The 57,517-nt window shown below is 45.6% G+C and carries 47 protein-coding genes and 4 tRNA genes; 34 read left to right on the top strand and 17 right to left on the bottom strand.

What is annotated here, in order from left to right; all coding sequences use genetic code 11:
* Positions 1-27 precede the first annotated feature (27 nt).
* The 11 genes from AC58U0_RS33735 to AC58U0_RS33785 all read left to right on the top strand — a co-directional run bounded on the left by AC58U0_RS33735 (position 28) and on the right by AC58U0_RS33785 (position 11,405).
* Positions 28-107, top strand: a tRNA-Leu gene (locus AC58U0_RS33735).
* Between the two features lie 43 nt (positions 108-150).
* Positions 151-225 (top strand) — tRNA-Gly (locus tag AC58U0_RS33740).
* Positions 226-233: 8 nt separating this feature from the next.
* Positions 234-310: transfer RNA gene (locus tag AC58U0_RS33745), tRNA-Arg, on the top strand.
* Between the two features lie 26 nt (positions 311-336).
* Positions 337-410: transfer RNA gene (locus tag AC58U0_RS33750), tRNA-Pro, on the top strand.
* A gap of 250 nt (positions 411-660) precedes the next feature.
* Positions 661-2,484 (top strand): carboxypeptidase-like regulatory domain-containing protein, encoded by a 1,824-nt coding sequence (locus tag AC58U0_RS33755; protein WP_497383092.1) that lies wholly within the window; start codon positions 661-663, stop codon positions 2,482-2,484.
* A gap of 271 nt (positions 2,485-2,755) precedes the next feature.
* Positions 2,756-3,793: an HD-GYP domain-containing protein gene (locus tag AC58U0_RS33760; RefSeq protein ID WP_497383093.1), complete on the top strand. Its 1,038-nt coding sequence runs from the start codon at positions 2,756-2,758 to the stop codon at positions 3,791-3,793.
* 49 nt (positions 3,794-3,842) lie between these two features.
* Positions 3,843-4,733 carry a GGDEF domain-containing response regulator gene (locus AC58U0_RS33765; RefSeq protein WP_497383094.1) on the top strand — a complete coding sequence of 297 codons (891 nt, stop codon included), beginning with the start codon at positions 3,843-3,845 and terminating at the stop codon, positions 4,731-4,733.
* A 27-nt stretch (positions 4,734-4,760) separates the two neighbouring features.
* A complete protein-coding gene (locus tag AC58U0_RS33770; RefSeq protein ID WP_497383095.1) occupies positions 4,761-6,554 on the top strand; it encodes a GAF domain-containing sensor histidine kinase in 1,794 nt (597 codons plus the stop codon).
* 5 nt (positions 6,555-6,559) lie between these two features.
* On the top strand, positions 6,560-8,218 hold the full coding sequence (locus tag AC58U0_RS33775; RefSeq protein WP_497383096.1) for a thiamine pyrophosphate-binding protein: 1,659 nt from the start codon (positions 6,560-6,562) through the stop codon (positions 8,216-8,218).
* A gap of 151 nt (positions 8,219-8,369) precedes the next feature.
* Positions 8,370-9,248: an aldo/keto reductase gene (locus AC58U0_RS33780; RefSeq protein ID WP_497383097.1), complete on the top strand. Its 879-nt coding sequence runs from the start codon at positions 8,370-8,372 to the stop codon at positions 9,246-9,248.
* Positions 9,249-9,401: 153 nt separating this feature from the next.
* Positions 9,402-11,405 carry a transglycosylase domain-containing protein gene (locus AC58U0_RS33785; RefSeq protein WP_497383098.1) on the top strand — a complete coding sequence of 668 codons (2,004 nt, stop codon included), beginning with the start codon at positions 9,402-9,404 and terminating at the stop codon, positions 11,403-11,405.
* Between the two features lie 77 nt (positions 11,406-11,482).
* On the opposite strand, the gene AC58U0_RS33790 is transcribed toward AC58U0_RS33785, so the two are convergent.
* Positions 11,483-12,460, bottom strand: coding sequence for a hypothetical protein (locus AC58U0_RS33790; protein WP_497383099.1), 978 nt, complete (start codon positions 12,458-12,460; stop codon positions 11,483-11,485).
* Positions 12,461-12,681: 221 nt separating this feature from the next.
* Here AC58U0_RS33790 and AC58U0_RS33795 point away from each other — a divergent pair, with 221 nt between their 5' ends.
* A complete protein-coding gene (locus tag AC58U0_RS33795; RefSeq protein ID WP_497383100.1) occupies positions 12,682-13,161 on the top strand; it encodes a hypothetical protein in 480 nt (159 codons plus the stop codon).
* A 34-nt stretch (positions 13,162-13,195) separates the two neighbouring features.
* On the opposite strand, the gene hprK is transcribed toward AC58U0_RS33795, so the two are convergent.
* Positions 13,196-14,110, bottom strand: a complete 915-nt coding sequence (hprK, locus tag AC58U0_RS33800) for an HPr(Ser) kinase/phosphatase (RefSeq protein WP_497383102.1) — start codon at positions 14,108-14,110, stop codon at positions 13,196-13,198.
* Positions 14,111-14,300: 190 nt separating this feature from the next.
* On the opposite strand from hprK, the gene AC58U0_RS33805 reads away from it, so the two are divergent.
* Positions 14,301-14,567, top strand: a complete 267-nt coding sequence (locus tag AC58U0_RS33805; protein WP_497383104.1) for a zinc ribbon domain-containing protein — start codon at positions 14,301-14,303, stop codon at positions 14,565-14,567.
* Positions 14,568-14,667: 100 nt separating this feature from the next.
* Here AC58U0_RS33805 and AC58U0_RS33810 read toward each other — a convergent pair whose 3' ends face one another.
* The 4 genes from AC58U0_RS33810 to AC58U0_RS33825 all read right to left on the bottom strand — a co-directional run bounded on the left by AC58U0_RS33810 (position 14,668) and on the right by AC58U0_RS33825 (position 18,518).
* On the bottom strand, positions 14,668-14,838 hold the full coding sequence (locus tag AC58U0_RS33810; protein ID WP_156389969.1) for a hypothetical protein: 171 nt from the start codon (positions 14,836-14,838) through the stop codon (positions 14,668-14,670).
* Positions 14,839-15,070: 232 nt separating this feature from the next.
* A complete protein-coding gene (locus tag AC58U0_RS33815) occupies positions 15,071-16,444 on the bottom strand; it encodes a DUF4129 domain-containing protein (RefSeq protein ID WP_497383105.1) in 1,374 nt (457 codons plus the stop codon).
* Complete coding sequence (locus AC58U0_RS33820; protein ID WP_497383106.1) at positions 16,407-17,558, bottom strand: DUF58 domain-containing protein; 1,152 nt, start codon at positions 17,556-17,558, stop codon at positions 16,407-16,409. The genes AC58U0_RS33815 and AC58U0_RS33820 overlap by 38 nt, the downstream gene beginning before the upstream one ends.
* Before the next feature lie 3 nt (positions 17,559-17,561).
* Complete coding sequence (locus tag AC58U0_RS33825; protein WP_497383107.1) at positions 17,562-18,518, bottom strand: AAA family ATPase; 957 nt, start codon at positions 18,516-18,518, stop codon at positions 17,562-17,564.
* Between the two features lie 684 nt (positions 18,519-19,202).
* Between AC58U0_RS33825 and AC58U0_RS33830 the strand changes: the two genes are divergently transcribed.
* The 7 genes from AC58U0_RS33830 to AC58U0_RS33860 all read left to right on the top strand — a co-directional run bounded on the left by AC58U0_RS33830 (position 19,203) and on the right by AC58U0_RS33860 (position 29,423).
* Complete coding sequence (locus AC58U0_RS33830) at positions 19,203-20,861, top strand: response regulator (protein ID WP_497383108.1); 1,659 nt, start codon at positions 19,203-19,205, stop codon at positions 20,859-20,861.
* Positions 20,862-20,942: 81 nt separating this feature from the next.
* Complete coding sequence (locus AC58U0_RS33835) at positions 20,943-22,670, top strand: cache domain-containing sensor histidine kinase (RefSeq protein ID WP_497383137.1); 1,728 nt, start codon at positions 20,943-20,945, stop codon at positions 22,668-22,670.
* A gap of 12 nt (positions 22,671-22,682) precedes the next feature.
* On the top strand, positions 22,683-23,666 hold the full coding sequence (locus tag AC58U0_RS33840; RefSeq protein ID WP_497383109.1) for a substrate-binding domain-containing protein: 984 nt from the start codon (positions 22,683-22,685) through the stop codon (positions 23,664-23,666).
* A 110-nt stretch (positions 23,667-23,776) separates the two neighbouring features.
* Positions 23,777-24,850 (top strand): galactose ABC transporter substrate-binding protein, encoded by a 1,074-nt coding sequence (locus tag AC58U0_RS33845; RefSeq protein ID WP_497383110.1) that lies wholly within the window; start codon positions 23,777-23,779, stop codon positions 24,848-24,850.
* Positions 24,851-24,994: 144 nt separating this feature from the next.
* A complete protein-coding gene (locus AC58U0_RS33850) occupies positions 24,995-26,512 on the top strand; it encodes a sugar ABC transporter ATP-binding protein (protein WP_497383111.1) in 1,518 nt (505 codons plus the stop codon).
* Positions 26,513-26,530: 18 nt separating this feature from the next.
* Complete coding sequence (gene mglC / locus AC58U0_RS33855; RefSeq protein ID WP_497383112.1) at positions 26,531-27,562, top strand: galactose/methyl galactoside ABC transporter permease MglC; 1,032 nt, start codon at positions 26,531-26,533, stop codon at positions 27,560-27,562.
* Positions 27,563-27,692: 130 nt separating this feature from the next.
* On the top strand, positions 27,693-29,423 hold the full coding sequence (locus tag AC58U0_RS33860) for a methyl-accepting chemotaxis protein (RefSeq protein ID WP_497383113.1): 1,731 nt from the start codon (positions 27,693-27,695) through the stop codon (positions 29,421-29,423).
* Positions 29,424-29,803: 380 nt separating this feature from the next.
* On the opposite strand, the gene AC58U0_RS33865 is transcribed toward AC58U0_RS33860, so the two are convergent.
* The 3 genes from AC58U0_RS33865 to AC58U0_RS33875 form a co-directional block, all read right to left on the bottom strand.
* Positions 29,804-30,268 (bottom strand): RidA family protein, encoded by a 465-nt coding sequence (locus AC58U0_RS33865; protein WP_497383114.1) that lies wholly within the window; start codon positions 30,266-30,268, stop codon positions 29,804-29,806.
* Between the two features lie 514 nt (positions 30,269-30,782).
* The gene (locus tag AC58U0_RS33870) at positions 30,783-31,925 is read right to left on the bottom strand and encodes an alanine racemase (protein WP_497383115.1); all 1,143 of its coding nucleotides are present in this window, start codon (positions 31,923-31,925) and stop codon (positions 30,783-30,785) included.
* A complete protein-coding gene (locus AC58U0_RS33875; protein ID WP_497383116.1) occupies positions 31,922-32,581 on the bottom strand; it encodes a helix-turn-helix transcriptional regulator in 660 nt (219 codons plus the stop codon). The genes AC58U0_RS33870 and AC58U0_RS33875 overlap by 4 nt, the downstream gene beginning before the upstream one ends.
* Before the next feature lie 162 nt (positions 32,582-32,743).
* Between AC58U0_RS33875 and AC58U0_RS33880 the strand changes: the two genes are divergently transcribed.
* The 6 genes from AC58U0_RS33880 (at position 32,744) to AC58U0_RS33905 (ending at position 40,643) form a co-directional block, all read left to right on the top strand.
* On the top strand, positions 32,744-34,540 hold the full coding sequence (locus AC58U0_RS33880) for a cache domain-containing sensor histidine kinase (protein ID WP_497383117.1): 1,797 nt from the start codon (positions 32,744-32,746) through the stop codon (positions 34,538-34,540).
* Positions 34,537-36,096 (top strand): response regulator, encoded by a 1,560-nt coding sequence (locus AC58U0_RS33885; protein ID WP_497383118.1) that lies wholly within the window; start codon positions 34,537-34,539, stop codon positions 36,094-36,096. Before AC58U0_RS33880 ends, AC58U0_RS33885 begins: the two co-directional genes overlap by 4 nt.
* Positions 36,097-36,218: 122 nt before the next feature.
* A complete protein-coding gene (locus AC58U0_RS33890) occupies positions 36,219-37,565 on the top strand; it encodes an extracellular solute-binding protein (RefSeq protein ID WP_497383119.1) in 1,347 nt (448 codons plus the stop codon).
* Between the two features lie 72 nt (positions 37,566-37,637).
* Positions 37,638-38,513 carry a carbohydrate ABC transporter permease gene (locus tag AC58U0_RS33895; protein ID WP_497383120.1) on the top strand — a complete coding sequence of 292 codons (876 nt, stop codon included), beginning with the start codon at positions 37,638-37,640 and terminating at the stop codon, positions 38,511-38,513.
* Positions 38,514-38,541: 28 nt separating this feature from the next.
* Positions 38,542-39,414, top strand: a complete 873-nt coding sequence (locus AC58U0_RS33900) for a carbohydrate ABC transporter permease (RefSeq protein ID WP_497383121.1) — start codon at positions 38,542-38,544, stop codon at positions 39,412-39,414.
* A 134-nt stretch (positions 39,415-39,548) separates the two neighbouring features.
* Entirely contained in the window at positions 39,549-40,643 is a 1,095-nt protein-coding gene (locus tag AC58U0_RS33905; protein WP_497383122.1) for a GGDEF domain-containing protein, read from the top strand.
* Positions 40,644-40,871: 228 nt separating this feature from the next.
* Here AC58U0_RS33905 and AC58U0_RS33910 read toward each other — a convergent pair whose 3' ends face one another.
* From AC58U0_RS33910 to AC58U0_RS33925, 4 genes are all read right to left on the bottom strand, one after another.
* Positions 40,872-41,723, bottom strand: coding sequence for an SDR family oxidoreductase (locus AC58U0_RS33910; RefSeq protein ID WP_497383138.1), 852 nt, complete (start codon positions 41,721-41,723; stop codon positions 40,872-40,874).
* Between the two features lie 60 nt (positions 41,724-41,783).
* A complete protein-coding gene (locus AC58U0_RS33915) occupies positions 41,784-42,242 on the bottom strand; it encodes an acyl-CoA thioesterase (protein WP_497383123.1) in 459 nt (152 codons plus the stop codon).
* A 6-nt stretch (positions 42,243-42,248) separates the two neighbouring features.
* Positions 42,249-43,868 carry a long-chain fatty acid--CoA ligase gene (locus AC58U0_RS33920; protein WP_497383124.1) on the bottom strand — a complete coding sequence of 540 codons (1,620 nt, stop codon included), beginning with the start codon at positions 43,866-43,868 and terminating at the stop codon, positions 42,249-42,251.
* Between the two features lie 149 nt (positions 43,869-44,017).
* A complete protein-coding gene (locus AC58U0_RS33925; protein WP_497383125.1) occupies positions 44,018-44,815 on the bottom strand; it encodes a Cof-type HAD-IIB family hydrolase in 798 nt (265 codons plus the stop codon).
* Positions 44,816-44,938: 123 nt separating this feature from the next.
* Between AC58U0_RS33925 and AC58U0_RS33930 the strand changes: the two genes are divergently transcribed.
* The 5 genes from AC58U0_RS33930 to AC58U0_RS33950 all read left to right on the top strand — a co-directional run bounded on the left by AC58U0_RS33930 (position 44,939) and on the right by AC58U0_RS33950 (position 48,870).
* Positions 44,939-45,622: a DNA alkylation repair protein gene (locus AC58U0_RS33930; protein ID WP_497383126.1), complete on the top strand. Its 684-nt coding sequence runs from the start codon at positions 44,939-44,941 to the stop codon at positions 45,620-45,622.
* A gap of 209 nt (positions 45,623-45,831) precedes the next feature.
* Positions 45,832-46,878 carry an adenosine deaminase gene (gene add / locus AC58U0_RS33935; RefSeq protein WP_497383127.1) on the top strand — a complete coding sequence of 349 codons (1,047 nt, stop codon included), beginning with the start codon at positions 45,832-45,834 and terminating at the stop codon, positions 46,876-46,878.
* A 193-nt stretch (positions 46,879-47,071) separates the two neighbouring features.
* Positions 47,072-47,275 (top strand): copper ion binding protein, encoded by a 204-nt coding sequence (locus tag AC58U0_RS33940; protein ID WP_497383128.1) that lies wholly within the window; start codon positions 47,072-47,074, stop codon positions 47,273-47,275.
* On the top strand, positions 47,275-48,108 hold the full coding sequence (locus AC58U0_RS33945; RefSeq protein WP_497383129.1) for a DUF8832 domain-containing protein: 834 nt from the start codon (positions 47,275-47,277) through the stop codon (positions 48,106-48,108). The genes AC58U0_RS33940 and AC58U0_RS33945 overlap by 1 nt, the downstream gene beginning before the upstream one ends.
* Positions 48,109-48,870, top strand: a complete 762-nt coding sequence (locus AC58U0_RS33950) for a (S)-benzoin forming benzil reductase (protein ID WP_497383130.1) — start codon at positions 48,109-48,111, stop codon at positions 48,868-48,870.
* A 25-nt stretch (positions 48,871-48,895) separates the two neighbouring features.
* Here the strand turns inward: AC58U0_RS33950 and mscL are convergent, their stop codons facing one another.
* Together mscL and hisC are read right to left on the bottom strand one after the other, a co-directional pair.
* On the bottom strand, positions 48,896-49,363 hold the full coding sequence (mscL, locus tag AC58U0_RS33955; protein WP_057303350.1) for a large conductance mechanosensitive channel protein MscL: 468 nt from the start codon (positions 49,361-49,363) through the stop codon (positions 48,896-48,898).
* Between the two features lie 121 nt (positions 49,364-49,484).
* Entirely contained in the window at positions 49,485-50,600 is a 1,116-nt protein-coding gene (gene hisC / locus AC58U0_RS33960) for a histidinol-phosphate transaminase (RefSeq protein ID WP_497383131.1), read from the bottom strand.
* Positions 50,601-50,768: 168 nt separating this feature from the next.
* On the opposite strand from hisC, the gene AC58U0_RS33965 reads away from it, so the two are divergent.
* The gene (locus tag AC58U0_RS33965; RefSeq protein WP_497383132.1) at positions 50,769-53,462 is read left to right on the top strand and encodes a response regulator; all 2,694 of its coding nucleotides are present in this window, start codon (positions 50,769-50,771) and stop codon (positions 53,460-53,462) included.
* Positions 53,463-53,631: 169 nt separating this feature from the next.
* Here the strand turns inward: AC58U0_RS33965 and AC58U0_RS33970 are convergent, their stop codons facing one another.
* Entirely contained in the window at positions 53,632-55,782 is a 2,151-nt protein-coding gene (locus tag AC58U0_RS33970; protein WP_497383133.1) for a 5'-nucleotidase C-terminal domain-containing protein, read from the bottom strand.
* A gap of 141 nt (positions 55,783-55,923) precedes the next feature.
* Positions 55,924-56,202 carry a hypothetical protein gene (locus AC58U0_RS33975; RefSeq protein ID WP_497383134.1) on the bottom strand — a complete coding sequence of 93 codons (279 nt, stop codon included), beginning with the start codon at positions 56,200-56,202 and terminating at the stop codon, positions 55,924-55,926.
* 157 nt (positions 56,203-56,359) lie between these two features.
* Here AC58U0_RS33975 and AC58U0_RS33980 point away from each other — a divergent pair, with 157 nt between their 5' ends.
* The gene (locus AC58U0_RS33980) at positions 56,360-56,581 is read left to right on the top strand and encodes a hypothetical protein (protein ID WP_497383135.1); all 222 of its coding nucleotides are present in this window, start codon (positions 56,360-56,362) and stop codon (positions 56,579-56,581) included.
* A gap of 69 nt (positions 56,582-56,650) precedes the next feature.
* On the top strand, positions 56,651-57,040 hold the full coding sequence (locus AC58U0_RS33985; protein ID WP_497383136.1) for a VOC family protein: 390 nt from the start codon (positions 56,651-56,653) through the stop codon (positions 57,038-57,040).
* Positions 57,041-57,517: the final 477 nt, after the last annotated feature.

Consider the following 57,517-nt stretch of genomic DNA (forward strand, 5'->3'; position numbering starts at 1 on the left):
TGACTCACTTTGCCTTATTTACAGCATGCGCGTATGGCGGAATTGGCAGACGCACTAGACTTAGGATCTAGCGGGTGACCGTGGGGGTTCAAGTCCCTCTACGCGCATCAATCATCCCCAAGTCGTACTATACGGCTTGGGGATCCCTATGCGGAAGTGGCTCAGCGGTAGAGCATCGCCTTGCCAAGGCGAGGGTCGCGGGTTCGATCCCCGTCTTCCGCTCCATTTAATAAGCGCCCTTAGCTCAGCTGGATAGAGTATTTGACTACGAATCAAAAGGTCGGGAGTTCGAATCTCTCAGGGCGCGCCATTTTTTTTAGAAATACATAATACTTTCGGGACGTAGCTCAGCTTGGTAGAGCACCTGCTTTGGGAGCAGGGGGTCGCATGTTCAAATCGTGTCGTCCCGATCATAGTAAAGCATAATCTAGCAGTGAATCCACTGCTAGATTATGCTTTTTTTGTATTCCTATAATTCAACGATAACGTTTAATTTCATTGTTGAAGGTTAATGGCATTAAGGAAGCGAAGCAGTCATTAACCTTTTCCCAGTTGTACGTTAAACTGAGAAAGAGGTTATTTTTACCTATAAAATAGAGGAAAATGTCATATCATGTCGAATGAAATATGAACAGTTTATTGGTCTAAGGGGAGAGTTTGATGAAAGTAAGTCATTCAAAATGGATTGCGGCTTTGATCGTTACAATCATATTATTGGTAACATTACCTCATCTTGATAAAGCTTCTGCTGCGGTTTTGCCTGGTGGCTCAGATGCTTCAGTCGCTTCTATTGATGTCACCGTGAAAAATACTGAGTCACAACCAATTAGCTCAGCTAAGGTTGTTGTTACCTCAGAGAGCTTACCGTTTCCATTACGAATTCAGTTAGACGGAGTCGGTCATGGTAAACTAGAAAATTTACCAGTTGCAAATTATAGCATCTATATCTCAGCTCCTGGATATTTCAATGATACATATATCGGCGGTCAAGTGAGTGGTAACTATTCGCATAATGTGACGTTGGAACATAGAGGCGGTTATACCGCTTTTGAGAGTTTTAACTTTAAAGATAATCTTGAATACTCTTCATTAACGGAAATTCAAGGAAGGGTAACATGGAATACGTATGGAACGGTTCCCGCCAATAGCCAAATAGATATAAAATTTTTAGACAGCTATAATTCGGTAGTTGGTAACGTGTATTCAAATATTACTGCGACGCTTAATCAATTTACTTTGCCAACGGCAATACCCATTCCAGCGGGAGCGACAAGAATAGGCTTGGAGTTGAAGTCAGAATCATCTGTCTTGGCTCAAGTGACAAGTCCAATATGGAAATCGTCCCTGTATTCGCCTGGTCAATTACTCTTCAAAGATACCAATCCAACCGGTGGAGTTATTGATGGAGTGCTGAATTGGACTGGTTCTACGAATGAATCTCAAGTTACAGGGTACCGTGTATACTATCGTACAAAGAATGCATTAAATGTATACCATCATTTGGGTATCGTCGGAAAAAGGGCAGATAAAGCTTATCAGTTTACTCTGCCAACGCTGCCATTAGATGTCGTAGAAATCGGGGTAGTAGTAACTAACAGCAATGGAGAAGAACCTGGAAGTTGGCCCATTGTATTCATGTATGATAATCGTTTATCGGATCCCTTAACATCTGTCTCTATAACATCGAATTTACCTGTGCCGAGTAATTTCGAAGGGCAACTGTATTACCCGCAAGCGGGGAGAATAGCTGGTTGGCTAAGATGGGAAGTTTCCTCAGATCGTAATATTCTCCTTCAACTAGCTGGTCAAACGATTTATTTTACCGATGCAAATGGAACAAAATTACAGTTGATCGGCTCTGCCTTGAAACCTCCTATCATAGATAACCATATGAATTACAACGGTTTAAATATTAACGAGCCTATCATAATCCCGAATGGCGCAACGCAGATTGCGATATACTCTGTGCTAGAAAGTGGCAAAGAGAATGACATACCTGCCTATTATCCGCTTCCCCCAACGATTCAATTCACAGATTGGGACGAGCACTCTCGTAGTATCCGTGGACATATCACATGGAATCAGGACAACTATGAGTCAAACATTAAGGCATACTATGCTTATTTTACAGGGTATAATGTGAGTTCTGTTGAAATAGGTCATGTAACTAAAGGGGCACCATGGAGGCTATCTATTCCGACGTCTATCATGATTCCGCAAGGAGCAAATTTTATATCCATCTATACCATGGACTATAATAATCACTTGTCACTTTATGGCTCACCGGTCTATATTCAAGACAATTATTCTTCTTATAGCGTACAATATGCGCTTAAGCAAAAATACTTCACTGGAATTACAGCAATCGACATCAAGCAGATTCTATTAACTCTCAACAACCCGTCCAACCCTTTCTCCCAAATTAGTAAAGAGGACACACAGGTCTTATTATCACTCATTAAGCCGATTATGTCAGCTAACTAGAACTTTATAACTATTTAAGGTCAGTCTATTTCATTAGAAATAGGCTGGCCTTTTCCTTTTGTTTCGGGATATACGCAAGTAATCTGACAGCAATCGAGATAATAATCCAAGAAATTAACAAAAAGTGAGTAATTATATAAACAAATGAGTAAAAAAATATTAAAATAATGGAAATTTTTATTTATAATAGAGGAGAATCTCCTTATTAAGAAGAAGTAGTACTAATTAAATAGTTGGGGAAGTTTATTTGAGAAGAATAAGAGGTACATCTATGCAGAATTCATTGTTTTTTAAAAATGTGATAAATTCTGATTCCATCTTCGAATCGATCGGACAATTGAGTGATATCGCCAAGAAAACAATTGGCTGCGAACATATCTCTCTTTTTCTTATAGACGAGAAACATCAGAGCACCCCAGCATCTTATTCGGTTAATATTAGTACGGCAGTCATGGACCAGTTACAGCAAATAGTGCTGCAAACACAGTTTTTTTTCCGAAATCCCGATGGTATACGTTTATCTGTACATAAGGCAGAAAGTCATTTGAAAAATTATCTAATTATGAGTAAATACGAGTGCATATACGGTTTTCATATAAAGCATGGTCCTTCTTACGGGGCTTTATTATTCTCATTTCCTACAGATATTCAACTTACGGAGGATCAATTGCATCTATGCAACCTCATTAAGCTGCATATGGAACAATTGATTAAAAAGATTCAATTCCGGAGACAAGTACTGAAACAGAAAGCCTACGAGAATCTTTTTAATACGTTGAGGGTTAAAGATAGCTTCACGGTTGATCATTGTTACAATGTCGCTTTCTACTCTACTTTGCTTGGAGCGAAAGCGGGGGTAAGCGAGGCCGAACTGGAACGATTGAAGTTAGGGGCTCTTTTGCATGACATTGGTAAAATAGCAATTCCTGATCATATTCTGATGAAACCTGGGCGGTTATCAGATGAAGAATTTAACGTTATTCGCCAGCATCCTATAATTGGCTATGAGCTGCTAAAGGATTTGCCGGATGTTGAGCATCTTCTGCCTATTGTAAAATGGCATCATGAACGGATGGATGGGAGAGGATATCCAGACAATCTGCAGGGTGAAGAGATTCCCTTGCTTGTCCGCATTGTAAGTATTGCAGATGCATTTGATGCGATGACTTCTACGAGAGTATACCGAGATTCGCTGCACGTGCATGAAGTCAGGGAGCAACTTCTTATTCACGCAGGCAAGCAGTTTGATGAGAAATTGGTGCGAATTTTCTTAAGTATCATCGATGAGCAGATGCAGATGAATGGATAATAACTTATCAACATGCAATTATTTTAGGAATGAAAGCTGGGATAGATTAATGAAATGTCGCATTCTTATCGTCGATGACGAACCCCATAATTTAAATATACTGCGTATATTTTTAAATTCGTTACACTATGAAATCATCACGGTTGAGGATGGCAAAGAGGCTTTCTCTATGGTCAAAGAGACAGCACCTGATCTTATTTTACTTGATGTGATGATGCCTGAAGTGAGTGGATTTGAAATATGCAAACAATTAATAGCCGAAAGCGATTTTGATATTCCGATTATTTTCTTATCTGCAAATGCGCAGAAGGAAGACATTTTACAAGGACTACGCTTAGGAGCCATTGATTATTTGACCAAGCCTTTCGATCTGGATGTGCTGGAACGAAAGGTTGAAATTGCCCTCCACCAAAAAGCGAAGGTTAAAAACTTGAAGAAAGACAATAAACAATTAGCCAAATTGGTGTATGTAGATGCGCTAACTGGTTTATATAATCGAGCATACTTGGATATTACCATTCGGATGATCAAAGAGGGAACCAAGAAGTTTCAAGCCGCTATGATGGTCGATATGGACTATTTTAAGGACATTAATGATAACTATGGTCATTTGGTTGGAGATCAAGTATTGAGAGAAGTAGCAACCATCATATCGTCGAAAATCTCTTGCGAGCATGATCTAGCCTTTCGGTATGGCGGGGACGAGTACTTGGTCTTACTCCAAAATGAAGCGAACTGTGTAGAGATTGCAGACAGCATTATTAAGGCTGTCGATGGTTTAAAGGTTAGCCTAGCACCGCATAAATCACAGGAATTTTCAGTGAGCATCGGGTTGACGAATAATTTCGACCCTACCTCGTTCGATCAAATCATTATGCAAGCTGATTCTGCACTTCTTGGGGCCAAGAATAATGGAAGACATCAAATAAAGATTCGATAATAAAAGGGGAATGGGTGGGGCATGGTCATGGAATTAAAAAGTTTTCAAAAGTTATTTCAAATGACGAAGGTCATTAATTCTCAGTTTGAAATGTCTGAAATCCTGCAGGTCTTCGTTGACGCGATAGCAGGAGAGATTACGCAAGCAGATCTTGTTGGTTTTTTCCTGAAACAGCCGGATGGTACTTTTCAAGGATATAAAGGCAATAAATTGCCTGTGGATATAACGGAGCTGCTTATTGATCCTAAGGAAGATGAGTTTGTTAGGGATATTTTACGCAACCAAGCTAGCGACTATATCTCGGATACGAGTATCGATCTGAGATTGGATCAATCCAAAAGACAATTGTTAAAAATTAAATCGATCCTCGGGATTCCCGTCATAGTAGAAAATGACGTGTTTGGGCTTGTCTTCGTCCACGATTTCGGAAAACCGATGAATATTACCCAAGAGCAGATGGAAGTTACAGAAGCTTTTGTTAACATGGCCAGTGTAGCGATTCGCAACATTCGCATGTTCGAGCAACGGCAGCTTCTGATGGAGAAGCAGCAGCTTCTTCTTGACGCGACGAAAGCTTTATCGGAGTCATTGTCGGTCAAAGATGTGTTGAACACTTTTTTCCATTACATGCGTAAAGCCAGTGGATCTAAGGATATCGGTATTCATCTATATAATGAAAAAGAGCATACGATTGAACCTTACCAATTGTCATCTGAGAATGTAACGGTTGACGAATGGAAGGTTAAGCACAGAGAAGTCAAGTTAACGATTGAGAATGACCGCCTTTTGTATGAAGTCATTACTCAGAAGAAATCAGCGGCAATTGAGGATGTGTACGCAGATCCGCGGCCTAATCATAAAGCATTCGTCTCTTTTGATATTCGAAGTATTATGGTATTCCCGCTCGTGGCCAAAGGTTCCGTTTACGGTGTCGTGGCGATTCCCTCTATCGGGAAGCCAAGGAAGTATGAAGCGAGCATATTGGAATTCTGCCAATCGATTTCTGATGCTACAGCTACAGCACTTTCGAATGCTCAGCATACGGAGACATTGGATCATTCCGTCAATGAGCGTTCTATAGAGCTGCAGCATGCTAACTTCAAGCTAGAGGGGCTAGTACGTGAACTAGAGCATCTGAATGAGTTGAAAAGCGATTTCATCGCGACACTTTCGCATGAGCTGCGTACGCCGATAACAGCGGTTAAAGGATCTGTAGACATTCTTAGCAAAGGGATTCTCGGGGGTCTCAACGATTCGCAGAAGGATTTACTAGATATAGCGTCCAAGTCGATCGAGCGTTTGCTGGATCAAGTGAATGAATTGCTGGATTTCGCTAAAATGGAAAACGGTAAATTTGAATTGGTATATACCGAAGCTGATTTCAAAGAAATCATTAAGGAATCTGTTACTATTGTACAGTCACTGATCAATAAGAAGAAACTGATTCTTGTTGTTGAATCAGATGCAGAAACGGATACGATTGTAAGCGTAGATAAACAACGCATTCTGCAGATTCTATTGAATTTACTCTCCAATGCGATTAAATTTACGCCTCCTATGGGTGTGATTACCATTAAAACGATATTCGAAGAAACGGTACTTACGGTTGAAGTGCATGATAGCGGTATCGGTATCCCATATGAGAAGCAGAAAAACATTTTCACGAAATTCTATCAAGCCAATAATCAAATTAATGGGACAGGCCTAGGTCTTGCGATTTCAAAACAACTTATCGAGCTGCATGGCGGTCGAATTTGGTTCGAGAGCACCGAAGGTCAAGGTTCGGTATTCAAATTTACTTTACCTAAAGGAAGGGAGTAACCAATATGCGGGCGATTGAAGTAGGATTGAGATTTTTAGTGCAGCAAGGTGTGCGATATGTATTCGGTATTCCAGCAGGCTCAATCAATGCGATCTATGACGCCCTTTTGGACATTTCTGAGCTTAAGCCGATTGTAGCTAAGCATGAGAACAGCTCAGGTTACATGGCAGGTGCTTATACGAGAATTACTGGTCTCCCATCGATTTGCGTGGCATCTAGCGGACCAGGAGCGACGAACCTCGTGACTCCGGCTGCGAATGCTTGGAAGCAGAAGCTTCCTGTTATATTCATCACAGGCTCAGTGCCATCTGGTAAAATGGGCAAGGGGGGTGCGCAAGAGCTGTATGCGGAGCCGATCTTTGCATCGATTACGAAGATGAGCCGAACGGTTCTAGACCCTAATCAACTGCCAGAGATTCTGGCAGAGGCCTATCACACAGCGATTAGCGGCGTGCCAGGTCCTGTGCATTTGGCAATTCCTATTGATATTCAAATGACGGATATTGGCGATAGAGAGCTTCCGGTGTTACCTCCAGTTCAACAACCAACGATGGACTTGGCAGCAGCTCAGGCAGCTGCTAAGCGGATTAAAGCAGCAGGTCTACGTGGAGCGATTCTGCTGGGCAATGGCGCTAAAGCATCCTCTGACAGTATCGTACAGCTGGCTGAAACACTTGAGTGGAGAGTAGCAACAACGCCACGCGGTAAAGGGGCCTTTCCCGAAAATCATCCGCTTTCCTTAGGAATATATGGCTTATCAGCGAATATCAAAGCGAGTGAGTACTTGAACGGTAACGATCATGAGGTACTGCTGATCATCGGTTCAAGCTTAGGCGAGCTAGCCACAAGCAACTGGGAATCGCGATTGGTTGCGGGTAGAGAGCTCATTCACATCGATTACGATCAAAGTGAGTTAGGAAAGTGCTACGAAACCCAGTATCCTGTACATGGTGAAATCAAGCTTGTCATTGCGGAATTATTAGATCAACTTTCGGCCGATGGACAAGATAGATCATATGCAAATGAGGCATTTCAAGGGCTAAGGGAAGCAGCAGCAGCTTCCGAACAAGGCGAAGAGAAATGGAATACGTTGTCGGCGATCCGTCGTCTCAGTGCAACAGCACCGAAGAATGCTCGGTTCTTCCTAGATATCGGTGAATTCATGACCTATTCGATCCAAAACTTATTGATTGAGAGCGGACAAGAATTCGATATTGATATCAATTTCGGAGGCATGGGCTCTGGAATCGGGGGTTCATTAGGAGCACAATTAGCAGAACCGACTCGACCAACAATTTGTATTACAGGCGATGGCTGTTTCTTCATGCATGGTCTCGAAGTGCTAACTGCTAAGGAATACAATCTTCCGATTCTTTTTGTTGTCATTAACAATGCCCGACTTGGGATGGTTTATCATGGTCACATGCTGCAGTACAAAAGATGTCTGGAAGACTTCTCGCAAGAGAGAGTTAGTATAGCAGGTGTTGCCCAATCGCTTGGCTTGCGTCATGCCGAGGTTAGATCTTTGGATCAACTGCAGGGAGAGCATGTGCAAGAGTGGCTTTCTCATGGAGGGCCTGTGGTTGTTGAAGTTATTGTGGATGGCAACGAAATTCCGCCAATGGGTGAAAGGGTTAAGTTCTTGCAAGGGGCAACGTATTAATTGGCATAAATGGACGTAGGAAAAAAAAGCTTTTGGATGTATGTAGCCAAAAGCTTTTTTTTGCATCTAGTTCAGCGAAGAACTGTATTCTTGGCCAAGTAAATGATATGGTGGAGAAGAGTAAGAACAATAAGGAAGGGGCACTTCATTCATGTTGAAACGAACAATAGGTCGTTTGAATTACGAAAGCTCAGTCGTTATGTTTGGTGCAGCAAGTCTCGGAAATGTGACGCAAGAGGAAGCGGATGCATCCATCTCTTTTGCCTTGCAGCATGGGGTTAACCATTTTGATACCGCAGCTAGTTATGGGGATGCCGAAGTACGTATGGGTCCTATAATCAGTCAAATTCGCAAGGATATTTTCCTAGCTACGAAAACAGGGCAAAGAACGAAGAAGGAAGCGAAAGAAGAAATTTATCGCTCTCTGGAACGGATGCGGGTTGATTCTGTAGATTTACTTCAACTGCATGCGGTAGGCTCTATGGAGGAGTTAGACCGGTGCACAGAAAAAGGTGGAGCTTTGGAAGCAGCCCTAGAAGCGCAAGCTGAAGGTATTGTTAAGGAGATTGGCATAACTGGACATGGGCATGATGCTCCGAGTGTACATTTGGAAGCGTTACAGCGTTTTCCTTTCGCAACTGTTCTCCTGCCGCTCAATTATTATATGTATAGCTTGCCGGAGTATCGGGAAGCTTTCGATGCACTCATGGAAGAAGCCAATAAGCAAAATGCAGCTGTCAGGGTCATCAAAGCGATTGCTAAGGCTCCATGGGTAGAAGGGGAGAAGCGCCCTTATGCGACATGGTATGAACCTTTTGACCAGCAGCAGATGATAGATGCTTGTGTGCATTTTGTGTTATCTTTCCCTGGTGTGTGCGGATTCGCAAGCGCAGGAGACATTCATTTGTTTCCTAAAATCGTCGATGCCGTGGAGCGATATGGCTCCATGAATGATGAGGAAGCGGAGCGTATCCTGGGCAGCATCAGCGGATACACCAGTATTTTCGGAGCGCCGACCTCAATCGCTTAAAAATAATATATTTTAAATAGGGGCCCTTCAGTTGTTTTTATATGCTGGGGGCTTTATTCGTCGTTTAAATTGGTAAGAGTTCCTTTTCCTCGTGCGTCGCTAACTGCAGGAATCCTGCGAATATATATAAGCGTACGTAAGGAGGAAGGTAAGATGTTTAAAGCATTATGGAAGAAAAAAAGGTTTTGGCAAATTTTCAGCGTTGTTGTACTGATGAGTAGTGTGATTGTATTCGTGGCTTGTTATTCCTACATTCGTGGACTCGATGTATCGAAGTTGAGCCAGCCACTGCCAGAGTCAACACTTGTGCTGGATAAGAACGGTAAACCAGCTTCACAGTTATCTGCTTCAAAAATTGAGCCTGTCCAGTTCTCACAATTGCCGAAGGCATTGACAGATGCAGTTGTGTCTGTAGAAGATAGAAGATTCTATGAGCATACGGGTATTGATATGAGATCCATCTTCCGTGCAGTCGCTCGTGATGTGCTGCGAGGCAGCTATTCGGAAGGAGCCAGTACAATCACACAACAGCTGGCTCGTAATCTGTTTCTCAATGCGGACAAAACACTTGGCCGAAAGCTGAGAGAAGCTGCTTATGCGATTAAAATAGATACAACCTACAGTAAAAATGAAATTCTGGAGATGTACTTAAACAGCATCTATTTCGGGGAAGGGAGCTGGGGGGTACAGGGAGCAGCTAGAACGTATTTCAACAAAAATGTGAAGGATCTAACCTTGCCTGAGGCAGCCGTTCTTGCCGCCCTTCCTAAGGCTCCTAGTCGGTACTCACCGTTTAATGATGAAGGTCAGGCACTCGAGCGAAGGAATACTGTGCTTGTATTGATGCGTGATGAAGGTAAAATCACCGCGCAGGACTACGAGAAAGCCAAATCTTCACCGCTAGGTGTCGTTAAGTCTGATAAAGGCAACGAGTTGAAGGGACGCTATCCGGCTTACGTTGACGCGGTCATTAATGAAGCTGTTCATGAATATGGGTTTACAGAAGAACAGCTGTTGACGGGTGGCTTGCGAATCACGACGGAGCTAGATCCCTCGGTGCAGAACGCAGTTGCTGATGTTTTTAAAGACGAGAGTCTATTTCCAGAAAGCAAGCCAGATCAGCTCATTCAAAGCGGCGCTGCAATTGTAGATCAGCGAACCGGTGGAATTCGCGCCTTAGCTGGAGGACGAGGAGAAGGAGTCTTCCGTGGGTTTAGCCGTGCCACGCAGTTAAAGAGACAGCCAGGGTCATCTTTTAAGCCGATTGTTGTCTATGGACCCGCGTTAGAGAAAGGCTATAAGCCATTTTCCCTCTTATATGATGGTCCATTAAACATCGAAGGCTACCAGCCACAAGATTGGGATCACCAAACGAGAGGACAGGTGACGATGCAAGAGGCTGTTGTTTCTTCTTGGAACGTGCCAGCCGTGTGGCTGCTTCACGAGATAGGGATTGATCGCGGACTCCAATTTGCAAAGTCCCTGGGCATTACTTTACCAGCTCAGGATCGTCAGCTTGGCATCGCACTTGGCGGGCTCTCTGAAGGGGTGTCGCCGCTTCAGATGGCGCAAGCATTCAGCGCCTTCGCCGCCAAGGGGGTTCTGCATCAAGCGCATACCATTACGAAGATCGAGACGAGCAGCGGTCATTTGCTCGTTGGGGCAAATCCGAAGGGGACTCCCGTGATGCAGCCGGAAACAGCGTATGCGATGACTACGATGCTGCAAGTGGCTGTTGCGCAGGGAACAGGCAAGAACGCAGCTATGAATCGCCCTGTTGCAGGTAAATCTGGCACAACGCAGCTGCCGCAGACGAAGGAATTCGAAGGCTTAGGCAGCGGAAGCGCTAAAGATGCATGGTTCGTTGGTTACACACCGGAGCTAACGGCTGCGGTGTGGGTCGGTTATGACCGTACGGATAAAGAGCACTACTTAACGACATCCGGCGGAGCTGTTCCTGCTGTTTTATTTCGCGAGATGATGAGTAGGGCCTTGGCCCAAACACCTATTGTTCCTTTTGATATGCCGATTGTGGGGGCAGGGGCTCAAACTGGTAAGGATTCGAACTCATCGTCCTCATCTGGAGACTCAGACCAGGACAATAAGGAAGATAAAAAAGAAAGTCAGCACGGACATGGCAAGGGGAAGAAAAAATAGATAGGCAGCAAAAAGCCGTCGACATTCCTTAATGGATATCGGCGGCTTTTATTGTGATGATGGGCCAGTTCTATGAGTTAGTCATCATTGTGGCTGCTGTGATTCTGCTTTTCACTCTTTTTGTGATCATCTTTTTTTCCTGAATGTTCATTATTACCGTGTGCTTTAGATTTAACTTTGTCGTCTTTGTCTTTATTCTTGTCTTTATCCTCATCTTCGTCATCATCTTTTTGCGCGTTCTCAACTTCGTGGGAATCCTGCTGCTTTAGCGTATTGGGCGCTTGTTCTTGTTCCCATTTTGTTTTCATATGGATATTTAGTTTACTTGCATCCAAGTTATAGTGCTCGGCAAGCAGCTGTGTTATTGCCTGCTCGGCATTTGAAGATTTGAGGTCAACGGAAGCAAGCAGCATTTTGATCCATGCAGCGGCTTGGTCCCCTTTGAGATGAATCGTACCGCTATTTTCAGGCTTCATATTCAGATCATACAAGATGCTATTCGCATCCTTGGTTTGTGTAATATGGAGTTTGAAATGCTTGCCATCCACCTTCAGGTCGATGTCCTCCAAGTTAGGATAAACCTCATTGTTCTGTTTGGAAGGGGGTTGTGTGCTGGATACAGGTTCATTTGGCACAGTTGCTGCAGGTTGCCCGCTCGTTGCTGACGGTGCTGGTGTCGATGTTGGCTCAGGGCTCGCTGGTGTCACAGGAACGGCTTCAGTCACGGGTGCCGTTGCACCCGTTGAGGTCGCTTTCACATAGGCAGCCTGCTGCTTGCTATTGACGATTAATTCGATCTGATCCCCAGGCTTTAAATCAGCCAGTTGGGCTTTTTGATCATTTCGGTAAACCCATACGGATTTGGCTAATGGAATTGTTTGATCACCGGTATTAGTGTTTATAGTGACAGCATCCGAAGCGATGGATTTAAAAGTCCCCAGTACGGAAGTCGAAATCGATGTGTTAGGTGAAGTTGCCGCATAGGCCGTCCACCCACAAAGCATCAAAACGACTAGTGTAATAGATAATATCGTGATTGTTAATCTTTTGCGCATAAGAAGCACCTCCACTAACAGCTTTCGATCCGAAAGATTGTTTTAGGACGGTACCCCGCATCGTCGAAAAGCCAAACATAGAGCTGAGGGAGCCTAAACCATGCATAAGATGGACGAAATCAGGCAATGGTAAAATCAACTAAACCGCAGGGGAGGTTGTCAACATACTCAATAAATTGCTGCTTTGGTCAGGATTTGTGCTGCCCTGGTTATCTTTATTTTTGATGAAGAAGAAAAGTATTTATAGGTATGTGCCTGTCTGTATTTTCTCGGCTCTTTTGGTTACGATCGTGTATGAGATTGGCTATACATATAAGTTGTGGATATTAAAAGATGCCATCGTTCCATGGGGCTATGTGACAAATACAGCCTTTGCCTATGGGATTTTTCTTGTCGGAACGATGTGGGTTTTTCACTTTACATTTGGGCGGTTTTGGTTATATGTCGTTGCTAATCTGTTGTTAGATGCCTTTTATGCCTTTGTGTTTCATCGGATTGAGGAAAAGCTAGGCATAGCGGATCTTATCAGTGTGAAGCACTATCACATCTTACTCATCATGGTAGGGCTTTCATTTATCCTGTATCCGTATCAGCTATGGCAAGAGAGGGGCTGGAAAAGTATGCATCTCGGCGACCACGATGATATCACGGTCAGGATCAGTACCCCGACTTGGTTAACGAAAAGAGAAAAAGCTAAATAAGTAAGCCGCCTCATCCTAGGATGGGCGGCTTCTTTTAATCGGTGTCATTTTGCAGACGCTGCATGAATTCCTCAGCAGCACGGTACCCTTGCTGACGCAAATACCAGTTGTTGGCTGCGGCTTCAACGAGTCCGGCAACATCTCGTCCAGGCTGCAGTTGGATTTCGATATGGGGAATTTTAATATCCATATACTCGGTGAAACAGGGTTCAAGCTCCAAATCGTTGTTGAGCGCGTGCTCCTGCCACTTCGTAAGCTCAATATCGAGTACGATTCGTGTTTCGTCTTGGAAAGCTTTGCGGCCGTAAAGCCGCGAGACGTTAATCAGTCCGATGCTGCGCAGTGCCAAGAATTCCTTCGTCTTCCCATTATGGGTACCGAGCAGGGTCTCGGGGCTAATCTTCTTCAGTACGACAATATCATCGGCAACGAGGCGATGTCCTCTGCGAATTAAGGTGTGGGCGGTTTCACTCTTGCCAACCCCAGACTTCCCGCGAAGCAGAATGCCAATCCCCGAGACATTGACGCAAACACCGTGAATGGCAATTTCCTGTGCGAGCGATTTGCTCAAATACAAATCAACTAAGTCCTGAAACTTACTCGTGGAGGAAGCCGTACGGAGGAGCGGGATTTTCTCTTCTTCGCAATATTTGGTTAAATATTTCAAGCCTTCTTGGTTTCTCGTCACGACGAAACAAGGCGGGTGATATTTGACAATATTACCGATATGAAGATTTCTTTCGTTCTCGCTGAGACTGTGCAAATAGGTAATTTCTTTCCTGCCTAACAGCTGAACGTGCGCTTGCGGGAAGTATTCAAAATAGCCGACAAATTCAAGGCCAGGGCGATGTGCCTTTGTTTTGGTAATCGGACGGTGCAGTTCCGAATGTCCGGCAAGTACTTCGAGCGAGAAGCGCTGGGCCAAATCTTTCACTGTGACGGGCTTCACAACAGTCCTCCTTAAAGTTTTACTTTTACTATTCTAATTGATATTGACAATCTATCTCTAGTAGATTCGCTTGAGGGTGGCTACTATCCTGCTATGAAAGCGCTTGAATAGATAATAGTCAGCTTTTCGTTGCAATTGAATGCTTTGTTGTTATGATAATAGAAGAAGAACTTAGGAGGAGTAAAAACACATGGACACCTATAAAAATTGTCAAAGCTGCGGGATGCCGCTCGCTCGTGATGAGCAAGGCGGAGGAACAGAGAAGTCTGGCATGAAGAGCAAGGTATACTGCAGTCATTGCTACCAAAATGGTGAATTCACTTTGCCTGATTTAACCGTAGAGCAGATGAAGGATCGGGTGAAGCAGAAGCTGGTTGAGTTTGGCTTTCCGCGGTTTCTTACAGGCCTTTTTACTCGAAATATTCCTAAGCTAAAAAGATGGTCCCCAAACAAATAAATGAGTTTGACTGCCATGACGACAAAAAAGGCTCTATGCAAAGGATTGCATAGAGCGAATGCCAACAGGGACTTTCGTATGTTATGTAAAAGAAAGCAGCTTATCTGTTGAAGCCGCATTTTTTAGCAAGTGTTGGCCATGTTGAAAGAAACATGCTTTCCCACCTGTCTTCAGGTAATACCATGATCCATTTTGCGATTTGGTCCAAGCCCATTTCACATAATGTGTGAACAACTTCTTCTTTTTCACAACCGGTTTTTAATGCTAACATCTCAAAACCACCTCAGTCGAATGTATTCAAACAATTATGTATATGCAGCCGTGTGCAAAAGTGTGACTGTTTTTTTGAATGTGAATGCTGGGTTGCAGATTGGGTTGGCGAAGAAGCGGATAAATGGTCATTAGCGGTGTTTAGAAGAGAAGAGGCTGAGCAGTTGTTTGCTGCGCAGCCTCTTTGTTTTGCAGATGACAGGTTTGGGTGAGCAGGTTAGGGCTTAAGGTATTCATTTTAATTGATTTCGAATGAGAGGATCAAGAGTTTGCAGTACTTGATCAAGCTCTAAATCAGATACATCGTCATCTCTATAACGTGCTTGGTTATAAGCTGATGTAATGGCATGAATGGCTTGGCTGGACAGCTGATATTGGTTGGATAGCTCCCGTTCTGTTTCATTTGGGGTATGGGCTTTATTGTAAGTATAGCCTTCCTCAGCAGCTTGCTGGATCAAAACACGATAAAGGAAACGGATGCGCTCCCGATTGTTCGGCAAATGTGACCATTTTGGTTCATTTGCTTTCCCCTTCGACCAACTCTTCATCGTTTGCTGCCACCACATGCGCGGTAGTTCTTTCCAAGCTAGAAGATTCTCTTTTTCATCCGTGAAACCTTCAGTTCCTTCGCCTTTCTTGCTTCTATATGAACGGTTCATCAAGCGTCGGATAAGCGAGACCAGAGCAGGTGTCAGCTTGGCAATGATGATATAGATGGCGCAAAGGATAAGAGCGATAACTATGAGATAGCCGAAAATGACCTGGGCATAGTGAAGCAGCATGTCAAACCAGCTTGGTTCCCTAGCGGGAGCAGAAGGTGGAAGCTGCAATGGTTGTGTTGAAGAGCTTGGCTCTAGCGGCTGATCAGACGACGGTTCGGACAACAAAAGACGCAGCAGCCAAGCGATCGAAGCACGAAGTAGAGAGCTGATTCCTTGCTGCAATTGCTGAAAGTAGGCAACAGCTGCGATAAAAGCAATTAATGTAATTAGCCAAATGCGGCTTGAACGCTTCACTGACTCAGATAGTGACGATGCTGCAGCGCGTTCATTGCCTGCTAACGTGGCGCTAAGGAGCTGAGAGCGATTCGCAGCTAAGAAAAAAATGACCAGCGAACAGAACCCGAATCCATTCATCCAACCTATATACGGATGGAAAAGATCCAACCGTGCCATAATGGGGACTCCTACGAAATAAACCAATCCTGCGGTAACAAATATACTCGCAGGGAAGAGCGAGAGCCATCCATCCTTGGTGCAGCGAATTCCGCGATAAGCAAGTAATAACCCAATGGCTGCGCAGGTCCAGCCATGCCAGTTGTTGCCTTGCAGGAGGTAGGCTATCGTTAAACCTGCTCCCGCACAGAGCATTAACTCGTAGAGAGTGCGAGTTAGCCATTTTATACGTCCAAAAAAGCAGCCAAACACATAACAGAGCAAGAACTGTAAGCAAGTTATCCAGAGTAAGGTCTCAGACACATAGACCTGGATAAGAACTATAATCGGAAAGAAAATAATGAGTTCGAGTAAACCGTACAAGATAGCTAGATAGAATTCTCTCACAAGAAAATTAGCTCGTTGAGAAGGCATTTGAATAGGCGTTAACATTGGAAACACCTACCTCCTCTCCGTTCAGCTCAAGAAGGCCATGCTGCAACGGGATGATAAAAACAGAATGTCCTAGCGATTCAAGTCGCGCAATACTTTCTTCGATCCCCTTAGACACGAAGGAAGTCAGCAGGATGATGTCCATCGCGTTCCCTTCTTGCTCGATTCCATGATCCAGGAAGTCTTCGAAGGAGCGAGAGCAGGAGATGGTAAGCTTGGCCATCGTTTCAAAAAGGTGTTCCAAATGTGGCCAACCACCTTCGGGGGCGAGGTACACGGGAACTCCAGGTTGACCCTGCAGAGAGCCGTTGTAGCCAAAACCAACTGGAATACCTTGACTCGTGGCATATTCAGCAAGTGTAGCTGCGTACGAGAGTGCTTTCTCAATAAGATCGGGATCGGTCACAGCATCCCACATCGTTTCCGTTATTTGCGTATTTACGGCTAGGAGCAGCCTAGGGTCAGCAGTGAAATCTCGATTATATACTTGGAGTTTCTGGCTGCGTGCAGTCGCCTTCCAGTGGATGCTGTTCATTGTATCCCCAAAACGATATTCCCGTGCGCCGGAAACGAGGAACGGATCCGGCATGATCCAGCGTTTGACGGTGATCTCGCCTTGCCATCGGCTGGAGAGGAGTGGGATCTCATCTCTGCTTACCAAGCGAGGGTAAACAAGGAGCTCCAACTGCATGCGGTGGATCGAAGAAGCAGCTTGCACCCCCACCAAATCACCCATTGAAGCGGCTGCCGTTTCGAGCTTATACCAACCTCGCTTCACACAGTGTACCCCGTGGCGTCGGACTATTCTTGTATAAGGCATAAGACTAAACAGACTGCGATGATTCTGGAAAAGAGCTCCGCTGCTCACTGCGAGATTGCTCATCTTCGCGAAATGAAGCCCCGCGTGAATAGTTGATTCCAAGCGAAGCCAAGGAATTGGAGCCAGCTTGCGATTGACGATCGTTTCGATCATGACAATGTCGTCTCCGGCATGGCAATGCGTCGTACTGAAGGCTCGCTCAATGCGAAGCCCGCGAAACCCCCAGCGGGCAAACAGCTGATGCTGGAGGAGGAACAGAGCGACAGTGATGATGAGAATCCAGCTAATGCTCATCGGCTACCCCAGCTTTACTTCCGTAGGAACGGGGGTAGCTGCAAGGATACTGACCAGCAGCGCATGCACCTGCTGGTCTTGTTGGCGCGATCGCGTGCGCAGCAAGATGCGATGCGCCCAGACGGGCCCTACCAGCGCCTTGATGTCGTCCGGCAGTACGTAGTCGCGGCTGCGAAGCGCCGCGTACACCTGCGCCGACTTCATCAAGGCGCGAACGCCGCGCGGGCTGACGCCAAGCGCGGCATCCGCATGCGTGCGCGTCGCTTCCGCGAGCTGCACGATGTACTGCAGCAGCTCGTCGCTGACGCGCACCTGTGTGAACAAGTGCTGAGCTTCGAGCAGCTCAGCACGGCCCACAACTGGCAGCAGCTGATCGAGTGGATCATGCTGCTGGTAGCGCTTCAAGATCTGGACCTGCTCGGCTGCGGACGGATAGCCCAGCGAGAGCTTCATCAGGAAGCGGTCGAGCTGAGCTTCCGGGAGGGGGAATGTCCCCTGATTCTCGACAGGGTTCTGCGTGGCAATGACGAGGAACGGAGCTTCGAGCATACGCGTTTCACCGTCGATGCTCACTTGGCGTTCCTCCATGCTTTCCAGCAAGCTGGACTGCGTGCGCGGGGTCGCGCGGTTAATCTCATCGGCAAGCACGATGTGAGCGAATAACGGACCTGGGCGGAATTCGAATTCGCCCAGCTTCTGGTTGAAGAAATTGATGCCGCTTACATCCGACGGCAGCAAGTCGGGCGTGAACTGGATGCGCTTCATTGTGCCGTCGAGGGAACGGGCCAACGCTTTGGCTAGCTGCGTTTTCCCTGTACCGGGAACATCCTCAAGCAGCACATGCCCAGAAGCAATGAGGGCAATGACCATAAGCTCGACGGTATTGTCCTTGCCAACAATGACTTTACCTACGTTTGCTTGAATAAGTGTAGAGATTCGTCCTATTTGTGCGAAATCCAATGGGTTTTCCTCCTTGTTTGTGTGAGCAGTTTTATTGTAATTGCTGTCTTGTAAGCAGTTTTACTACAATTCCTGTCCAATGAGGGAACGTCGATTCGTTATTTCTTTCGTTTAGCTGTTTTCAGGGGCTTAAGCGGAACCTCGTTCCGCTATTCCTTGAAAATCGCCGAGAATTCCTCGATTTTGACAAAATAACGCATCGTAGTTCCCTTTGGGGAATGGAAACGAGCATTTTGCAAGAAATAGCGTACTCAGGTTCCCTTCATCATTGCGATGACCCAGTTCAGCGGCGGCTGAGTGGAGTTTGACCGCGAAGACCCAGTCCGGCAACGGCTGAGTGGAGTTTGATCGCGAAGTCCCAGTCCAGCGGCGGCTGAGTGAAGTTTGTTTGCAAAGTCCCAGTCCAGCGACGGCTGAATGGAGCTTGTTCGCGAATGTTTATTCCTTAAAACTGCACCATGCTAAGCAGGAGATTGTCCTAGATTGATGTCCTTTTTAGTGGGTTTTCTTTCTTTCACTTAATTTTAACAGACAAAAGGTGATTTTTACCATTATTTCGTCATTAGAGTGTCAACCAGTTGTGTATTCCATAGGCAGTTAGTACAATGATGTTTATTAAGAATACGCTTACGAGAAGTGTTTGCGAAGTAAGCTTTTTATACGAAAAGCTTTAGGAGGAAGAGCATGTACAAGCTGCTATTAGTGGATGACGAAGAGGACGTGCGGGAAGGTGTCGTCCGTGAGATAAATTGGGAAGCTATTGGCTTTGTAGTGGTAGAGAAGGCGGAAAACGGCAGGGAAGCGCTGGAAATGGTTGAGCGGCTGCAGCCGGATGTGGTTGTGACGGATATTCAGATGCCGTTCATGAATGGGCTCCAACTAGCTGAAGCGGTCCGTGAGCGTTTTCCGACGATTAAGCTTATCATTCTTACGGGGCATGATGAGTTCGAATATGCTCAAAGGGCTATTAAGCTGCATATTGATGAATATGTGCTGAAGCCTTTTTCCGCGCAAGAGCTGATCAATGCTTTGCTGAAGGTGAAGGAACAGATTCAGGAGGAAGTGTCCCATCGGGAAAATGTACAGCTGCTCAAAGAGCATTACCGCAAGAGCATGCCTGTGCTTAAGGAAAATTTCCTGGCGACCCTGATGAACCGGAAACTCCCGCGCGATGAAGTGTATGAGAAGGCGGCAAACTATGGTATTGAGCTCAGTGGGAATAGCTATGTTGTAGCGGTGCTTAGTATCGACGGGGTGCTCATTCATGAAGAGGATTTGGAGAATCGCGGCGAGCTGGCGAAGTCCGTTTCTTTGAAATACTCCGAGGATCAGGCGCTGAAATATTTTGCCTTGCTGAATATTACGGAGGAGATCGCCGATAAACGGCGTCTTGGTCTTGTTTTCATGCATAACGATCAAGTGGTTGTGCTCGCCGCGAGGGAGAGTATAGATAGAGAAGCTGCGCTTCAAGAAACGATGAAGGTACTGGAAGAAGTGCGCCAGAACGTTGAGAAATATTTGAAGTTTACACTTACCGTTGGGATTGGAACCGTTATGAAAGACGTAACCAAGATTAGCTATTCGTATGAAGACGCCGTGTTGGCGCTGGATTACCGGCTTATTTTGGGCAACAACCGCATGATCTACATTGATGATGTGGAGAAGCGAAACGTGGAGAAGATTCGTTTTGACGATGTGAAGGAGCATGCCTTGACGCGCTGCATTAAGGTCGGGACGAGTCAGGAGATTCGGGAGACGATGGATGAGCTTTTTCAAGGGATTGAGGGCGGTGTTTCTGTTAAGGACTACCAAATTTATCTACTTGAAATATTGACTTGTATCCTGAAAGCGGCCAAGGACTCGAATCTTAACGTCGATGAGGTATTTGGCGATCATTTTATTCCTTTTACGGAGATAAATAAATTCACATCTTTGGAAGAAGCCAAGCATTGGCTTGCAGAATTATGTGCCAGCATGATGAATCATATCGCGACGGATCGTCAATATACGTACAAAAATCTGGTCGAAATGGCCAAGGATTATACGAAGAGCCACTATCACGAAGGAGATATCACGATTAATAAAGTGTGCGGCCACCTGCATATTAGCGCGGGGTATTTCAGCAGTATTTTCAAAAAAGAGACGAAAATGACCTTTGTGAACTATTTGAACCATATTCGTATGGAAGCAGCCAAGGAGCTCTTGCGTTCCACGGATATGAAGGCATTGGAGATTGCGGAGAAGGTTGGCTATGCCGATGCCAATTATTTTAGCTTTTCGTTCCGCAAAAATGTCGGGGTTTCCCCAAAAGAGTACCGTAATAACAGTTCCAAAGGGCTTTAGTGTTAAAGGAGTGGGTGGTAAAGCTTGAAACGTAAAGTGAGAACGCTATTCGAGGCCTTGTATAACGTACTGCTGGACACAATGAGAGTGAAGAGCATTCAATTTACGATTACGATGTCTTTTATTTTGATTACGGTGGTCGTCATGCTGATCGTCTCGCTGGTGCTTTATAATAAATTTTCTAGAACAGCGGAAGAGAGCGCTTTTCTGAATACGCAGCAGGTGATTGAGCAGGTACAGTTTAACTTGGAGCACTATATTAAAGGCATGGCGGACACTTTCGAGGTGGTCGATGCAAAAATTGCTAAGAGCCGCGGCATTCCTACGGACAAGCTGCTCGAGCAGTTGGAAACGATCGCGAGTACGCGCGAGGATATCGTCTCTATTCATCTTTTTACAGCAGATGGCGGACTAGTAACCGGCATTCCCACGACCGAGATGCGTAAAAATACGCGACTGCTCGAGCAGTCGTGGTTTAAGTCTGCGCTGGATAATCCGAACCATCTCACTTTTTCCCTACCGCATATACAGAATTTGTTCAAGGATCCATACAAATGGGTCGTATCCATGAGCAAAGGTGTTTCCATTGAAAAGGATGGGAAATGGGTGGAGGCTGTGCTGCTCGTAGATGTTAATTTCAAGACGCTGGATGACGTGTTTCGTACGGTTTCTCTTGGCAAAAAGGGCTATGTTTACATCATCGATGACTCTGCCGGTAACATTGTCTATCACCCGCAGCAGCAGCTGATTTATATTGGCTTGAAGTATGAAAATGTGGAGCAAGCGCTCAAATTTTCGTATGGAAAATACATGGATGTCAGCGATGGCGAGTCGCGGCTCAACGTGGTCAGGACGGTTAATAACATCGGTTGGAAAATTATTGGCGTCTCCTACATGGATGAAATGGTTACAACACGGAAGGAAATCAGTACGTTCATGATTTGGCTTCTCGTCATTGTCCTTGTGTTCATTTTGTTAATCTCGTCCTTCATGTCTGCGCGTATTTCGCAGCCTATTAAGCGACTGAAAAAGTCGATGGAAATGGTTGAAAAGGGCCATTTTGACACCTATATTCATGTTCGGGGCGCTGATGAAGTGGAGCAGCTTTCGCGAAGATTCAATCTGATGGTCTCACGGGTTCGTGAGCTGATGGATCAAAGTATCCATGAGCAGGAGACGAAGAGGAAGAATGAGTTGGAGGTCCTGCAGTCTCAGATTAATCCGCATTTTTTGTACAATACACTCAATTCCGTTGTTCGCATGGTGGGTAATGGGAAGAAGGAAGACGTCGTCAAAACCATCACGTCCTTGTCGAAGTTTTTTCGGATATCGCTGAGCAAGGGCAAGAATATCATTACAATCGGGGAAGAGATCGAGCACATTCGGAATTATTTGATTATCCAGAAGATGCGGTATAAAGATAAGTTCGATTACGAGATTCAGGTGGAGGAAGAGGTACTTACCTATAAGACGCTGAAGCTGATTTTACAACCTTTTGTGGAAAACGCGCTTTATCATGGCATTGAATATATGGTAGACGAAGGCCTCATTCACATATCGGTCGGCAAGGACAATGAGAAGATTTTATTTGAAATTAGGGATAACGGTGTTGGTATGTCGGAAGAAACGCTCAAAAACATCCTGACCGGTCATGTGAAAAGTGAAAAAGGGTCAGGGGTAGGGCTGCGAAATGTACATGAGCGGATCCAGTTATATTTCGGTTCGGAATATGGGGTTAAGGTTGAAAGTGAGCTGGAAGAAGGAACTACCGTCAAGGTTTGGATTCCAGTATTCTTGGAAGATGAATAGGAAGGAGAAGCCATGGATAAAACAATGAAAGTAAGACCCCTACTATTTGCCGTCCTGGTAGCCGTCATCTCCATGTCCTCCTGTTCCAAACAAACGGAGGAGACCACACCAACCGAGCAGAAAAAACATTTTGAGGTTGTACTCCGAAGTCAAAACGGGGATTACTGGAAGACGGTGAAGATCGGCGCCGAGGTGGCCGCGAAAGAATTTGATGTAGCGCTGGATTTCCGTGCACCAGGCGATGAAGCGGATGTGAAGGGACAAATCGCTCTAATGGAGCAATCGATAGGCAGCGGACCGGACGCCATTGTGCTCGCTCCCAACAGTTATAAGCAATTATCTGGGGTTGTAGATGATGCGTCAATGCGGGGAATTCCTGTTATCACGATCGATTCTGAAGTAGAGTCACGCAAAGCCAAGAGCTTCATCGGAGCTAATAATTATGAGGCTGGGCAATTGGCTGGCAAACAGCTCATCAAGCTGGCTGGGACAAGCGGTGATATTGCTATTGTTAGCTTTATGCAAGGAGAGCGCAATACAGAGCTTCGGGAACAGGGTCTTCTAGAAGAATTATCTAAATATCCGGATGTTAAGGTGATTGATAAGGTTTACAGTATGACGGACTATGAGCTTGCTGCGCAGCTAACCCGGAACATGATGGAGAAGTATCCCCAATTAGACGGGATTGTTGCTCTGAATGAAATCTCGTCCATTGGCGTTGCGCATGCGATTCAGAGTATGAATCTTCAGGACAAAGTGAAAATCATCACATTTGATAGTACGTCCGAAGAGCTGGAGCTGCTGCAGGAGGGTGTCATCCAAGCGACAATCATTCAGAATCCATTCAGTATCGGATATTTAGGTGTAAAGAACGCAGTTGAAGCTTCGAAAGGGAAGAAGGTGCCCAGCCGCGTGGATACAGGGATTAAAGCCATTGATCTGGGTAATATGTTCTGGCCGGATAATCAGAAGCTGCTTTTCCCTTTTATAAAGTGATGAGAATTTCGATAGAACACATGAGGATATTGCATTTGTTTTGGTGCTTTGATCCCGTATAGTAGGGAATGTAAATAATAAACAACACACCTTTTAGGGAGGGTCTTACCTTGAAAAAATTGATTACTCTTGCAGTAGCAGGCGCTTTGGTTGCAACCGTAGCAGGCTGTGGCAATAAAACTGAAACAACTACACCAGCTCCAGCAGCAACTACCGGTGCAGCAGCAACTCCAAAAGCAGCAGACACAGCTAAAAAACCAACAATTGGTGTAGCCATCTACAAATTTGACGATACATTTATGTCTGGTGTTCGTGCCGCGATCGCTGATGCTGCTAAAGATAAAGCAACAGTTGATATCGTAGACAGCCAGAACTCACAACCAACACAAAATGATAAAGTCGATCTTTTCATCACGAAAAAAGTAAACGCTCTAGCAATTAACGCTGTTGACCGTACAGCGGCAGGCGTTATCATCGATAAAGCAAAAGCTGCAAACGTTCCAGTTGTTTTCTTGAACCGTGAGCCACTTGCTGACGACATGAAGAAATGGGATAAAGTTTACTACGTAGGCGCTAAAGCAGAGCAATCCGGTACGATGGAAGGCCAACTGTTGGTTGACTACTTCAAAGCTCACCCAGAAGCGGATAAAAACAAAGACGGTAAAATCCAATACGTTATGCTCAAAGGCGAGCCAGGACATCAAGATGCTGAGCTTCGCACGAAGTTCTCCATCCAAGCGATCACAGATGCTGGTCTGGGTGTAGAAAAAGTAGCGGAAGATACAGCTATGTGGGACCGCGTTAAAGGTCAAGAAAAAATGGCAGCATTCCTAGCTTCCAGCGAAAGCAAAATCGAAGCTGTTCTTGCGAACAACGATGATATGGCTCTTGGCGCTATCGAAGCTTTGAAAGCAAAAGGCTATTTCAAAGATAACAAATTCTTACCGGTTGTTGGCGTAGATGCTACAGCTCCAGCTCTTCAAGCGCTTAGCGATGGCACATTGCTCGGAACAGTTCTGAACGATGCGAAAAACCAAGGCGCAGCAACAACGAATGTAGCAGCAGCACTTGCTAACGGTAAAACACCAAGCAAAGAAACAACAGGCTACGATGTAACAGACGGTAAGTATGTATGGATTTCCTACAAAAAGATTACAAAAGCTAACATGAACGAAGCGAAGTAATCCGAATAGAAGCGGGCAAGAGCAGCGATGTATCATACGCGGGCGCTCTTGCCTTCCTTATTTGGGAACCCGTGCAAAGGTAAAGAGACAATGAAGAAAGGCTTCACTTTGTGGGGATTATCGTGAGCTGTAGGGGGAGTTACCATGACTGTACATGACTATTTATTGGAAATGAATCAAATCTCCAAAGAATTCCCCGGCGTCAAAGCGCTGGATAACGTTACCCTCAAAGTTCGCCCGGGAAGCGTACATGCGCTGATGGGAGAGAACGGTGCGGGCAAATCGACGCTGATGAAATGCTTGTTCGGTATTTATAAGCCGGATGGTGGAGAAATCAAATTGAATGGCGAAGTCGTTTCCATTCAAAGTTCGAAAGATGCTTTAGAGAACGGTATTTCCATGATCCATCAAGAGCTTCATCCCGTTCCTCATCGTAACGTAATGGAGAATATCTGGCTTGGCAGATTTCCGCTAAAAGGGATCGGACCTTTGAAATTAGTGGATCACAAGAAGATGCGTAAAGATACAGAGAGTTTATTTAAACAGCTCCAGATGGAAATTAAGCCGGATACACTGGTAGGGACGTTATCTGTTTCTAAAGTGCAATCCATTGAAATTGCTAAGGCTGTGTCATTCAATTCGAAAGTCATTGTTATGGATGAGCCGACTTCTTCCCTAACGGGTAACGAAGTTGAGCAGCTGTTTCGCATCATTCGCGACCTGAGAAGTCGTGGCGTTTCGATCATCTATATTTCACATAAAATGGAAGAAATTCTCGAAATTTCAGATGAAGTGACGATTATGCGCGACGGTACCAAGATCGGTACGTGGGCATCGTCGGAGTTAACGACCGACATGATTATTTCGAAGATGGTCGGACGAGATCTGAAGGAGCGTTTCCCTGAGCGCAGCAATGTGCCGAACGGTGTATTAATGAAAGTCGAAGGACTGACATCTGTCATTCCAAGATCATTTAAGAATGTATCCTTTGATCTTCGTAAAGGAGAGATTCTTGGAGTCGGCGGTCTTGTTGGTGCTCAGCGGACGGAGTTAATTGAAGCTTTGTTCGGGATGAGAGGTGTTGCTTCCGGCAGCATTTCCATGCATGGCAAGCAAGTGAAGCTCAAGTCGCCGATCGATGCTATTAAGCAGAAAATCGCTTTGCTCACGGAAGAGCGTCGTGTTACGGGTATTTTCCCCGTATTATCTGTTCTTGAGAACACCGTGATTGCGAACTTGGGCAGATATATGAATCCACTGGGGTTCATTAACGAAGCTAAACGTAAAGTAGAAGTCGAACGAAGTATCGAAATGCTTCGGGTGAAGACGCCGAATATGCATGCGCTGATCAAGAACCTGTCAGGCGGCAACCAACAAAAGGTGCTGCTTGCCAGATGGCTGCTCACAGAACCGGACGTGCTTCTGCTTGATGAACCGACACGGGGAATTGACGTAGGTGCTAAATTCGAAATTTACTCCATCATCGCTGACCTTGCGAAGCAGGGGAAAAGTATTATCATGATCTCTTCTGAAATGCCCGAACTGTTAGGGATGTCAGACCGAATCATGGTCATGTGTGAAGGACGCCTTACAGGCATTGTGGAAGGAAATAAAGCAACTGAAGAAGAGATCATGCGCCTTGCTGCACAGCATATGGCATAATGGAGGGGGCCAAGAACCATGAGTACGAAGACAGAAACATTGAAATCCAGAGATATTAGTGGGTTCGTGACCAAATACGCAATTTACATCGTGCTAGTCGTGTTAGTTATCGGTATCGCGATATATGATCCACGCTTTTTATCCGTAAATATCCTTCGTGATATTTTACTGCAGTCATCCACGCGCGTTATTATCGCATTGGGTGCGGCATTCATCTTGATCACAGGGGGAACGGACCTTTCGACAGGACGTATCGTCGGTTTGACGGCCGTTATCTCCGCTTCCATGCTGCAAACGCAGGAGTATGGAAGAAGATTTTTCCCGAATTTGCCGGAGCTGCCATTGATCGTGCCGATCCTTCTTGCGATCGCAGCCGGTCTATTGGTAGGTCTGATCAATGGGATCATTGTTGCAAGATTCAAGGTTCCGCCGTTCATCGCAACTTTGGGTACGATGGTAGCTGTATACGGAGCTAACTCCTTATACTTTGATATGAAACCAAATCAGTCACAGCCGATTGGCGGATTGAGATCAGATTTCAGTCAACTGGGGACAGGCGCGATCGGAACTGGTTCGACGTATTCTATTCCTTACATTGTCATTATTGCCATTGTCGTAGCTATCATCGTTTGGATTGTGTTCAATAAAACGAAGCTGGGGAAATATATGTACGCCATCGGCGGCAATATTCACGCAGCAGTTGTTTCAGGTATTAACGTAAACCGTTACCTCATCTACATCTATTCGCTTGCTGGTGCTTTATATGGTCTAGCAGGGGTGCTGGAAGCAGCAAGAACAGGTGGCGCAACGAATAACTACGGGAATATGTACGAGCTTGATGCGATCGCAGCTTGCGTCGTCGGTGGCGTATCCACTTCCGGTGGTATCGGGACTGTACCTGGTGTTCTTGCAGGGGTTTTAATTTTCAGCGTTATCAACTATGGTTTGACGTTTATCGGAATTAGTCCTTACTGGCAGTTGATTATTAAAGGCGTAATTATCGTCGCGGCTGTTGCCTTCGATATGCGTAAATACATGAACTCCAAATAAAGACAGAAAACACCAAGACGCTTTATATCATTTGGTTATAGGTAATAATGTGAAACAGGCTGTCGCGATTTAACGACAGCCTGTTATCCTGTATTAAATGAAAGCGATTACTGACGTGGAGGGCATAGTCATGGCAAATCATAATTCGGCTAGCTGGAGAAAGCGAATATTATCAGTTTCCTTGAGAAGCAAAATTGTAGGCACATTTATTATTGTATCTTTACTCGTTGCAGTAACTAGCGGCATGTCGTATACATACTTGAATAAAGTGGATAGCTCTTATTCCAAGCTCCTAAATGATAATGTCACGATTCTTCGAAATGTGTCAGAGATCAAAGAGAAAACGCAAATACAGAACAGTATGCTGTTCGGATACGTTTTAGACCCTACGAAGGACAAAGAGAAGCTTTTGACAGAAATGAATGGAACACTTTCTTCGATCATTACAAAGATGGGAGAAGTTTCGAAGAACGAGGATGAGCAAAGTGCTATCCAATCTATGGCAGATTCGAACATGACGTTTGCTCGCTTAGTGAAGAAAGTGACGGAATACGCCGACAAAGGGAATGTGGCTCTAGCCAAAGCGGAAGCGATGCAGTGGGCTATTCCGACAACGGAAACATTGACGCAGGCTGCCGCGAAGATTGAAGAACTGGAAAGGAACGTTCAAGAGGAAGCTTCGGACCGCAATCATGATGTGGTTGTTTCGACCGTTCAAACGTTGATCTGGGTCAGTGTAGCAGCCTTTCTTTTCGCCTTGGCCATCGGCCTCTTGCTGTCTCGCATGATTGTTAATCCCATACGTTCTATGGTACAGGCAGCCGAACGAATCGCAGCATGCGACTTAACGGTTGGTGACATTAACGTGAAGAATAGGGACGAATTACGACATTTGGCCACCGCTTTTAATCAAATGAAAGCCAATCTGCATAGCTTAATTAGTCAGGTAGGGAGCAGTGCCCAGCACGTAGCTGCTGCCTCGGAAGCGCTAAGCAGCAATTCTGAACAAGTTAGCGAATCTTCGGAGCGTATTACATACACAGTTCAGGAGATTTCGATGGGTACGGATGCGCAAGTGCGAAGTGTACACTTGGGAGTCTCCATCATGGAGGAAATGTCAGCAGCCGTTATTCAAATTGCAAGCGTCACGCAGTCGGCTAACCATCAGTCTTACCTCGCTCAGCAAGAGGCAGGCGAGGGCAATGCGGCTGTCGAGACAGCGATAACGCAGATGAATGCTATTTATCAGAAGATGATGGAACTTGCTGAATCGGTACAGAGGCTCGGTCAACGTTCTGAACAAATCGTCAATGCGAACGCGATGATTGCAGGTATTGCGCGGCAGACGAACATGCTCGCGCTCAATGCCTCCATTGAAGCGGCGCGTGCCGGAGCCGCTGGTAAAGGCTTTGCGGTCGTCGCCGACGAAGTCCGCAAGTTATCTATGCAGACTGGAGCAGCGGCGGAAGAAGTCGCTCATCTTGTTTCCAGCATTCAGGATGAAACAAGAGAGGTTGTCAGTTCCACCGAGGCAGGGAGCCGAGAGGTGCAGACGGGGCTTGAGGTGGTCGGCGTAGCGCGAGATACCTTCAAACGTATTCGCGATGCGATGGACGAAGTTGCGAGGCAGATCGAGGAAGTGGCGGGAAGTTCGGCCGCTATATCCGAGAAAACACGCGCAGCCGTGGATGTGATTCGCGCGATCGATGAAGTCGCCGGACAGACTGCTGCGGGAGCAAGAAATGTATCTTCCAACATCGAGGGTCAGTACGCGAGCATGGAGGAGATTTTCTCCTCAGCGACAGTGCTGAACAGCATGGCTGCTGATTTGCAAACCTTAATCGGAAGATTCCGAGTGTGAGGCGTATAGCGGACTCCAAATTTTGGGGGATTCCTCGGTTGGGTAGGATGAGCTGGCTAAGTTGGCTACTTTTGAGCGCTTAAGAGTGCATGAGTTTGCTAAAGAGTGCTTAAGAGTGCTTAAGAAGAACGACATGCCGCTATTTTGGGGAGAATGTGCTGAAAGTCGAATCTAACGGAACGTGAGGGCTCTATTTTAGGAAAATAGAGCTCTTCAGGACGCAAAGCAGCGAAATAGCGAATCCTCGTTCCTCGGGGCGGGTGAAACTGGCGTTTCTCGTCAAAATAAGGCTTCTACTTTCCGTTTGCATTCGGAACATTCAAGCATAAAACAAGGACCTGAGGCAGCGCCTCAGGTCCTTTATTTTGTTGAGCTCGATACTAATCTCGCACTTCCACGATAAGTTCAATTTCCACCGGTGTGTGGAAAGGCAGATCGCTCGTACCAATCGCTGAGCGAGCATGCTTGCCCTGCTCACCAAACACAGCCACTAACAAATCAGAAGCGCCGTTGATGACATAGGGCTGATCGCCAAAGCCCGGAGCGCTGTTTACGAAACCGAGCATTTTCACGATTTTGACAACACGATCCAAATCTCCAAGATAGCCTTTCATTACCGCTAAGCAATTGATAATGGTTTGACGGGCTGCAGCTTGTCCTTGCTCGATGGTGACTTCGCGGCCAACTTTTCCTTCGTACATAAGTTCACCGTTAATGCGGCAATCTTGACCGGATAAATAAATGAGATTCCCTGTCTGATTGCAAGGAATATAAGTGAAACGCGGCTCTGGGGATGGGGGAAGCGTGAGACCTAGCTCTTGTAGACGTTGTTCAATTTGGGACATGCGTTGACCTCCAAGTTATATGATGATTAAATCGAGGCTGTCGATTTCATTCGTTATGCCTCTTTATTCAGAATCCATGGTCGCCAGTTTTCGGTTATTAAGTCATTTAGCGACTACTATATGAAATTGAGCACAAGAGATGTCTTAAATCGGAGTCCTTCTACCTATGTGCTCACTTTGAGGATTTCAGATGAATGGATCCATATTCGCGGTTGATTGATGTTGTAAAAAGTGCAACAATTTCTCCCTAAACCTCGCCGTTCACCCTTCGTTGTTGCATAATGTACAACAATTTGGTCCTAAATAGGTCATTTCGTATCAAATGGGTTCAAATTGTTGTACAAACTGCAACTTCAAGTTGCGAAATAGCCCTTTGGGTTGTGAATTGTTGTAGAAAATGCAACATTGGTAACCACAATACCCAAAACCAATCACAAAACGGATGAATGACTCCATTGTACCTTTTTAAGTCGTACCTACCAGTGGTGGGCGATGGATTTCAATTTAAGACGCCTTACTCCAACATACCTCGTGCCAGCACCGGAAGGCGCTCATATGTATCACCGCGCTGCATAATGACCTGATTATGCAGGTTGACGGTGCTGCAAATGTGATTAGGGATAATACGCAGCTTGTCGCCTACCTGTATGTTGGCTGCTTGGGCGAGTGGCCCAAGATCAAGCATGCCATGCTCTTCGGACATGCGAACGAGAATCGCATCTTCTAGGTTCATGATGTGCCCGAAGCCCCGCAGCTGAAGCGGGTCTGTATCCGGCTGCACATCGGTAGCGAAGGCTTTGCTGCCGCCATCGATGATCGCGAGATCCGCCGCCGGGCGGCTAACGACCGTGACCAACACGCTGCCTGCGCAGTCTTCGATGCCGCAGAGGCCTAAGCGGGCCTGCATCCGATCGTAGTACACGTAGGTGCCTGGCCGGACCTCCGTCACGCCTTCTACCGCAGAGGCGGAAGCGGCCGTCGGTGTGGATCCGACGCTAACGTCTGCGATAGCGATGCCCTGCGCTCTAAGACGCTCGGCCAACTGCACCATCAGTGTGCCTTCTTCTTGGCCGGCTGCCGCCACGTCGAGGGTTGGCTTCCCTGCCAGCAGGGAGCCGCGAAACGTATAGATGCCGGTCAGCCGCAAATGCGGCATGAGGGCGATCTCCGCGGCGAGCGCGGAGGCCTGCTCGTAAAGTACACCGGTTCTGCGAAAGCCGGTATCGATTTCCAGCCGGACTTGCAGCGAGTGGCCAAGTCGGCTAGCGCACTGCTCTAATTGCTGAGCACCTGCCAAGCTATCGACGCCGACGATTAGCTCGATTTGCTCGCTTAAGCGAATCGCTCTTTCAATCTTGCTAGTGGTTACAAGAGGGTATGCGATGAAAATATTGGTAACGCCGCCCGCCGCCATAACCTCTGCTTCGGACACTTTCGCTACCGTGATACCGACTGCACCCGCCGCAATTTGTTGAAGTGCGACGGATGGGAGCTTATGCGTCTTCGCATGCGGACGCAGCTTCACATGATGTTGACTGATAACATTAGCCATTGCTTGAATGTTACGATCCATGCGATCTGCGTCAATAAGCAGGCAAGGTGTCTCTAATGTTTCTATTGTCTCCAATGTTTCCAAGCTCTCCATCGTTTTCATCATCCCTCCACACTCTCTTTCACGGCATTTTTGCCTTCCTCTAAGTGACTATAAAGGGTATACTTTGAAATATTCAAATAAGTGCAAATCTTCTCGCCGCCTTTTTTAATCAGAAAAGCACCTTTGGCATCCAGGAGTTGAATCATGCGCATTTTGTCTTCCTTCGTCATGACTGCCACGGGTTTGCCTACTTGCTCTTGCGCCTCTTGAATCAGAGCATCGAGCAGATCGCTTACACTGGTAACGAACGATTCCTTTACTTCTGCTTGTTCCCCAGGACGTATAAGCGTCTGCAGTGTTTTCTCAGCGATCATCAGCTCTGTGATATCGTAGTTAATGCACAGCGAGCCAACGATAGTGCCTGCTTTATTTTTCATATACATCGAACTGGAGCGCAGAATGCGTCCATCTTTGGTTTGTGTTAAGTAGTTAAACTTGTTGCCGTTGACATGATTACCCCGCAGCAGCTCCAAACCGAGATTCGTTCCAGGATCTCCGACTTTACGTCCTGTGATGTGACCATTCGCAATCGCGACGATGGAGCTGTCGTAAGGACCCGTCAAGTCATGCAGCACGACTTCACAGTTGTCACCGAATTGAGCGCCAAGTCCTGTCACAAGATCGGTCAAAAAACCAAATTCATCTTGAATTGATTCCACGCCTGTCATCTCCCTTTGTAAGGTTATCTGAGCAAAATGGTAACACAAACCGTTTGAATGTCAAACAAAAAGTTTGTTGAACTAAAAAAAAGTATGATTTTCTGGCGATGCTCATGGTACTATGTAAAAAAGATCATTGCAAGACCGAAGGAGGGAACACCCATGAGACGCTGGTTTGCCAAATCCCTGAAACGTAAACTGTCTTTGCTTATTTTGTTCGCGGTTGTATTACCGCTGCTTTCAATGGGGATCGTTTCCTATAGCATCGCAACATCGGTGACGGAGGACAAAGCGAAGCAGGCGGGCATGAACACGCTGAAGCAAATGTCGGATAAGCTGGATTTTGTTATTCAAGACGTTGAGAATATGTCGGTCTTTCTGATCGGGCAAAAAGATATTCAAACGTATCTCAATAACGAAGAAGGGGACGTCAACAGCTATTCTCTTATCGTAGGCACCCTATGGAACTTATCGTATTCCAAAAAATACATCTCCAACATTACGATTACACCGAAAAACGGCAACCCTGCACTTTCTACAACGACCATAACCAATTCAGGATTATTTCCTCTCTCACAGCAATATGAATCCGTTTACAAGCCAGCTTCAAAATGGTGGTCTCCCCTGTATGAAATTCAAACATCGGACGGACCGAAGAAGGTCATTTCACTCGTCAGACCCATCCGTGATGTCAGTACTTTCAAGTCTTTAGGTACGCTTACCGTTTCGCTCGATCAGGCAGAAATCGAGCGTTATTTGACAGGTGCAGGATGGGAAAGCAGCGGGTTCGTTCTTTTGTTAGATCAGTATGATCAGATCATGTCGGGTGGCGATCCGAGTTGGTTAGCACGAACTGTCGGAGAGGTTTTTCCGAAAATGGGTGAGCTAACGGAGACAAGCGGTGTGCTCAACGTACAAAGAGACGAACAGCCGCACACGGTTCTGTTTAATCCGATTCCTCGGTTAGGATGGAAATTGGTTGGTTTCATCCCTACACAGATCTATCAAAAGCAAAATGGTTACGTGCTTACAGTGACAGCTGTTACGATTGTAATTGCACTGCTGCTCGCAATGGGAATGGTGCTCTACTTCTTGCAATGGGTAACGAAGCCTTTGATAAAGCTGACCAAATATCTGAAGGATCTGAATCCAGATGAGACGATTCCTACCTATGAGGTGAAAAGTGTCGATGAAGTCGGACTGCTTGTCCACAGTTATAATAAGCTGAGTGAACGGATTGGTAGACTGAAGGATCAAGTACAGCTGAACGAAGCGATGAAAAAGGAAGCGGATATTATGGCTCTGCAGGCGCAGATTAATCCGCACTTTCTGTATAATACACTTTCCTCCATACATTGGATTGCCTTGATGAATAAGGATCGACAAATTGCTGAAATGGTGGGTGCGCTCAGTGATTTCTTAAGATTTAGTTTGAATAAGGGCGAGGAGTTTTGCGCCGTTCAGCAGGAAATTTCTCATGCACAGAATTATGCCTATATACAAGCTATTCGGTTTCCTGATCAGTTTGAGATTGAATTTTTTATCGATCCCGCGATGGTGCAAATCTCGATGCTGAAGCTGCTTCTACAGCCGTTGATTGAGAACAGTCTTATTCATGGTATCCAGAAGAAAAAAGCGAAGGGTCATATTTATGTGCACGGAGAACTGAAGGATAGTCAAATGAAATTCGTTGTTGAAGATACTGGAATAGGCATGGATGAGACGAAGCAACGCGCGATTCAAGATCAGCTCGCTTTGGCCAATCGTCAACTGGGCATGCTAAGCGAAGTCGCTAAAGAATCGAAGATAGTTGTTACTAGCTACGGACTCATCAATGTTCACCGGAGATTATTACTGCATTATGGAGCGGACTCTGGGCTTATTATTGAGAGTACGCCCGGCGTTGGGACGAGCATTTCATTTTCAATTCCTCTTTGGATGGGAGAACTAGCGACATGAGAATCTTGATTGTAGACGATGAGGTTATTATACGAACAGGTCTTTGTACCGTCATTGATTGGAAAGAGCTCGGTCTAGAACTGCTTCCGGCCGCCTCTTCCGCTGAAGAAGCCTTGGAGCGCATTCCTGAAGAGAAGCCGCATATCGTGCTGACAGATATTCGTATGTCAGGTATGGACGGTATCGAGCTTGCACGCGAGGTGAAAGCGATACTGCCGGATACGGAGATCGTTATCCTGACGGGTTATGATGACTTCAGTTATGCCCAGCAGGCACTGCGCGAAGGTGTGACCGATTACTTGCTGAAGACAAGTCGTCCGGAAGAGATTATTAAAGCTGCGCTGAAAGCGAAGCAGAACATTATGGATAAATGGGAGTCGATTAAACAGGATAATCTTCAACAGGCTGCACTGCGTAATCAGTTGTTGGAACGGGTGCTCGAAAGGGGCTTGAACGATGATAGGGAAGCCCAGGAGCAGTTGCAAGTATGGTTTCGCAAGAATGGTGTAGATGTTCACCCAGAGTCAGGTGAGTCTGCAGCGATGCAAGTTCTCCTTATCTCTGTATCCGGATGGGGGGAGACGCCTATCTTGGAGCTTCTGCAAGGAGCCGCAGAGAATATCCTTTTCGAGCTGCTCCCGTGCGTTACGCTGATGAAAAAGGACCATTTGCTGCTTGTTGTGCGTCACGAAGTCGGGCTTACTGATCAAGCAGGGCTGACAAAGGCTCTTAAACGCGTTACCGAAACGCTCAAATGCTCGGCTTTTGCAGCACTTGGAACTGTAACGCAGGATTACGAAGGCTTACGGGAATCTTATCGTACGGCGAAAGAAGTTTTTACTTACCAAGGGCTGCTAGGAGCACAAGGACTGTTTACGGTTGAAGATATCAAGGAGCGCAGCGGAGGTCGTACGGTTTGCACCGAGAAGGAAGAATCGGAGCTTACGGCGATCTTGATGAGCGGCAATGCTACAGAACTGAGACACTGGGTGAACCAGAAGGTGCGGGCTCTAATGGAAGATGCCGCAGCGACGCCGCTGACGGTGCAGGGCTATTTGCAGTCAATGATCATAGCGGGTCATCGATGGCTTGAAAGGGCCAGTTCTTCTCAAGAGGGGACGGTTCCTCTTAGCACACTCCCTACCTACGAGGGGGAAGGGCGTCCGGAAGAAGAAGTCTTTAAGGTGCTTTCTGCCGTAATGACGCGTTTTCATCAAGGCTTGGATCAGAATCGCTACGCCTATATTCACAAGTCCATTGCCTATATCCGGGATAATCTGCATCAGCCGATTTCACTTCAACAGGTGGCTGGATTCGTCCATGTGAATCCCAATCATTTTAGTGAGGTATTCAAGCGGGAGACAGGCTGTACGTATATCGAATTCGTCACTCAGGAACGGATGAAACGCGCCGTGGATATCCTCCAGGGCACTCAGACCAAAGTCAGCGATATTGCCAGAAGAGTGGGTTATGAAGATATCAAATACTTTACGCAGCAGTTCAAAAAGTATACAGGAAGAACGCCGTCTGAATTTCGACATGGGAATAAAGACTGAATAATGTCCCCCTCTGCGCCGAAGTTTCTCCCGTACCCCCTCCTGAATATGTCCTCTATACTAAAGTTCATAGAGAGAGCTTGAGCTTATGTATCTAAGAAAACTTTAGGAGGTCTAAACAAATGAAAAAGTCATTGATCGTTACACTGGCTGCTACGATGTCATTAGCTTTATTAGCCGGTTGTGGTTCAAGTGGAACCAAAGAGGGGGCAGCGGGTACCACGTCTCCCAAATCGACGGATGCAGCCAAACCAGCTGAGAAAGTAAAATTATCGATTTGGCACAACTATACTGGCGAAGATCTTCGCGCCAAAACGATGCGTGAATATATGGAGAAGTTCAAGAAGGATCACCCGAATGTCGAATTAGATATACAGGGAATTCCGCCCGATGGTTACCGTCCGCGGTTGAAAACTGTTGCTGCCGCTAATGAAATGCCAGATCTTTTCGTGATGTGGCCAGGTGTTATGACCAAGGAATTCGTCGGTGGTGACTTGATTCAGCCGATTAATGAGCTGCTGGATAGCAAAGCGGAATGGAAGAACGGTTTTATGCCAGGGTCCTTTGATGACTTCACGATCTCAGGCAAAACCTACAGCGCACCGATGGCTCTATCTCCTACTTCGATCCTTTACTATAACAAAGAAATCTTTAACAAATATAATGTACAGCCGCCTAAGACATGGGACGATCTCATGAAGCTGGTGGATACGTTCAAAAAGAATAATGTTACACCAATCGCACTTGGTAACAAAGCGGCATGGGTTGCACAGTCCAGCATTCTCAGCTCACTTGCAGACCGAGTAACAGGTACGGAATGGTTCCTGAAAGCAGTGGATCAGAATGGTGCTAAATTTACGGATCCAGAATTCGTACAAGCCTTGACGTATCTTCAACAGCTTGGTAAGGCTGGCGCGTTCCAAGAAGGCTTCAACAGCATTGATAATACACAAATGGAACAAATGTTCGCTCAAGGTAAAGCGGCCATGATGATCGATGGTGGTTGGGCATTACCGAACTTAGCGTCGAATACGTCCAAAGAAGCATTAGCTAACATGGCTGTTACCGTTCTGCCAACTGTGCCTAACGGCAAAGGTGATCCAAACACCCTTTCAGGCGTAGTAGGAACAGGACTTGGGATGAGTAAGAAAGTTACCGGCGCTCAGAAAGCCGCAGCCTACGAACTGATCTATACCTTATCTGGCCCAGAAGCACAGAAAGCCATCTTGGAAAGCAACCAGCTCGTTAGCTACAAAGTAGATTTGGATACAACCAAAGTATCTTCCTTGTTTGCAGAAGTGTACAAAATGATGAACACGGTCAAGAAAACGCCAGTTTACGATGGCAAGCTTAGCTCCGCTAGTGCCGATGTCGTGAACAATGGTCTTCAAGAGCTCCTTATGGGCGGCAAGCCTGAGGACATTGCCAAGAAAATTCAAGACGCACAAGCGAAAGCCGTCGGCAAATAATGTATGGCCACAGGACTCCAGCCAAAGCCCGGCTGGAGCCTTTTTTCAAAAAAGATAGCAAGGAGGGAAGTTATGACCGTATCCGCAAGAATCAGAGGATTCATTACCATAGGGCTGCTTCCGGCCTTAGTACTCTATCTGTTTTTTGTCATTGTACCGATTTTCTGGTCGGCATACTACGGCTTTTTCGATTGGAAAGGTATCGGAGCAGCCAAATTTATCGGATTTGACAACTACGCAGAAGTGATCCAAGATCCAATCTTCTGGAAAGCTTTTAAAAATAACATGCTTATCGTTGCAGCTTCCGTTTTCGGTCAGGTACCGATTGCTATGGTACTAGCGCTTCTCCTCATGCGCAGTACGCTATTTCAACGTGTTATTCGAGCCTCTGTCTTTATGCCCATGGTGCTATCCTCGGTTGTTGTCGGGATCATCTGGGGATACATTTACCACCCGCAAATCGGTATTCTCAACTTCTTACTAGAGGGCATCGGGCTTGATAGCTGGAAGAAATCTTGGCTCTCCGATCCGAAAGTATCGATGTTCGCGCTCATGGTGCCGATCATCTGGAATTATATTGGTCCCTACATGATTATGTTCATTGCCGCACTACAGAATATTTCACCAGAGATTGAAGATGCCGCTCAACTGGACGGCGTGGGTCCGGTGCGCAAATTGTTTGCAGTGACACTGCCTATGATTTGGGATACCGTCAAGGTGGCCGTTGTGCTTTGCATATCCGGAAGCTTGAAGGCGTTCGATCTTATCTATGTCATGACGGGCGGTGGACCGGCGCACTCCACGGAACTGCTTGCATCTTATATGTACAACAGCACATTCAATGTGTATCGTTTCGGTTTTGGCAGCGCCATTTCCACGGCAATTATTATTCTTAGCTTGTTCTTAATCGTTGGCAGCCAATATCTCATGAAACGAGACTATCGTTAGGTAATAAATTCTCTCAGGAGGGACATCTATGGAGCAGGTAGTATCGATGCAGACGGGTTTTCCCGCTGGAGGTAAGAAGCGAAGAGGGTGGGCGCGCGGTGTCATCAACGTCTGTTTGACCCTGTATGCACTTGTCACGCTGTACCCATTGATTTGGTTATTTATGAGTGCTTTAAAGTCCAATGAGGAATTTCATTCGCGGCCCTTTTTACTGCCGACTGTTTGGAAATGGGACAATATCGTTCGGGCATGGAAAGTATCTGGTATGGGCCTTTCGCTCTGGAACTCTACCGTAGTGACGGTGGCCTCACTGGTACTGACCCTAGTCATTGGAGCGCTGGCAGCCTTTGTTTTATCGCGTTTTGAATTTAAATGGAAGCCATTTTTTATGGGCTTATTCCTACTCGGAATGCTCATTCCGATCCATAGCACACTCGTACCACTTTTTATTATTATGAAAAAAATCGGCCTTCTGAACACGTACGGTGCACTTATTTTACCTTATGCGGCCTTTGAACTGCCATTAGCTATCTTCGTCATCGCGGCTTATTTAATTACGATTCCCAAAGAAATTGAAGAAGCGGCGTTAATTGATGGCACTGGCTATTGGGGCATTTTCTTTCGGATGATGCTTCCGCTTAGCTTGCCAGCGCTCTCTACGGTTGCGATCTTAGGATTTTTACGTTTTTGGAATGATTTTGCGTTCGCGCTAGTCTTTATCAGCAAGCCTGCGCTTAAGACAGTTCCGCTGAGTTTATCTGCTTTTGCTACAGGGTATATGACCGATTACGAATTGACGATGGCTGCACTTGCCATTGCCGTACTGCCAACCATTATCGTGTTCTTGCTGTTCCAGGAGCAGATCATGAAGGGAATGACGGCTGGTGCTGTCAAAGGATAACTAAAATCGCCATCCTTGGATTCCGAAAAAGAATCCTAAGGGTGGCGATTTTTATTTGTGTACATGACCATCCCTCAAGCTCGTCCTCATAGTTTACTAACAAAATTATGCTACGATTTTGGAGGGGGGATAGCATGAAAGACATTACTTTTGAAACATTACAGGATTTGATTGCCAATTTCTCTATCGTCACCGCTTATTTATTTTTGACCAGTCAAGTGATTTATAAGGATTGGAACTTAGGTACGCCTACTACTCTGTATACCAGACTTCATATAGGCGTTTTAACTGGCATTTTAGGTATTGTCCTTATGGAATTTACAGTTGAGCTGAACGGTACGATTTTGGATTTTAGACATCTGGCAGTTACGATCGCGGCACTATTCGGTGGAGTTTACTCTGCCATAGTTACGGGGATCATTATCTCCCTTATGCGTTTATTGGCATTTGGCGCACTAAGTTCTGCTACCATTTTCGCTGCTTCAAACACTTTTTTAATTTCGATTATGATTGGGTTGGTTTGTACAAGGAACCTATCCTATTGGAAAAAATGGACGTATGCTCTATTGGTTAACAATCTCTTTACGATCATCACTTTTCATATCAATATGGGGAATAAGGGTACGATTCCGTCCCTTATCTATTTGATAATGATGACTTTAGGCGGAACGTTAACAGCTTATTTGACACAATTTCTGATTAAAGCGAAAACCCATTTCCAAATGATTGAAAAGGCAGCTACGTTTGATTTTCTTACTGAGCTCAATAACCATCGTACTTTTGATGAGGCATTCAATTCTTTATTGCTGGAAGCAAAGGATAAGTACGAAGCCTTGACTTTGATGATCATTGATATTGACCATTTTAAAAGAGTGAATGATACCTACGGTCATCCTAATGGTGATACAGTGTTAAAACAATTGGGGAAATTGTTAAAAGATGCCTCTCGCTCTTTCGATATCGTATCACGTATCGGTGGGGAAGAGTTCGCTATCTTGCTATACGATTGTCCACATAAACATGCCTTAATCATTGGGGAGCGAATTAGAATGGCTGTCAAAAACCAGGGATTTCTGCTGAATGAGGGGAAGGTCATACAGATTACGGTATCTGTAGGCGTTGCCACATACCCCGATACCAATGAGAATATCATTGAAGAAGCAGATAAGGCTCTGTATAAAGCCAAATCATCTGGTAGGAATTTGGTTTGTTCGAATCAATCTGCTTGAATGAAGCATAAAAGATCCCGAAGCAAGTTTATCCTGTGGGCTAGGGAAATAGGAAGGCAAGTTGTACATCGTGCAACAATGTAGCCTTTTCCTCGCTGAAAAGCTGCTATTCGGCTAAAATTGTTGTATTATTTGCAACATTCACGGGAAAAACACGGATTAACTTGCGTAATGTTGCACAAAGTACAACATTACGCAAACGATTAAGCAAATGATCCTACATACCACTCATGACTTGCCCTTGCGCGTCATCTCCGCAAGCCCAACCCACTGCTCCTCGGTCACCTCGAGCAGATCGTTGAACTGCCCGGCGCCCTGCAGCCATTCGCCGCCGTCGATCGTGACCACTTCGCCGTTAATGTAGGCGGCGTAGTCCGAAATTAGATAAGCCGCGAGGTTCGCGAGCTCATCCTTCTCACCGACCCGCCGCAGCGGCACGCGGTTCAAGAGCTTCTCCGACAGCTCAGGCGTCGGAGCCAGTCGGCTCCACGCGCCGTCGGTCGGGAAGAGTCCCGGCGCGATGGCGACTTGCCGGATGCCGTACCGCGCCCACTCAACGGCAAGCGAGCGCGTCAGCGCAAGCACGCCGGCCTTGGCCGCAGCCGACGGTACAACGAAGGCCGAGCCGGTGGAGGCGTAAGAGGTGACGATGTTCAGCATCGTACCGCCGACGCCTTGCTCGATCCATCTTTTGCCCACTTCTAACGTGGTGTAGAACGTCCCGTGAAGGACGATATTCAGCACCGCATCCACGGCTCGCGGAGATAAATGTTCTGTCGGGCTGGCGAAGTTGCCGGCTGCATTATTAATCAATACATCGATACGGCCATAGTGCTGTTCCACAGCGGCCACCATCTCGGCAACTTGAAGCGGGTCACGCACGTCACAGCTTTTGTAGAATACTTCTTTGCCATCACTGCCCATTTCGGCAGCTGCTTTAGCGAGTACCTCCTCGCGTCGGCTGGTAATCGCGAGTTTTGCGCCTAACGTCAGAAATTTCTCGCCCATTGCACGTCCCAGACCGGTACCGCCGCCTGTAATAAGAATAACTTTATCCTTCAGCAAGGTTGTATCGAACATATCCATCGCGCCCTCCATCATCAGTTTACGCTGCTAATAATTAATGCTGTGAATGCTGCTCTATTGCTGCTGCTCTAGGAACGTAGCTTCGAATTGCTCGATCCGGCTTGCTAAATCTTCTGGAAGCGGGGTGCCTTTTTGTGTATGAACATCGACATAGACGCCAGTGCTGGTAGCGAAGCTCACTAGCTGCTTATTCTCCCGCTTAACAATGGCATACTGAGTTTCAATCGATGAAGTACCGATCCGGCTCACTTTCATATAAATATCGAGGTTATCGTTAAAATGCGCTTGAGATTTGTATTCGACGCTTTGGCTGACGAGAAAGAAGGTTTTATCAGCCAGATTACCATCCGCATTTGCAAAAAATAAACCCAAACCGTTCATATACTCACAGCGGGCTTGCTCCATGTAAATGACAGAAGAAAGGTGACTCAGGTGCCCGTTCGCATCGGTTTCACAGAAACGAACTTTCGTTGGTGTATAAAAGCGGAAGCCCTCTAATTCGAAATTGTTCATTGCGATCTAGTCTCCTGTAAAGTAGGTTTGATACTGCTCACGAAGCTCGCGTTTCATAAACTTACCGACCGACGATTTAGGTATTTCATGGAGGAACACAACATTGTCCGGAATCCACCACTTCGTGAATTTGTTTGCCAAAAAGGCGAGTAAATCTTCTTTCACGTCATCCGCTTGTAATCCAGCGTCTTTCAGGACGACGAAGGCGAGAGGCCGTTCATCCCATTTGAGATGCGGTACGCCGATGACACAAGCCTCGAACACATTCGGATGCGCCATTAATGCGTTTTCTAAGTCGAGAGACGAGATCCATTCCCCGCCGCTTTTGACCAGATCTTTGGCCCTATCCACCAGCTTCACAAATCCCTCAGGATCAATAACCGCGATATCTCCGCTATAGAACCAACCGTCCTGGAACGATTCCTGCGTTCGGGCATCTTTGTAGTATTCCGTAGCTACCCATGGCCCGCGCAGTAGGATTTCGCCCATTTCCTTCCCATCCCAAGCAACCTCACCTCGAGGTCCGACGATTTTCATATCAAGCCCAGGCACTAGCAGGCCCTGAGTAGCCCTCGCATCGTACTGTTCATCGTATGAGGCCTCTTCCTGATAGCTTTTGAGGCGGGCGACGGTAACGAGAGGACACGTTTCTGTCATCCCATAGGCATGATAGAATGGAACCTTGAGCCGCTGCTCGTAGCTTTCAATCAGACTGCGCGGGGCAGCAGATCCGCCACAGACAACTGCACGAAGGGATGATAAGTCCACTTGCAGTAATTCCTGCACCTTAAGTGCGGCTGTCCATACCGTTGGAACACCAGCAGCAATCGTTACTTTCTCCTCAGCGATCAAACGAAGCAGGATGTCCGGTGTCGGCGAAGGTCCCGGAAGCACTTGCTTGCTGCCGAACCAGACAGACGCGAATGGAAGTCCCCAAGCATTAACGTGAAACATCGGCACAATAGGCAGAACGGTGTCGCGTTCAGAGAGTCCTAGTGTATCCGCCAAGCCAATGGAGAGGGAATGCAGGTAGATCCCGCGATGGGAATACACCACACCCTTGGGATTACCCGTTGTCGCAGATGTATAACAGATGCCTGCGGGAGCGCTTTCATATATATCGGCAGCGTATATATACTGAGGGTCGCCGCCCTCTATCATGTTCTCATATAAATAGACGGGATGTAAAGAAGTAGGCGGCAATTCCTTTTTGTCCGTCATCAAAATATAGCCTTCTATCGTCGTAAGTTGATCCTGAATCTTCTCAATGATAGGGAGTAAGGTCTCATCAACGAAGAGGAAACGATCTTCCGCATGATTAAGAATATACGCAATATGCTCAGCGGGGAGTCGGATGTTGACGGTGTGCAGCACAGCCTCCATACAGGGGATGGCGAAATAAGCTTCTAGATGCCAGTGATGATTCCAGGCAAAAGTAGCAACCCGATCCCCGGGTTTTACACCAAGTGCTTGCAAGGAGCTGGATAACTGCTTCGCTCGTCTCCCGAAATCAGCGTACGTATACCGATGGATACCGGTGCTTGTACGTGAAACAACCTCTTTTTTGGGGAACAAGGTTTGTGAACGTTCAAAGAGAGAGCGCAGCGTTAATGGGAAATTTTCCATGTGGAGACACCTCCGGAGATTGTCTGATTCTATTGTAATATATAAGCCGGAGGGACTAGATATGTCCAAAAAACAAGTGATTGTAAATAAAAAACCGACTCCGGCGCATGTGGACCATGCAGATGGAATCGGTGTAACTCTATCAACTCTTACGTATGTAAAATAAACTTTTCGATAACATGTCTGACGCCATCGTCGTTATTGCTCTTCGTCACGTAGTTCGCCAGCTCCTTGAGCTGCGGCAGCGCGTTGTCCATGGCAACGCCAAGTCCAGCGACTTCCAGCATTTCACGGTCATTCCAAGCATCGCCCAGGGCAATAACGTCATCTAAAGAGCAGCCGATATGCTCAGCAAGGAAAGTGATCGCATGTCCTTTGGTACCTTCCTTATGCATGAATTCCAAGTAATGCGGTTTGGATTTCGTAATGTGCAGCTTGTCTCCGAGCAGAGGCAGCAGCTCTTCGCGCAGTTGGTCGCAAACTTCCGGCGTATCGATGATAAGCATCTTAGGTTGCGGGATATCAATCCATTGGCGCAGATCACCGATGATATAAGGCGTCTTGGAAAGACGCACGTAGGCTTTAATCTTATCGTTATCTTCACCTGCATAAAGCTCATCCCCATGGTAAAGCTGTAAATGAAGGTTGCGTTTTTCACAGAAATCGAGCAGGAGGCGGGCGCTTTCAACTGGTACTGTACGCTCGTAGAGGACTTCCTCATCAAGTAGATTTTTGATTAAAGCGCCTTGATAAGTGATAATCGGAACATTAAGTCCGATCTGGTTGGCAATCTTGGCGGCGGATGGGAAGCTTCTTCCCGTTGCAATCGTTACGGTTACTCCTTTGGCAACAGCCTGGTGCATAGCATCAATAGTCTCTTGTGAGATGGTTAGATCATCACGCAGCAGCGTATCATCTAAGTCAGCGGCAACTAGTTTGTAAGTCATGTAGTTCTCTCCGATCCGATAAGTAGTCTATATGAAAAATTCTGCTATAAGCATACCCGAATTACTTTGGAATTGCTACAATAAAGCCTATAGTTGATTGGTTAAAAAGGAGGAACGTAACGGATGGCATCCCCTTATACGGACAAGCTTGAGGCTTGGCTAAGAGCACACCGCGACACGGCAAATGCGCCAAGTATGGAAGCCTACATGAAAAATCATTTTCCATTTCTCGGGATCCGAAATCCAGAACGAGTTGCATTGACCAAGCAATTCACCAAGGAACATGGCATCCCTAAAGGTGAGGAGGGGGTCAGAGTTGCCAAAGAGCTCTGGGAATTACCGGAGCGCGAGTTTGCCTACACGGCATTATTGGTCCTTACAGGGCTGCGGAAAACCGCAGAACGGGAGCATATCGATGTCTTGGAGCATTTCGTTGTGACCAAATCGTGGTGGGACACCGTGGATATGATCGCTGATCACTTAATTGGCTTTCATTTGCAGAGGTTTCCGGAGTTGATTCCATCCTATGTGGATAAGTGGCTGGCTTCGGATCATATGTGGCTGCAAAGAACGGCGATATTGTTCCAACTAAAATATAAACAACGGACGGATGTACCGCTTCTGTTTAGCTGTATCAGGCGCATGGCCGATTCGAAGGAATTCTTTATCCGCAAAGCAATAGGCTGGGCGCTTCGTGAGTATTCGAAGACAGACCCTGCGGCGGTGCAGTCTTTCGTTGCAAGTACAGAGCTTTCGCCGCTAAGTGTGCGGGAAGCGTTGAAAGTGATTCATCGTAAGGAAAAATGAAATAGGAGATCCACAGTGGGGAATGAATAAATCCTTGTGTGGATCTTTTTTTGTTTTCATAAATTCATGCAATGTAGTCATACCTGACGCATATATTAACGAAATGAAATATTTGTCATGTATATTGACATAATCATGACATTCGAGTAAAGTTATTAAAATTCTTTAAAAGCGCGTTACGAGAATGAAAGAAAAAGGAGAGATGGAAGATGAATAACACGCGGGCTAACGATCTATTAGCAAGATTACCCAAGGTTGATCTTCACTTGCACTTGGATGGCAGTGTGAAGCCAGAGACGATTCTGGATCTCGCTCGTAGGCATGGTATTGAACTCCCTGTTTATGATAAAGATGGACTCATTCCACATATGCGAGTAGGTGAGGAGTGTGGAAGTCTCATTGAATATTTAAGCAAATTTGATTTTACTACACGGTTTTTACAATCTGCTGAAGCCTTGGAGCGGGTTGCCTATGAGGTTGTCGAACAGTCTGCTGAGCATAATTGCAGATATGTAGAAGTTCGTTTTGCACCGCAGCTGCACCGGAATACCGGTTTGACGGTTGAGGAAACGATTCATCATGTGGTAGAGGGAATGAAGCGGGGACAGCGCGATTTTGGTGTGAGAGTCGGCGTCATTGCAATTTGCATGAGAAATCATTCTTGCGAAAGCAATCTAGAAGTGATCGAAGCGGCTGCTAAGTATGTAGGGAAAGGCTTAGTCGCTGTCGATTTAGCTGGTGATGAGGCGTCGTATCCGCCGGAATATTTCCGGGAGGTGTTTGCGGAGTCTGGTAGACTTGGTATTCCAGTCACAATCCATGCTGGAGAAGCAGCGGGAGCGAAGAACGTGTTTGAAGCCGTTACGAATCTCGGCGCTGTTCGAATTGGGCATGGTGTTCGATTGAAGGAAAACAGGTCCATATTGGAAATGGTCAAGGATCGCCGTATCCCGCTCGAAATGTGCCCGATCAGCAACATCCAAACGAAGGCCGTTTCCGGTTGGGAAACGTATCCGATTCGCGAATACTTGGAGCAAGGGCTGGTCGTAACGATTAATACAGATAACCCCAGTGTATCCGGAACCAATATTACGAATGAATACCGGGTACTCAAAGAGCGATTTGGCTTTACAACACCGGAGCTGGTTAAACTGATCATGAATGGCGTAGATGCCGCTTTTATGGAAGATCATGATAAGCTGTCGTTAAGACGAGAGATGGAAGAGGAAATGAGTAGTTTGGGCGTGCTCAACTAGTAGTCTAATGAGAGAGGAATTCGTTGCGATCAGGCAGCGGGTTCTTTTTTTATGAGACTTGACAATATAGGATAGGGGGGTATACTATAAATCTAATAGCGGTATTCAAAGAAGCCCATGGCCGTTGTGGATGAACTGCTCAAACAATGAATACCCTAATGAGATCATTTAACATAATAGAAGGAGTGTTGGAATGTCTGCTATTATTTTGAAAGTTGATGGAATGTCCTGCAATCACTGTGTGAATTCGGTTGAGAAAGCGGTGAAGGAGCTGGGTGCAGAAGGCAAAGTGAATCTGGCTAACAAAGAAGTCGAAGTACAGTTTGATGATAGTAAGCTTAGCGTGGAAGCGATCAAGGATGCGATCGAAGAGCAAGGCTACGATGTGGTGCAATAATGAAGAAAATAGGCGTAATTCTCCTCACAGCGGCTATATTATTGAGTGCTTGTGGCAAAGCAACAACCACCGAACATTCAGCTCATTCAGAAAATAAAGAACAGGAACATGCCGGCCATGGCAGTGGTGAATCGGCGGATAAAGACGGTACTCAGGCCGTATTTAAGCTTTCGTCTGACCCCGTACAAGCCAAACAAGAAACTGAGATGACGATACAGATCCTTGATAAAGATGGGAAATCTGTTGATGATTTTGACCTAAACCATGAGAAAAAGATGCATCTTATTCTGGTTAGCCAAGATCTTTCCTATTACAAACACATTCACCCGACTTACCAAGGTAAGGGACTATTCACGATTCGTACAGCACTTCCTGCAGGCGGCAACTATAAGTTGTTCGCTGACTTTAAACCTAGCGGGCAAGCGCAAATCGTCAAAAGTCACGTTATCCAAGCAGGTGGAGAAGCTGCGCCAGCCATATCCTTGCAGCCAGACAGCAAGCTTACCTCAACGGTGAATGGTATGGAGATATCACTTGCGGCTGATCATCTCATGGCGGGAATGGACGTGAATTTGACCTATACCTTTAAGGATGCAGCTACGAAAGCCCCAATAACCAATTTGCAGCCCTATTTAGGTGCAGTTGGACATGTGGTTATTCTTGATGAGAAAGCAGACCAATATCTGCATGTTCATCCTGTAGATGAGAAATCATCAGGGCCGGAAGCCAAATTCAAGACATCATTTCCGAAGAGTGGAATTTATAAAATATGGGGCGAATTTCAACGGGATGGTCAAGTGATAACAGTTCCGTTTGTCGTAAAGGTGCCGTAAATGGAAACGTATATTATTACAGGCGGTTCAAAAGGACTCGGTGCTGCGATCATTCAGCAGCTTCTACAACAGGGAGCTGCGATTCACTGCATTTCTCGCAGCTATAGTGAAGCTTTGCGCCAAGAGGCGCTGCGCGCGGAAGGTACACTTACCTTCCACGCTTACGACTTGGCGGACACGCAAGGCCTGGATTCGCTCATGGAGCGAATCCTCTGCACGGTGGATGAAGCGGATTCCATCACGCTCATCAATAATGCTGGCATGCTCGAGCCGATGACATCGATCGGCCGAGCAGACCATGACGACCTGCAGCGCAGCCTGCAGGTCAATCTCATCGCGCCCGCGCTGCTGACGAACAGCTTCATTCGGCTCACGCAGGCGTGGCCGATCATGAAGCGGGTCGCCATCATCTCCTCGGGCGCGGGGAAGAAGCCCTACCCCGGCTGGGGTGCTTACTGCACCGCCAAAGCCGGGCTCGATATGCTGACGCGCTGCGTGGGCGTCGAGCAGATGAATGAGCCGCACCCGGTGGAGATTTACTCCATCGCGCCGGGTGTGGTTGACACGGATATGCAGCGGGAGATCCGCGCTGCTGAAGAAGTGGACTTCCCGCAGGTGAGCAGGTTCGTCCAGCTCAAAGAGCAGGGCGAGCTGCAATCGCCCGAAGCTACCGCGAGGCAGCTGCTCGACCTGCTGCAGACAAACGCTTTCGCGCAAGGCGAGATCGCCGATCTGCGCACCAAAAAGCCCAAATCGATATAATCCGATTCGGGCTTTTTACCATACCTTATTGAATACTCCCTGACACAGCAGTACCTGATGACAGCTCTGAAGTACAGAACTTACAGCGTGTAGCTTGTACGGGAATTTCGGACAAGCAGTGCGGACAAGATTTGGATGTTACTGTTTTTTCTTTCGGCTCTTCTTTTTTACGGAACTTGCTAAGCTGTTTGATAACAAGGAAAATGACAAAAGCAACAATTAAAAAGTCTAGGAAAGTCGAAATAAATTGTCCGTAATTAAAGGTAGGCGCACTGGCTGCAACCGCATCTTTAAGGGTATTGTAATGAACGCCATTTAATGAAATAAATAGATCATTGAACTTCACTTTACCAATTAGCAGCCCAACAAGCGGCATGATCAAATCATTCACGATCGACGTAATGACTTTCCCGAAAGCGCCCCCGATAATTACACCAACTGCTAAATCTACCATATTCCCTTTGAACGCAAAATCTTTAAATTCCTTCAGCATCGCTTCGCTTACCCCCATGAGACAATCATTGTTCATATTGTAGCATATTTGATTGCACGCAAACAATTGGCGGCAGGTCTCGGCATACCCTTCAAGGCATTTTTGAACTTTGGCGACTAAGTCAGGTTTGATGAATGAATATTTCGCGAAGCGCCTCGATGAATACCGTATGATCTTCAGACGTCCCAACTGAAATCCGTACATGATTAGGGAGGTTCCAAGCTCCGCCATAACGAATAATAATTCCTTTATTCATCAGCTTTTCATAGATGCTTTTAGCGTCCGGGCCAAGCTCAACCAATAGGAAATTACTCATACTGCGTATGAAATTCAATCCCATTTCCTGCAAACTTACATATAACTGCTCTCTTCCGCGAGCGTTCATCTCCCGTGTTGCATTAAGATGCTGATCATCCTTAATCGCCGCAGTAGCGCCAACTTGTGCTAATGCATTCACATTGAATGGTTCCTTAACCTGACGGATACTATGCAAAATACTTGGGGACGCGATGCCATACCCAACACGTATACCAGCCAATCCGTATATTTTGGAAAAGGTTTGTGTGACGACGATGGGGTAGCCCAAACGTACAAGCTCCAACCCATCACTATAGTCATCCGCTGTTACAAAGTGACTATAAGCCCCGTCGAAAATAACAAGAACATAGGAAGGGAGCTCATCCATAAGCCGATGTAAATCCTGTTTCTTCATATAAGTGCCTGTTGGATTATTAGGTGAGCAAATATAAAGCAGTTTGGTTTGTTCCGTTACAGCAGCGAGTATATCGTCAACATCATAACGGTAATCTTCGCGAAGCGGTACTTGCACGACACGAGCACCCATTAAATTAGCCCCGAATTCATATTCGCTAAAAGTTGGAGAAGGAACAATAATCTCATCCCCTGGTTCCAGAAAAGTTTCCGAAATAAGCGTAATAAGTTCATCGGCCCCATTGGTTATAAGGATTTCATCAGAAGAAAACTGTAATCTCTCCGCTATTGCCCCCCTAAGATCAACTGTGTCGGCGTCTGGGTAGCGGTGGATATCGGTCAAATAAGATTGAATGGCTGTTAGTGCCAATGGTGAAGGGCCTAAAGGATTTTCGTTAGAAGCAAGCTTGGTGACCTTTTCGATACCTAATTCTCGTTGAACTTCCCAAATGGGTTTCCCAGGAGAGTAAGGCTTCATGCGTGAAAGGACACTGCGAGGGCGAATGTGTTTAATTGTCCGACTCATAATAATCACTCCTAATTCATTTTAGTAAGTCTAATTTAACACGTTACTATAATAATACATTAACTCGTTAATGCAGTAAAGTATAAATAATCTCCGTATCCCATTTTTTGGAGAACATAGTATAATAAACGAATAAGGAAAATTTATACTAGGGGAAGGGACTGCAGCATGATGGGGAAAAATAGATTTGGTATCCGTTCCAAGATTATGATTGGGTATATGTTCATCATTGTCTGTTTAACCATTTCATTTGTATTAGTCAATTACCAAGTGTCCTCCATGCAGGAAGATAGAAATTATATCATCGAGCATGATTTTGCCGTCCATAATGAAACGAATCGTATCGAAAAATATGTGATGGATATGGAAAGCGGGCAGCGGGGCTATTTACTTACGGGTGTGCTCAGCTATTTAGAACCTTACAACGTAGGAGCGTCGAAATGGCGGGAATCCTACAGTCGTCTCAGTCAGCTAACTCGGGATAACGTCATACAGGAGCAAAATCTTTCTTCCATTAAGGCGTTAATCGAACGATGGCTGCAGCAGAGTGGAGGAAAGTCCCTATCTTCAATGAGAAATAACGTTAATAACGAAACGTATTTTGATTATAATTTTTTACTTGGGAAGCAAGTTATTGATGATATACGCTCACAACTGGATCGCTTTCGAAGCGTAGAAATGGGACTTACTAAGGAAAGATCGGCGCATTTAGATGCACAGAATCAGATGCTTACTATGTCTTTATTCGTTATGTTAACGCTTGTTGTTATATTTTCAATAGCAGCTGCACTATTAATTTCCCGATCTATCGTAGGCCCGATTAAACAAGTAACAAGAAGTATTATGAACTTAAGTTCATCGAAAAGAGATCGTTCTAAACGTATACAAGTTACCATGAATGATGAGGTGAAAGATCTTGCGGATGCAACGAATCTTCTGCTTGAGAATCAAGAAGAGATGGAGTGGCAGCAGCGCAAATTAACGGAAGTCGTACATATGCTTCAAGGGATTTCGGACCTGGAAACACTAGGGAAGTCCTTTATTAGTAAAGCAGCTGAGCTGTTTGATGCTTCTTTCGGTCTTTTTTATCTTCGTTCTTCCTATGAAGGCAAGGATTCTATGATTAAGTTGGCTTCTTATGCCGTCATGGGGGGAAGTGATGACATTGGGGTCCATCGCTTCCAATTGGGTGAAGGACTTGTCGGTCAATGTGCGGTAGAGAAGCGAATGTTTCACTTAACCAAAGTACCAGCTAGTTACATTACCCTATCGTCTGGACTCGGAGCGGCGCAGGCGCAAAGTGTTCTGATCGTACCCATTTTACATAACAATGAAGTTATTGCTGTCATGGAGCTGGCCTCCTTTGATAAATTTACTCCGCTGCAGCTTGAGCTGCTTGAAGATATTCTCGAAGTATTAGGTACAATTGTACATAGTGTGCAAACGCGTGTTGAAGTTGAGAGGCTTCTAAAAGAATATCAGATCATAACGGAAGAACTTCAAACGCAGCAAGAAGAACTGCACATGACGAATGAACAGTTGGAGGAACAAAATCGTTATGCGGAAGAAAGGTCACGAGAATTAGAGAATATTAAAGCATCATTTGAAGAACATGCGATTCAGCTGCAGCAAAGTTCTCGATATAAATCGGAATTTTTAGCGAATATGTCACACGAACTCCGTACCCCATTAAACAGTGTGCTTATCCTTTCTCAAATGCTGCAAGAAAATAAACAGGGTTCATTGACCAAAGAAGAGCAGGAGTACGCCCGTGTTATTCATTCTTCAGGGAATGATCTTCTTCATCTGATTAACGATATTCTTGATTTATCCAAAGTCGAAGCTGGCAAATTAGATATTCATGTCGGTGAAATGAATGTATCTGAGCTTCCAGATATATTGCGAAGTCAATTTGCAAAGGTGGCCGAACAGCAAAATCTCACTTTCAGCATCGTGCGCGATTCACAGGTTCCAGACATTTTTTATACGGATGAACAACGATTAAGCCAAATTATTAAAAATTTACTCTCTAATGCCTTTAAATTTACACATAAGGGCTCCGTTCAGGTGAATTTGAGTACGTGCAGCGAAGAGCAGATTAAAGAGTTTCTGCCATTGGCTAAACATAGACAAGTTCTGGTCATATCCGTAAAAGATACAGGGATTGGGATATCTCCTGAGAAGCAGCAATTGATCTTTGAGCCGTTTCGCCAGGCGGATGGGACAACGAATCGTAAATATGGAGGGACAGGCCTTGGCTTATCGATAAGCCGTGAATTAGCCCGACTTCTCGGCGGCCGGGTTATCATGCAAAGCGAAGAGGGAGTAGGCAGTACCTTCACGCTTTATGTTCCATCATTGGAGCAGGTCTATAACGAAACTGAAGCCATGCAGAAGGAAGCAGCAGCTGCGTCTTCCCCGATGATAAGTGACTTTCTGCTTAGGGATGCTTATAAGAAAGCTGCTGACCCAGCAGAGAGGAACAATTTCAGCGGAAAAAAAGTACTTGTCGTCGACGATGACGTTCGGAATGTGTTCGCTCTAAGCAATGCATTTGAGAAAGAAGGAATACTAGTTAGCGTTGCCCATAATGGACAAGAATGTTTGGAGATTATGAAGAAAGATCAAGATATCGATCTCATCCTTATGGATATCATGATGCCTGTTATGGATGGTTACGAAGCCATGCGAATGATTAGGAAAGATACCCGATTTGAGAAAGTGCCGATTATTGCCTTGACAGCCAAAGCTATGAAACAGGACAGAGACATTTGCTTGCAAGCTGGTGCCTCCGATTATATTAGCAAACCGCTTAATTTAAGTCAGTTATTATCCCTGATGCGGGTATGGCTCACCAAATAAAAAGACCTTTGACCCTATCCATTTTTGGATGCGGTCAAAGGTCTTTTATTTTAGTAGATAGGAAAGTATAAGTTTTATTACACTTCGCGTCATCAGTCTTGACAAACGCGCTCGTCCCAGAAGGACGACGGAGTCGTTTATCCTTGTGAGATTAATAATTAATGATAGCTTATTTCTTCAAATCCAAACGCACATCGCGACCATCGTCCTGCACAGATAGTTCTTTACCAGCAGCTTTCAGAGAATTAGCGTAATTCACCCAAGCGTCCAGCATGATGGAGCCATCTTTCCAATCCTTCACTTCACCGAATACCGTAAAGCCATCGCCGCTGCCAGTAGCCATGAAATCATTGGTTGTTACTTTGAACGTACGGTCTGTATTAAACTTGCCATCGACATAGATAGGAGTACCATCTACCAGAGTGATTTTGGAATATTTCTCACCGAGTGGCTTCGTGCTGTCCCACTCTACTTTCAAGCCCGAGAATTGAATAGCTGGAAGATTGGTATACTTGTCCGTAACTTCGAGTGCTTTTTTGATTTGTGCAGCAGTCATTGTACCCGTAACGTTGTAATTGCCGAAAGGGAACACTTCAAACATTTTGCTGTATGTCAGCTCACCCTTATCTACATCAGCGCGAATACCGCCGATATTAGTGAAGGCGATGTCTGATTTCTCAGAAGCGCGCATGGCATCAGTGATACTATTCCCTAATTGGGAAGCGCCATCCCGATCAACTCCGCCATTGACAGCAAAGCGGAAAGATTTACGAGTTAGCGGCTCTGCAGCAACGACTTCAACCTCTCCGGATTTCGCTGAAATTTTGGCTTTATAATCTTCAACCGTTTGGTGAATCTTCGCGTCAGCTGTTGTCAGGTTCGTATATGTTTCAAGCAAGCTTGCATTTGAGGATACGACTTGTTTTGTGGATTTGTCTACAAACAGTTGAATGTGCCCAACCGCATAAAGCCAGCTTTGAGCCTCAACAACAGGAATGCCATTCACGATACCGGCAACACGCATATGGGAGTGACCACCGACAATCGCATCAAGGGTACCATTCCCAGTGCCTTTTGCAAGATCAGCGAGCTCGCTGATGATTTCAGCAGATTTTTGGTTTTGCTCACCAGGTAGGTGGGAGGTAACCATAATGATGTCGACACCTTTAGCACGAAGCTCATCGGACAATTCTTTAGCCATAGGAACCGGATTAACAAAGGAGAGGCCTTCAATGTTTGTTGATTTCGTTGTTGTTGTCGTTTGTGGCGTTGCGAAGCCGATGATACCGATTTTCAGGCCATCTTTTTCAACAATCACGTAGGGCTGTGTCCAGTCAACGCGTTTACCTGTTTTATCATCGATAATATTAGCCCCGAGAATAGGGAATTTTGCTTTCTTAATGTTGTCGATCAGAACGTCACGACCGAAGTCGAACTCATGGTTTCCAATAGCCGCGGCATCATATTGCACTTGCGCCATCGTATCCATCACGGATTGACCATTTGTCGTATTGGAAATTAACGTACCTTGCCATGCGTCACCGCCGTCAACAACGACCGTTCCTTTTGGATTTACAGCACGGAAATCGGTCACGATACCGCCGAGTGTTTCGATACCGCCTTGACCTTGATTGCGCTTTTTATCGAAGCCGACTTCGATTTTACCGTGAATATCATTTGTTGTTAAAATATCAACCACTTTAAATAAAATAGGTTTAAGCGCCTTAGCTACTTCATCACGCGTTACTTCCGCAGTAGGGTTGAAGTTACCGTCAAGGGTAGGTGTGAAAATTCCGCTGATGACGGCATAAGCGACATAAGGGCGGGATTCTTTAGCGATGGAGGAGGAATCTTTGAAGTAGTTCAACACATTCTCGTTCACTTTTGGCAGTTGGCCGCCAGTTACGACTTTAACGATCAACTCAGCAAGCTCTTGACGAGTAACGGCAGCATTCGGGTGAAACGTACCGTCAGCAAAGCCGCTAATGAGTTTAGCTGCAACAGCATTCGCAACCGCTTGTTTTTGCCAATTTGCAAGGTCTGTGAACGTGACAGAACCAAGATCTGCACTTTTCAATTTGGCGGCACGGTTAATCATTGTTACCACTTCAGCGCGAGTAGCGGCATTTGCACCACGGTAGTCTGTATCCCCGTAGCCCTCAATAGCGCCGTTATCAATCGCAAGACGCATATCTGATTTCATTGAAACGGAAGAAGAGGGTGCTGCTGTTTCGGCAAATGCTAGACTGCTAGCGAAAGAGCTAGTAAGAACAGTAACAAGAGCGAGTGCTGTAAGGCGGGTGGTCAATGTTTTTTTCATGTGTTAACAATTCCTCCTTCAAATTAATAGAACTTCGGTTAATAAACCCATCTATTAGTATAAGGGGAAATGGTAGATTTTGAGAAGTAAAGAAATTATTATTAGATGAAACAACAAAAAAAGCCCTTAACCTTCCAAAGGTTACGTGGCTTGTCGCTCTGTATAAATTTCAAAATGATAAATGGTATTGCGTGTGAGTACCCGGAAATCCATTCCGTCCCGATCTATGGCTTGAACTCTAGTTGTTTTGAAAGGTATGTACCTATTGACGCCTGATAGGATCATTGGGCACCCAACCTCAGTAGGGTTCATTTCACGAAATGTTTGCCCTTGAATTTCATCAAAATCAAATCGTTCCGATCGATGCTTGGGTGTAATCCCATCCACTTCATAAATTTGAAGAAGCTTTAGTAATCTCATATTTGCACCCTCCTACCACATCTTCTTTACTCTAGTATACACTGACTTTATATCTAAGGCGAAATCTATGAACCTAACATAAACCTAATAAAGTTCTGACACTTTCCTAGATTCCAATATATACAATTGATTCATTGATATCGGGGGTGTTGATGGGATGATGCACGCAAAAATCCTAGTTGGGGAAAAAGAAGTTCTTATGTTTTTTGAATCCATGTATCAGGATCATTTACAGATAGCGGCTCAAACCATAATGAAGCATTTATCCAATGCTCAGGTGAGAAAAGTATTTGATGATATTGGTTTGGTGAATATTACGAACAAAGAAGTGACGCTCTTCTCGCTGGATGGCGAAATGGAAACGCTCAGTATCTCTTAAAGTCGCTCTAGTCCTCTCATGCTCTTTTCGTTACAATAGAAGGAGATGAATGGAGGAGGTTATCTACAGATGGCAGTTTTGAAAATGGAGCATGTCGGTGTGATGGTAGCGAACTTGGAAGCATCAATTCGTTTCTATGAAAATGTAATTGGACTTAAGCACAAAGGTACTTTGTTACATACGAATGGTGTGATTAAACTTGGTTTTCTCGGTTTTGAAGCATTAAATGAAACTGAAGTTGAATTAGTAGAGGGTTATAACGCAGGTTTACCGCAAGAGGGCAAAGTTCACCATTTGGCTTTTACTGTGGATGATATTGAAGCGGAATTTATAAGAATCAAAGGGTTGGCAGTTGATCAGTTGGATACTGAGATTACGACCCTTCCGAATGGCTCCAGGTACTTCTTCTTTAATGGTTTAGACGGAGAGCGTATCGAATTCTTTCAGTCTACGCGTTGAATCGTTAATAATCTGCTAGATAATACAATCCTTTTACTAGAGTTGTAGATTCCCAATTGAATTTTCCTTCAATAGATAGAATGGAATACTAATGGAGCTTCAAAGGATGCAGAGGACTGCATCCTTTTTGTTTAGATTTGTATGTAGGAACAATTCAAAACAATTGCAATTGTGGAACATTTCCAAAGGGGTTGTAATTGGTTTCTCTACGTGTTACATTATTCCTCGTTGCTTTGAAGCGGCAAAACACCATGAGTCATTAAATGGAACTTGCATTCAAACAACAACCTATGTTACTATAGCTTTCCGACAGAGAACGGCAGAGATTGACAAGAAAAAAAGTGCTTGCAATTGATGGACGAGCTGTGGTATATTACTTCTCGCTGCTTCGGTAACACGGCAGTGAACGAAAGAAATTGATCTTTGAAAACTGAACAACGAGTGAGTAAGCACGAACGAGAAATCGTTCAAAAAAGA

This window comes from Paenibacillus sp. J31P190, from assembly GCF_059692075.1.

Excerpts from the sequence above, each read along its gene's own strand:
- AC58U0_RS33755 (WP_497383092.1), top strand. The coding sequence starts at position 661 with ATGAAAGTAAGTCATTCAAAATGGATTGCGGCTTTGATCGTTACAATC.
- AC58U0_RS33760 (WP_497383093.1), top strand. The coding sequence starts at position 2,756 with ATGCAGAATTCATTGTTTTTTAAAAATGTGATAAATTCTGATTCCATC.
- AC58U0_RS33765 (WP_497383094.1), top strand. The coding sequence starts at position 3,843 with ATGAAATGTCGCATTCTTATCGTCGATGACGAACCCCATAATTTAAAT.
- AC58U0_RS33770 (WP_497383095.1), top strand. The coding sequence starts at position 4,761 with ATGGAATTAAAAAGTTTTCAAAAGTTATTTCAAATGACGAAGGTCATT.
- AC58U0_RS33775 (WP_497383096.1), top strand. The coding sequence starts at position 6,560 with ATGCGGGCGATTGAAGTAGGATTGAGATTTTTAGTGCAGCAAGGTGTG.
- AC58U0_RS33780 (WP_497383097.1), top strand. The coding sequence starts at position 8,370 with ATGTTGAAACGAACAATAGGTCGTTTGAATTACGAAAGCTCAGTCGTT.
- AC58U0_RS33785 (WP_497383098.1), top strand. The coding sequence starts at position 9,402 with ATGTTTAAAGCATTATGGAAGAAAAAAAGGTTTTGGCAAATTTTCAGC.
- AC58U0_RS33790 (WP_497383099.1), bottom strand. The coding sequence starts at position 12,460 with ATGCGCAAAAGATTAACAATCACGATATTATCTATTACACTAGTCGTT.
- AC58U0_RS33805 (WP_497383104.1), top strand. The coding sequence starts at position 14,301 with ATGGACACCTATAAAAATTGTCAAAGCTGCGGGATGCCGCTCGCTCGT.
- AC58U0_RS33810 (WP_156389969.1), bottom strand. The coding sequence starts at position 14,838 with ATGTTAGCATTAAAAACCGGTTGTGAAAAAGAAGAAGTTGTTCACACA.
- AC58U0_RS33815 (WP_497383105.1), bottom strand. The coding sequence starts at position 16,444 with ATGTTAACGCCTATTCAAATGCCTTCTCAACGAGCTAATTTTCTTGTG.
- AC58U0_RS33820 (WP_497383106.1), bottom strand. The coding sequence starts at position 17,558 with ATGAGCATTAGCTGGATTCTCATCATCACTGTCGCTCTGTTCCTCCTC.
- AC58U0_RS33830 (WP_497383108.1), top strand. The coding sequence starts at position 19,203 with ATGTACAAGCTGCTATTAGTGGATGACGAAGAGGACGTGCGGGAAGGT.
- AC58U0_RS33835 (WP_497383137.1), top strand. The coding sequence starts at position 20,943 with ATGAGAGTGAAGAGCATTCAATTTACGATTACGATGTCTTTTATTTTG.
- AC58U0_RS33840 (WP_497383109.1), top strand. The coding sequence starts at position 22,683 with ATGGATAAAACAATGAAAGTAAGACCCCTACTATTTGCCGTCCTGGTA.
- AC58U0_RS33850 (WP_497383111.1), top strand. The coding sequence starts at position 24,995 with ATGACTGTACATGACTATTTATTGGAAATGAATCAAATCTCCAAAGAA.
- mglC (WP_497383112.1), top strand. The coding sequence starts at position 26,531 with ATGAGTACGAAGACAGAAACATTGAAATCCAGAGATATTAGTGGGTTC.
- AC58U0_RS33860 (WP_497383113.1), top strand. The coding sequence starts at position 27,693 with ATGGCAAATCATAATTCGGCTAGCTGGAGAAAGCGAATATTATCAGTT.
- AC58U0_RS33865 (WP_497383114.1), bottom strand. The coding sequence starts at position 30,268 with ATGTCCCAAATTGAACAACGTCTACAAGAGCTAGGTCTCACGCTTCCC.
- AC58U0_RS33870 (WP_497383115.1), bottom strand. The coding sequence starts at position 31,925 with ATGATGAAAACGATGGAGAGCTTGGAAACATTGGAGACAATAGAAACA.
- AC58U0_RS33880 (WP_497383117.1), top strand. The coding sequence starts at position 32,744 with ATGAGACGCTGGTTTGCCAAATCCCTGAAACGTAAACTGTCTTTGCTT.
- AC58U0_RS33885 (WP_497383118.1), top strand. The coding sequence starts at position 34,537 with ATGAGAATCTTGATTGTAGACGATGAGGTTATTATACGAACAGGTCTT.
- AC58U0_RS33890 (WP_497383119.1), top strand. The coding sequence starts at position 36,219 with ATGAAAAAGTCATTGATCGTTACACTGGCTGCTACGATGTCATTAGCT.
- AC58U0_RS33895 (WP_497383120.1), top strand. The coding sequence starts at position 37,638 with ATGACCGTATCCGCAAGAATCAGAGGATTCATTACCATAGGGCTGCTT.
- AC58U0_RS33900 (WP_497383121.1), top strand. The coding sequence starts at position 38,542 with ATGGAGCAGGTAGTATCGATGCAGACGGGTTTTCCCGCTGGAGGTAAG.
- AC58U0_RS33905 (WP_497383122.1), top strand. The coding sequence starts at position 39,549 with ATGAAAGACATTACTTTTGAAACATTACAGGATTTGATTGCCAATTTC.
- AC58U0_RS33910 (WP_497383138.1), bottom strand. The coding sequence starts at position 41,723 with ATGTTCGATACAACCTTGCTGAAGGATAAAGTTATTCTTATTACAGGC.
- AC58U0_RS33915 (WP_497383123.1), bottom strand. The coding sequence starts at position 42,242 with ATGAACAATTTCGAATTAGAGGGCTTCCGCTTTTATACACCAACGAAA.
- AC58U0_RS33920 (WP_497383124.1), bottom strand. The coding sequence starts at position 43,868 with ATGGAAAATTTCCCATTAACGCTGCGCTCTCTCTTTGAACGTTCACAA.
- AC58U0_RS33925 (WP_497383125.1), bottom strand. The coding sequence starts at position 44,815 with ATGACTTACAAACTAGTTGCCGCTGACTTAGATGATACGCTGCTGCGT.
- AC58U0_RS33930 (WP_497383126.1), top strand. The coding sequence starts at position 44,939 with ATGGCATCCCCTTATACGGACAAGCTTGAGGCTTGGCTAAGAGCACAC.
- add (WP_497383127.1), top strand. The coding sequence starts at position 45,832 with ATGAATAACACGCGGGCTAACGATCTATTAGCAAGATTACCCAAGGTT.
- AC58U0_RS33940 (WP_497383128.1), top strand. The coding sequence starts at position 47,072 with ATGTCTGCTATTATTTTGAAAGTTGATGGAATGTCCTGCAATCACTGT.
- AC58U0_RS33945 (WP_497383129.1), top strand. The coding sequence starts at position 47,275 with ATGAAGAAAATAGGCGTAATTCTCCTCACAGCGGCTATATTATTGAGT.
- AC58U0_RS33950 (WP_497383130.1), top strand. The coding sequence starts at position 48,109 with ATGGAAACGTATATTATTACAGGCGGTTCAAAAGGACTCGGTGCTGCG.
- mscL (WP_057303350.1), bottom strand. The coding sequence starts at position 49,363 with ATGCTGAAGGAATTTAAAGATTTTGCGTTCAAAGGGAATATGGTAGAT.
- hisC (WP_497383131.1), bottom strand. The coding sequence starts at position 50,600 with ATGAGTCGGACAATTAAACACATTCGCCCTCGCAGTGTCCTTTCACGC.
- AC58U0_RS33965 (WP_497383132.1), top strand. The coding sequence starts at position 50,769 with ATGATGGGGAAAAATAGATTTGGTATCCGTTCCAAGATTATGATTGGG.
- AC58U0_RS33970 (WP_497383133.1), bottom strand. The coding sequence starts at position 55,782 with ATGAAAAAAACATTGACCACCCGCCTTACAGCACTCGCTCTTGTTACT.
- AC58U0_RS33975 (WP_497383134.1), bottom strand. The coding sequence starts at position 56,202 with ATGAGATTACTAAAGCTTCTTCAAATTTATGAAGTGGATGGGATTACA.
- AC58U0_RS33980 (WP_497383135.1), top strand. The coding sequence starts at position 56,360 with ATGATGCACGCAAAAATCCTAGTTGGGGAAAAAGAAGTTCTTATGTTT.
- AC58U0_RS33985 (WP_497383136.1), top strand. The coding sequence starts at position 56,651 with ATGGCAGTTTTGAAAATGGAGCATGTCGGTGTGATGGTAGCGAACTTG.